The organism is Pedobacter suwonensis (genome assembly GCF_900111825.1).
Lineage (GTDB): Bacteria > Bacteroidota > Bacteroidia > Sphingobacteriales > Sphingobacteriaceae > Pedobacter > Pedobacter suwonensis.
The window spans coordinates 262,660-320,330 of the sequence record NZ_FOJM01000001.1; the positions used below are offsets into that span (position 1 = coordinate 262,660).

Consider the following 57,671-nt stretch of genomic DNA (forward strand, 5'->3'; position numbering starts at 1 on the left):
ATATCTTTTTCATCTTAATACGTATTAAAAGCCAATATTTAAACCGAACGACCAAGTTTTTAGTGTTGGATAACTATATAAAGCTGTTTGCAGATCTCTGTATTTACCAGGATATGGATTAATAAATTGGATTGGATTGGTAGCTACGGTGAAAACCCTTACGCTAGACATACCTATTTTATTGGCGATTCTGGTTGGTATGTTATAACTTAAGTTCAAGCTGGTGATGTTAAAACTCGTCGCTTTGACTAACCAGAAATCAGACGTTACTTCAAAATTTGTTCTGAAAAAAGGGTTAGGGTAAGCTGCATCCGTGTTTGTTGGTGTCCAGTGATCTACCCAATAAACAGGTCGGTTGTTGTAAATAGATGCACCTGTTGCAGAGCTGGATTGATTTGCTGGTTTTAAACCATCAATTGATGTCCAACCGCCCCATGAAAGCCCCATAATCACGTTTAAAACCAAACCTTTATACCCAACATTCCAGTTTAGCCCCAGCGCGTTGTGGTTACTTTGCCTGTTTGTAATAAAAGACTGATCTTTTTTATCGGTACTGATTATCCCGTCGCCATTTACATCTTCGTAATTGATCATGCCTGGCTGTAAGGCTTGTCCAAATATTTTAACATTGGCTGCTCCTCCTGCTGCTGCTGCACGTTGTGCTATAATTGCATCAGCTTCGGCCTGGGTTCTGATGATACCCAGTGACTTGTAACCAAATATCCCTAAATCAGAAGATCTTCCGGTAACATCTTCAACAGTACCCACAATTGCTGCAGATTGATCTACTTTTAACATTTTATTATCCATCCAGGTATAAAATGGACTAAAGCTGTAGCTAAAATCTTTACCAATATTGTCTTTCCAGGTTAACGAGAACTCCCAGCCAAAGGTATTGGCATTAGTATAGTTCTCTGTTGGTGTATTTGCGCCAATGGTTGCCGGAACAGATGAACTTAATGTGGTTAAAATATCTGTACCGTGATTCCAGTAATACTCTCCGGTGAATGATAAGCGATTTTTCAGGAAAGCCATATCTACACCGTATGATGTTTTAAACTCCTTATTCCAGGTTACGTCGGCATTTGGAATCGCCAGATTTGGTTTAATGGCAATTGTCCGGTTATCGTTTCCATTAAACACGGCCCCTCCAGAACTTCCGGTGCCCAGATTATAGTTGGCTAAATATTGATAAGCTTTTGTATTATCAACACCAGATAAACCAAATGAGGCCCTGAATTTTAACAGGTCTAACCATTTCAGGTTATTTGCAATAAAGGACTCTTTTGAGGCTACCCAACCAACCGACGCGGCAGGGAAATTACCCCAGTTTTTGCCCGGTGCAAACCTTGAGCTTCCATCTCTTCTGAAGATCGCCTGAAAAAGGTATTTCTGATCGTAATCGTAATTGAACCGGGAGATAATCGATTGAAAGCCAAAAGTACTTACTGTTGCGGATTGGTTTGAATTTGACGTACCAACAGCGAAAGATTGATAATCTAAAGCGCCTGCCACTAAGCCTGTTGCCTCTGCATTAACACCTTCACTGTTTTGTTCCCGTTGCTCAAATAAAGCCAGCGCGGAGATATTATGCTTTCCAAATGACCGGTTGTAGTTAAAACCTCCGTTTATCTGATAGCTATCTGCAAAGACTGGTGTTAAACGAACTTTGTCCCCGTTCAATACATTGAATGTACCGGTTAAATTTCCTCCCGGAATATGGTTGTTGGCACCTAACCCGGCATATTTATAATAAACAAATGAGGTACCGAATTGCTTGTTGTTGGCTGCATTTAGATTTTTATTAAATGTTGCAGTGGCTGTCAATCCTTTAATACCGGGAATTTCATAAGTAACTTTAGCCAGGATATTTGTTGATGTATTGGTACCACCGGTATAGTTATTTGAGTTTTGGATCTGGAAAAAGTTGATATTATCGTTACCACCGGTATTGCTTCCTCCAATAACTACGGGATTACCATTGATAAAATATTCTTGCCATGGCTGAACATTCTGTAGTGATGCGGCATCATTATCCAGATTTTCTGAAGTGCTGGTTAGTTTATACCAGTAACTTCTGGAATAGCCAACATTTGCGTTTAACGATAATGAGGTAACCAAACCTTTGGCAGGTTTTGCATCAACTGATGCTCTTAAGCCATATTTGTGTGAATTAATTCCTTTAAAGTTACTGTTCTGATTAACGAAGTCGCCGCCAATAAAATAGGTTACTTTATCTGTACCGCCACTAATATTTGCTGCTGTTCTCCAAACATAAGCTGGTTTAAAAGCATCGCCAAAGTAATCGTGACTATTGCTGGCAAAATATTCTAATTCATCCGGGGTATACCAGGCAGCAGTTCTTGAGCTCGCCGGAACACCAGCGGTTACCAGATAGCCATCAGCGTTAATGTATTTATCTACCGGTACACCTGGTACGGTTTGGATATATGCTGATGCATTGGTGTAATCGTTAGAAAATGTACCCAATTGCAAAGAATTCATCATTTTAGGCATAATCGTCGCAGTAGAAACGCCCAGTGAATTGCTGATATTAAATTTAGGCGCGCCGATTTTTCCTTTTTTGGTTCTGATCATCACTACACCGTTAGCACCTTGAATACCAAAAATGGCTGCTTCTGCATCTTTTAACACGGTTACGCTTTCTACCTCGTTAATGTCAAGGTTGTCGAAATCTGCCTGTGTCCTGATGATATCATCAATCACAAATAATGGATTGGTTCCTTGTCCGCCATCTTTAGCAAATACCACTGGATTACGGATTGTGATCGTGGTGCCCTGTCCTGGTCTTTGTGCGCCACCTGAAACACTTAAACCCGGCGTAGTACCCTTTAATGCTGATGTAATGTTCAAAGCCGGAATATCCTCAACAGTCTTTAGGTTAGGGGTAGAAACGGATCCCGTTAGCGAGGTTTTCTTTTGTGTACCATAACCTACTACAACCACATCGTCTAAACCCTTATTATCTGAAACAAGCTTTACGTTGATATTGTTCTGGCTGCCTACGGTAATAAGCTGTCTGACGTAACCGATATAGGAAAACACCAATACATCTGTATTGTTTCTCACCTGAATGGTATAAACGCCATCTGCATTGGTACTGACATTGCTTGGCATACCTTTAATGCTGACGTTAACCCCTGGTATACCGCTCCCATCTGATTGATCAACAACCTTACCGGTAACCTTTCGCTCCTGGGCAAAAAGTATTGTACTTGCCACCAGCATCAGTAGCAAAGGCAAAGAAATTTTGCGTAAAAATTTTAAGTTCATATTGTTATTTGGTTAGTTTTGAAGTTATTTAAATGGTTGCATTGCTCCACTTAACGTTCAGCTATTTTAATCAGGCATGTTGCTAAAATACCGCTATTAAAAGCCTTAAAAAGGTTCTTTATTTATGATTTTAAAAAAAATAGGTTAATCGGCGTTTATCAGAAATCATGCGACAAAACATAGCGTAATCTGGCTCATGTATAGTTAATCTTTGTGAATGTTTGGTTAGAAAGTAGTAATTCAAACTGCAATTAAAGTATCGATATTCCAGCTAGCCTTATTGCCTGAATATTGTATGATCTAATTTACATGAAATCAAAAATACCAGCTATTATATCTTTTAATAATTGACATTACAAGGTACTAATAAAATTCATATATAAATGCAATATTCTTAAATAAAAAATGTTAAAAAAAATTCACGCATTAAAACCAATGGGAATTAATTGCCATCAGCTTTTGCCTTGCGCCTTTTTTCCCATTCAATACCTTCTTTTTTCAGGTCGTAACCGGCAGCAGAAAGGTAATTGTTGATGCGGCCTTTATACTTACCGAACCAGGCATGTTTTTTATCTGATGATTCTGCATCCATTGCACGTTCCCGCGCCTCAGTTAACCAAACTAAAATTTGCTTTTTCTGCTCATCGGTTAAAGTGAGTATTTCTTCCTGGTAAGCTTTATAAGTAAGCGGCAGCACGCCGTAGGTCATACCGTTTTTCACCCCTTCAATTTGCTCATTATTGAGCTGGGCATTCAATTTGCTGATGTATTTTTTGTGCAGTTTAGCCAGCGATGCTTCTACCGCACGGTTCTGCTTAGCTAAAGCCGAATCGCGCAATACCTTATTTTCTTTATTTTTCTCCTTAATATCTTTCGCCCCGAGGTCTCTGGCGGTATAAATATCGTTCAGGTTACTGTACTGATCTCTGATGATATTGGTAACCTTTTCAGCTTTTTTGCTATCGCTGATACCCAGGGTATTTACAATTTTAGCGGCACGCTCAGTAATGGTTTTGGTATAGGCGGCCTGATCTGCAAGGGTCTTATCCTGGGCAAAAACTGCTGTTGCAACGGAGAACGTTAAGAACAGGGCTAAAATTTGTAATTTCATTTTTTTATATCTTTAATTAGAATTTCTTTTTTTTCCAAGGTTGACATCTCCACAAAAGTGCACTTTTATGCCCAGTTCATCCATAGCCGCTGCTTTAATTCTGCAGGCTTCATGTGCACCGGCTTCGTAACTGGTGTATACCACCTGAATGTGGTTGGCCTGGTGGCGTGCCATTAACTGATCGCGGTTGACGCCTTTTAAAATGGCATGCATAATAGGCCACTCGGGTGTGGTTCCCTCCCATCTTCTTTTGGTTTCAGCTGCAGGTAAAGAGACTACTTCGCCCACTCCTAAATCGCAGTGCAGTTCATTATGCTTTATATATACGCGGCTCCAGACGATGAAACCGGGCTTACTAATGCCTTTTAATGATCCACCGCCCAAACGGAAATACATGGCAGGCTGTCTGTCGCTGCTTGCTCCGGCGTAACCATCAATGAAATGTGCGGCTGGCGCCGCGCCTGAAATGAGAAAAAGCCAAACAAAGCCGTCAATTTCGCCTCCTTTATAATGTTCGCCCCAACGGATATCATGCAGCGTATTTTCTCCGCTCATGCCGAGTTCATTCCAGAGTTGATAAGTGAGCAGAGCATCCAAACCGGCACATTCATCAACTTCGTTAAAATGTGGTAAAGCCTTTTTGGCGTACAGTTCTTTGCCGTTTAAGCCATATACCGGTGGACGGTCTTCGTTATTGAGCAAACCTTCCACCAAATCGCTGGCCACGGTCAAATCTTTTAAACCCTGCTGGTATTGGATACCGATGGTGTCGCAGCTAAAGTCGTCGGCAATGCGGAGTGCTGCAATATACATGCGGCATTGCTCAAGTGTTTGTCTTTTTGTTAATTGTGTAGCCTCGTCAGTACCCCAGTTAAAGGTCATTCCTTTTTGCAACAGCCAATCTAAAACACCTTCAGCTTCCTGATCGGTTACCTGTAACATGGCGGCATATAAAGCTGATTGACTGAGCCTCTCTTTAAAGAAACCGGTGCGGTGCAGCAGTTCATCGGGTATGATAGCATTGTACATACCCATGCATCCTTCGTCAAACACGCCCATTATTACTTTTCGCTCTTTCAGACTTCTGGCAAAGTCCCGACCTTTTCTATCGTCGCTTAAAGGGATTTTATTTAGCGCGAAACTTTTAACGTGACTTTGATCATAACTGATTTTACCGGTAGAAAGCCATTCCCGCAATCCGTCGATAAAAAAATCGTCTGTAAAATTTTCACTCCACATCGTACTGTAGGGGATTTGTGCTTTGGTTAAACAACCGTTTAAATTTAACATGCCTACCAGTCCGGGCCACTGTCCTCTCCAGTTGGCGAGGGTAAGTATCGGACCGCGGTGCGTGGTTAATCCGGCTAATACGTGATGAGAATACTGCCAAACGCTCTCTGCAACGATTAAAGGCTGCCCGGGGTCAATACTCCTGAAGATATCCATACCCATTCTTTGCGAATCGATGAAACCGTGTTTTTTAACCGGATCATAAGCGTGTGCCCGTTTAACCTTCCTGCCAAGCTGCTCAATTGCTGCAGTTAATTTTTGCTCCATTTCGGCTTGCGCTGCCCAGCAACTTTGGTTTGCCGAAAGGCGTAAATCTCCACTGGAAACGATAAGAATTTCGTTTGATTGATCTGGTCTCATATTTTATTAATGAACATAAAATTTACAGGAAAATAATATGCTCTTTATTAATTTGGTTATGCCATACGGCTCTTATACAAAACTCTGCAATGAAATACAGCATTTTATCATGCTTTTTATCAACTTAATATAGGATATTATCATTTAAGTGCCTAAATTGGGCTTTTGTAATTGATGTCCTTATCGGCATTGGATGGCAATCCTAACCAAATGTTTTTATTAGAATCATGAAACCTCATTTTCATAAAGTACCCATTACCCTGCAAAGTTCTTTTAGTATCCGTCATGATATTAAACCCGATTTCGGTAATATCTGGCATTACCATCCGGAGCTTGAACTGCATTATGTAATTAAAGGTGAAGGTGTACGTTTTATCGGCGATAACATCAGTAATTTTGTACCTGATGAAATGGTTTTGCTGGGCGAAAACCTGCCACATACCTGGCGTTGTAAAGATGAGTATTTTCAGGGCAACCCCGATTTAACTACCGAGGCAATGGTGATTCATTTTCTGCCTGATTGCCTGGGGAAGTATATGCTCACTTTGCCGGAAGCTTACCTGATTCCGAAGTTATTTGAGAAAGCAAAAAGCGGCATGGTAATTAATGGTAAAGCTAAAGACAAACTGATTGATTTAATGCGTGCCGCAGTTGATGCCACCAACCTTGACCGGATTATTATTTTGCTCTCCATTTTAAAAACACTGGCCGAAACGGATGAATACTCGACCATTGTAACGAGCAAAAACACCTTTTACCAAAGCAATGAATCTGAAACCCTGCGGATTAACAAAATCTGCAATTATACCTTAAGTAATTATAAAAAAGAAATTACATTGGAAGAAGTAGCTTCTTTAAGCAATTTGAGTGTAACCTCTTTTTGCCGTTATTTTAAGCTGATGACGAAAAAGACATTCTACGATTTTCTGATCGAGATAAGGGTGAGCCACGCCTGTCGTTTTCTGATTGAAAATAAGTTGCCTACTGAAATGATCTGTTTTGATTGTGGCTTTAATAACGTTTCCAATTTTTACCGGCATTTTAAAAAGGTAACGGGAATGACGCCGCTGGATTATAAGCGGAAGTATTTGAATTAATTCTTTAAGACCTTACAGGTTTTTAAAACCTGTAAGGTCTGAATAGAAAATGTCAGATGGTAACATCTGACACCACACCAAAAAACCTATAAGGTCTGGTTTATATAAAAACTTCAATATTTAACTCGCTTCTTAAGGCAGTATAATCATCAAACAATTTTTCTACTTCTTTAACTACATCGGACGTAAATGCGCCCACATTTCTCCGTGTAAAAGTTGAAATGTTTAACCCGCGTTTCTGCAGAAAATATTTGGAAACTACGGGGTAAACGTTGTGCATCACGTCCATATTATCTGTTAGGAAATTTTGCACAGCAGCTACATCATCTTTTAAATGGTTATCGTTGTAATGGTCGCAAAGCCAAACAATTAACTCTGGAAAATAATTGCCCTGAATGCAGGATAATCCTGAAGTACCTGCTTTTAACGATTCTACGGCATGCACCATATAAGCATCATATAAGCCAAATGCATGGCCATCAGTGAGTTTAAGTTTTTCTTTAATCTGAATAAGATCAAGGCTGGTATCTTTATGGTAAATTACCCTTCCTGTTGCTACAAAATCAGCCAGTTGCTGTGGTTTTAATACTCTTTTGTAGGGTATAGGGCATTCATAGAAACCCATCGGAATTTCATCCGTCTGATGCAGCAGCTCGAACACGCGGTCGTTAAATATTTCATCGCTTTCCTCCTCATTGGCCAATAAACTGGTAATGGCAATAACGGCCTCAACGCCGGTATCGCTCACTGCTTTCACAAAATCGGCCTGTTTGGAAATGGGCCCACCAAAGGTACCGGTAGCCACAACCGGTACTGCTCCGTTTACAACTTTAATAACATGTTTGATGACCTGGATGCGCTCTTTATCTGTTAATTCGAACATTTCGCTCGAAAGGCAATTGGCAAATAAACCCGATGATCCGGCCTGCAGATAAATCTCTGTAAGCTGGGTAAGTGCCGGATAATCGATATTTCCATTGCTTAAAAAAGGCGTAAGCATAACCGGGATGAACCCTTTTTGTGAGTTTTCCATTATATTGTGTCCTAATAAATTGTTCTAAATAATTGCCAGATTGAACCTTCCGGATTTAACTGACGGTTTTGATTTTTCTGTTTTTAATTTTCGTCAGGAAAAGTCCTGTTAAAAAAATGGTTAAGGTACCGGTTACAATAATCATGTTTTTATGCAGTGGATTTATAAAAGCTTCATATTCCGGAGGCAGAAGAGAAGAAAATGTCATCCATATAATTACGGCAATACCGATAATAGTTGCGGTTATGGCTTCGTGGTTTTTGGTTTGCCGGCTTATAATGCCCAATAAAAACAAACCCAGCATGCCTGCGGCGAATATACCCGAAAGCTCCCACCATACATCCAATATACTTTTTACCCCAATCATGGCAATGCCCGCAATCATGCCCAGTAAACCAAAAGCTACTGTTGCGATGTGCAGCAGTGATAAATTCTGCTTTTCATTGATTTCGGGTTTAAAATACCGCTTGTAAATATCGACCGAAAAAACAGTTGCCGACGCGTTCATTCCGGAGCTGATGGTGCTCATAGCGGCCGATAAGATGGCTGAAACAATCAGTCCCACTAAGCCCACGGGTATTTTGGTCACCATAAAATGCGGCATAATTTTATCGCCGTAATCTGCCGGTTGTAAAGCGTTCTGTACTTTTAAAACCTCAGTTGCAGCAGCATGTAAAGGCAATCGCTCTACCGCTACCTGGTGTTTGATCGATTGTACCAGTTCAGGATTAATTTCGTAGTAGGCAAATAAGCAAGATCCTATAATAAAGAAAAGTAAGGATGCCGGAATATATAACCATACACATAACCAGATTGATTTGGAGGCTGCACGGCTTGATGAAGCGGTATGGTAGCGCTGTATATAATTCTGATCCATACCAAAATTATTCAGGTTGATGAAAAAGCCATAAAGCAAAACTACCCAAAACGATGAGCTGATAAAATCAGGTTTAAAGCTGCCCAGACTAAATTTATCGGCGGCTTTGCCTATCTCTGCTATTTTCGCTACTCCGCCGGGCATATTGCTGATCACGATATAAAGGATGAGTAAAGCACCAAATGTTTTTACGATGGCCTGTACCACTTCTGTCCATATTACTGCTTCGATTCCTCCTAAAACGGTATAAACAATGATGCAGATGCCCATTACAATCATAATCATTTGCATGGAATAGCCGGTTAAAGCCTGTAAACTCAAAGCGATGCCGAAAAAGATGGAACCCATCCTTGCCAGTTGCGTAAGTAGGAAGCAAACGACAGCATATACCCTTGCCCAGGCACCAAAGCGTTTTTCGAGATGGGTATAGGCCGATATTTCACCTGTATTTCTGTAAAATGGCACAAAGTATTTAGAAGCTACCCACGCGGCCAGTGGCATTGAGATACTAAATACAAAAGCATTCCAGTTACCACCAAAAGCTTTTCCGGGTACACCCAAAAAAGTATTGCTGCTTAAGAACGTTGCATAAATAGATAAACCTATTGCCCATCCGGGAATGAGGCCCGAAGCTTTTGTAAATTGCTCGGAATTCTTATTTTTCCTGGAAAAATAAACACCAACCAGTATCATTCCAACCAAATAAATGGCGATAATCGCAAGATCGAATATAGGCAGACCCTTCATTATTGGTTGGCTCGTTTATTAATTTGGTTAAAACAAATATGCATTTCTAAAAAACAGTATTCATATAAGATTTTGGCTACATATTGTACCATCTTATCTTATTGAACATCCAAAGCATCAATACTCATTCCTTTGGTTTCGATGGCAGTAATTCTTAGCTGATAGGCACCTGCGTTAATCATACTACCGGTACTGGTGCTGAAATAGTTCCATTTACCTGCCTTGGTTGGTACAAATTCTGCCTGTTCTGTTTTCATCAAAGTACCATCAGCTGATAAAAGTTCCAGTTTAGCTTTGAGGTTTTGCTCAAAAGGGTTGTGATATTTAATGGTTAACGAATAGTTATCGGCAACGCCTACGGCGAAATTCCAGGTTAGAACGGCATCTGTATTGGCTTTAAAAGTAACGCGCTCCTTGCCCATCAACTCTTCTTTTACAATGTGGTTACCTTTTAAAATGGCATCGGTAGCCTTGTAGGTGGCGGTATTTTTTAAATCGTAAGCAGGTTGTAAATGCGTAACCGGTAAAACGAAAACATTTGCCGTGCCGCTCTCAAAAATGATCCGCTCGTTTGGATTAAGCCGTTTACGGTACAGTTGGAAGCTTTCTGCGTTGCTGTTGACCAGAGCAGTTTTAGTATCTTCAAAACCTGTTGGCACATGACTGTTGGGGTTTAATGCAACAAAGGTATCTGCTGTGTCTGTCGCGGTAAATTCAATGCCCTCCTGCCCGCGCGAAGCTTTAAGCCATTCGGAACCAAATATGCTGGAAGGCAGGCTGGTAAAGTTTGTTTTTTCTCCAATAAATTGTGCTTCTCCAATGTCCAGCCAGTTATGTACTTCTGCATTTTTAATTTTGGTTAGAAGCGATTGGCTTGCGGGTGCAGGCTTAATATTTTGATTTGAACTGGCTATGGCAATGGCCGAAATTACTGCCTGTCCAACTTTTATTTCCGGAAAATGAATCGTTAAAGCACCACCCTTTACAGTCGTTTTGATGGTTTTCCTTAACAATGTATTGCTCCCGGCTTCTTTCCAGATATCTAAATCTTTAATCACGGTTTTGCCATTGAAAGCCACATCGAATAAGCGCATGCCTTCCGCGTCTAAGCCACCACCTATGCCCAACCAGGGTTCTATAAAATAAAGTTCTACCAAATATTCGCCATCTGGCAAAGGAAAGTGGTATTTCAGCTGGTCCCGGCCATACCTGAAAGTCTGAAATAACTTCCAATCGGTTGTGCCTGCAATGGGTTGAAAAGTACGGCGCTGACTGGCAAAAAAAACAGGTATACCCGGAAAATCTTTTGTCCAGGAGCTTGAACCAAAACAATTTTTCGCCGTTAAGTTCCTGTCTGCCGACCATTGATTCCCGTAGGTATCAGTATAATCATCGCCACCACAATTTAAGCGGTAAACATAGTGGTAGCTTTTTTCGGGAGCTATTATTTTTTGATCGGTAACCAGTTGATTAAAATCAGGGCTTTGCGGTAGATTTTGCAAAACAAGCTGATCTTTTGCAACCGCTTTCCCATTAACGTAACCTATCGCATACAATACATTATATTTGATATTGGGTTTGTTCCACTGAAAATGCGTGCCGGTTACACCCCGCTTCTTTTTGCCAAGCGATTGACTGCTAATATCGTTAAAAAGCGCTACTTCATCGCAATTGGAATATACCACCACACTATCTTTTATCCCGGGCCTGCTCCAGCGGTTTGGCCAGGTATGCGATACGATGTATACCATCGGTTGTGTTGCTTTTGGCGCATAGTTAGCCCTGAACATGTAAAAAACATCGGTAGGTTCTTCCCATGGCGTAAACATGCCTTTATAATTTACAGGGCCAACCCGGTCTAAATCCCGAAGTCCCTCGCCTCCCTGAACGCGACCCGGATTATCATGCGAGCTATACAGCCAGAAAAAATGCCCTGCAGTTTTATCCTTTACCGATTCGGCCAAACGCACTTTGGTTTCCATCAGGACGGTCATTTTGTTTTCGGTATAACCCTTTCCTGCCGCATCAACATCGTGCAGATCGATGGTTCGCCAGGCGCCGTATTCGCCTACCAGAACCTGTCTTTGCAGGTCTTCGCCATAAGTTAAGGGGTTGCCGCCATAGGTGCCTGTCCAGTTTTGGGGAACATCCCAATCGGTGCCTTTGCCGCCATTACAAGTGGTTACTTTTCTTTGTGACGATGCGGTTGGGTCAAGTTTACGGATTAATTCGGTGCACTCCCGGGCGAAATCTTCAGGCAAAGTGCTTTCGTTTTCCAATCCCCATAAAACCACAGCCGGACTATTTCGTCTTTCTTTTACCCAATCGATTAAAAGGGCTTTAAAGTTTTTTCTAAATTCAGGGGTATCGTACCAGATGTGTGCAGCCATTTGTGTCCAGCATAAGATCCCTTCCTTATCCCAATAATTAGAATACAGCAGGTTGTGTGGCTGGTGTGCATCGCGGAAGGCATTAAAACCTGCAGCTTTAATCTGCATCACACGCGAACGGATTTGGGCATTGCTGAAAGCATGGCTCTGGCCGATTAAATGTTCGTATTCGGCTATCCCATTGATAAATACTGGTTTTCCGTTTAACAAAAATACTTTCTGATTGGCCTGTTCCCCGATTGGCCAGCTAATCCATCGGATGCCGTAAGGTGTTTGCTGTTCATCGAGCACTTTTCCATTTTCAATGAGGGTGGTTTTAAGCGTGTAGAGATATGGGCTTTCCAGCGACCATAATTTCGGATTACTTATAGTAGCCGTTTTCTGTACTACATTCATTTCTTTCCCCGGACCAAGATGAATGGTACTTGTTAAGGTTTGTATTATTTTTCCATTTGCTTCTGTGAGCTGACTGATCAGGTTAAGCGATTTTCCTTTTGAACCATAGTTTTTAAGACTTGTAGTGAAATTTAAAACAGCAGCCTTTTCTGAAATTTTATTATCGTTCCAAATGTGAATACCAAAAGGTTCTACGCGAACTTCATTAGTAACGATGAGGTGAACAGGCCTGAAAATCCCCATAGGTTGCGAGCCTTCCGAAAAGCCACGTTCAGTAGAACAACCGCCATCAACCCAGGGTAAATCCTGAATGTTAGCCGGGTGATCGGCCCTCACCGCCAGTATATTTTCAACGTTATTCAGTTTAATCGCCGTTGTAATGTCGAGTGTAAAGGTAGTTCTGCCACCTGCATGGTAGCCTACCTTCTGACCATTTAGCCAAACAGTTGCATAAGAGCCTACTCCTTCAAAATACAAAAAGAAACGTTTTCCAGCCTTGATTTCATTTGTTTTAAAACTCTTGCGATACCAGGCATAACCGTGTTTGTTACCGTGCAACCTGCGTTGGTAGCCCTCGTATTGATCCCAGTTATGCGGTACATTTATACTTTCCCAGTTTTTAGGATGATAAGTGGCTGCCTGAAAACCCTCAAAGGCATTTATACTTTTCTCATCGGCAACAGTAAGCCAACTGTTATTTAAAGAAATAGTCTTCCGGATTTGAGCATTAACCAAATTTATACTGCATAATGCCAGCAACAATAAGGTGAAGAAATGCTTTGAAGTATAGGTTCTTGGTTCGTGCTGACATGAACCAAGGCTTTTGAATATGGGGATTACTTCCTTGCCCAAGGTACGTGTCTCCACGGACCTTTTATCATTAAAAATATTATCAAAACAATTCCTCAACCAACTCATCATTTCAAATCTCCGTTCAGTTTATAAGTTTCGCCTGCTTTGGTGTGCAGTTCTACCACTAAATTTTTATAATGCAACGTGCAATCTCCACCGGTTTTAGATTTCAGTGTAAATGAAGTTAATGTACCTTTATCCCAACTCAAATCTACTTCGAAACCACCTCTGGCCTGTAAACCTCTGATGTTGCCAGTAGGCATCGCTGTTGGCAAAGCCGGTAAAATATCCAGATAGCCCTGATGGCTTTGCAGGATCATCTCAGCTATCCCGGCAGATCCCCCGAAATTGCCATCAATCTGAAACGGCGGATGTGCGTCGAAAAGATTTACGTAAGATCCGGCTCCGTTATTGGCTGGTTTCAGCAACATCTTTACCAGTTTCATGGCATGATCGCCATCCTTAAACCGGGCCCAGAAATTTATTTTCCAGGCCAAACTCCAGCCCGTGGCATCGTCTCCACGATACAGCAATGATTGTTTTGCTGCCTGCATCATTTTGGCATCAGCATCCCAGGTAATGTCGCTGCCGGGATAAACGCCCCACAAATGTGAAACATGACGGTGTTTGTTGGTTGTATCGTCTTCATCGGTTAGCCACTCTTGCAACTGGCCATATTTACCGATTTGATTTGGTGCCAGTTGTTTCAACTTTTCCTGCAGTATTTTTTTGAAATCTGTATCTGTGTGGAGTACATCGGCAGCGGCAATACAGTTCTTAAACAGTGAGCGGATAATCTGGTGATCCATAGTTGGCCCGGCTACCAAACCTCCATTTTCGGGTGAGTTAGATGGTGTACTGATTAACCAACCTGTTTTAGGATCTTTTATCAGAAAATCTACAAAGAACAGCGCAGCCTTTCTCATTGAAGGGTAAGCTTCTTTTTCGAGGAATTTCCGGTCATGGCTAAACTGGTAATGCTCCCATAAATGCTGGCATAACCAGGCTGCGCCGCTTACCCAGATGCCATGATCAGCAGCGTTTATAGGGGCGGTTCCATTCCATAAATCGGTGTTATGGTGTAGTACCCAACCCCTTGCATTGTAATATGCTTTGGCCGTTTCGCCACCGGTTTTGATTAAACCTTTAATTTTCCGGAATAAGGGTTCGTTTAAGGCCGATAAGTTTAAAACTTCTGCTGGCCAGTAATTCATTTCCAGGTTGATGTTGGTGGTATATTTACTGCCCCATGGCGGGGTTAATAAATCATTCCAGATGCCTTGCAGGTTGGCCGGTTGCGTTCCTGGTCTTGAACTTGAAATTAGTAAATACCGTCCATATTGCATATATAAAGCAGCAAAAGCAGCATCACCGGAAGTTGCAAATTTTTTCAAACGCTCATCTGTTGGTAGGCGTTCATTTTCTGACCGACCAAAACTAACCTCAAACCTGTTGTAGTATTGCTGGTATTCTTTAACGTGGCTCTGCTTTATTTCAGCATAGGTTTTCCCTTTGAGGCTTTTGAGCGCTTTAAAATTGGCGGCAGCCGGTAAGCCTGAAACATCCTGCGCATTAATAAAATTAGTGCCTGCAATTAAGTAGAGGGTAACCTCATCTGCCTGATTTATACTGATTTTTCCGTTTGTAATTTTTAAACTTCCTTTTTTAACGATTGCCGTTAAGCTGCTTTCTCCTTTTAATGCCCCATTGTTAACTGCAACTGTTAAAGCAAGTGTTTGCTTATCCAGTATTTTAACGGCCGACCGGCGATGCGGACTTGATAATTCGGCATCGAAGGTGATGGCTTTAGGTTTATTGGCACTTAAATGAATAACTACCGCCTGGTTGGGTTGACTGGCAAAATATTCGCGCTGATAGTTTACCCCATCGCTGCTGAAAGTAGTTTTAGCTATCGCCGTGCTGATATCCAGCGAACGTTTATAGTTGCTTACCAGTGATTTACTAAATTTAAAGTATAAGTTAAGGTCACCAAAGGGTTGGTAGCTCTTCTGATACTGCGATATGGCAGGCGGGTTTTCATCCTGAATTTTATATTTCCATGCTTTTTCCAGTGAAACTCCTTGTGTAATATCTGATCCTACCGGATAGATACCAATTTTTTTGCTTGTATCTTTATAGCCGAGTAAACCACCCTTATCAGCATAATTAAGCACCTGTATAGCAATGGTATTGCTGCCTGTTTTAACCAGTTTTGCCGGAACGGTGTATTTTCTCGGTTCATTGTTATCAGTATTGCCAACCAACGTGCCGTTAATGTAAGTAAAATCCTGATCACGGATGCGGTTAAGATCAAGTATCAAATCTTTTCCATTCCAGTTTTCAGGGACATCGAAAGTTGTTCGAAGCCATACTGCTCCGTCTAAATTGGCAAGTCCAGCCGTTTCCCAGCCATCAAAAGCTGGTACTTTGAGGCTTTTCCAGTTTTTGTCATCAAAATTGGTCAACGCAGGATTACCCGTTAAGCCTTTTCCAGCTTTCATTTGGTTTACCCAGGCATTTTTGTCTCCGGCTTCGCTTTGTAAACCCATAAACTGTGCCTGCGCAAGGCTTTCGGCTTCTTTTTGTTTTCCCTCAAAAAGCAGTTCTCTAATGTCTTTTAAATATTTATATGCCCCTTTTCGGTTGTAACCTCTTGGTTTTCCGGTCCATAAAGTTTCTTCATTAAACTGGATATGATCGACCATGGTACCTGCAAAAATCATGGCGCCAATGCGGCCGTTACCAATTGGCAATGCATCTGTCCATTTTTCTGCAGGTTTATTATACCACAAAATATGGTTGTTTTCCTGTGTCCATGCATTTGATTGAACAATTATGGCTAAAATTAAAGTGGCTAAAGATTTAAATTTCATGTTATTGTACTTTATCGCCCGAAATAATTTCGATAGTGGCCATTACTTCTTTTTCTTTTTTAACGGGCGTTTTCACCCTTCTGAAATTATTGTTGCCTAAAAATATATTTTTCGTTTCAGCACCACTTAATTTTAAGTATGTATTTACTTCAGATGAAGGAAAAGCATTGTATAAAAAGAGGTCAGAAGTATTGGTTAAGTCTATAACAGCTGCATCTGCAGGCACTTTGTCGCTTTTTAGCCCATCTATAATCAGGCTACTTACCTGAGTTGCCTTTATTGCTGGGCCAATTTGGGTATTAATGGCTAGCTGGTGTAGTTCAATAGCTGTAGCATTACTAATCGAAAAACCGCTTTTCGCATCAAGGTTGATGTCGTTAAAAGTAACATTGCTGATGGGCATTTCTTCAAGCCCGTTTAAATAGGCCGCCTGGTTTACCTGTCCTGTGATGTTGGCGAAATGAATGTTCCGGAATGCCGGCGTACGTACTGAAACTGGTTCAACCTTGGTTTTAGCGTATTGCATATCGAGTACAATGGCTTGTTCGCGGATGTTTTTCATGATGATATTATTCACCCTGATCTCCTCTACTACACCACCCCTTCCGCGTGCGGTTTTGATGCGGATACCGCGGTCAGTTCCATCGAAAACGCAGTTGGAAATGGTTATCTTGCGTACATCGCCCGACATTTCGCTGCCAATTACTACGCCACCATGACCAGACAACATGGTACAATTGGTAATTACATAGTTTTCGGCCGGAACTGCCATTTTTCTGCCTGGTGCATCTTTACCGGATTTAATGGTGATGCAATCGTCGCCAACACTGATGTGGCAGTCTGAAATGTGTACGTTTTTGCACGATTCGGGGTTAATGCCATCGGTATTGGGCGAATGCGGATTATTTATGGTTACCGCATGAACTTTCACATTTTCGCAGAACTCAGGATTAACCGTCCAGAATGGTGAATTGCGAATGGTAATGCCTTCAATCAACACATTTTTGCAGAACATGGGCTGGATAAACGGCGGACGTAAAAAGCCGCGTTTCATTTGTTTGGGATCGTCCGGTAAGATGATGTCCTTATTTAGGCTGGCAAAGGTGGTTTGCCATTTCGATACCGGTTGCCCTTCTTTATAACCTTCAACAAAATTCCACCATTTTTTACCGTGGCCATCAATTATACCTCGACCGATAATCGAGATGTTCTCGGCTTTATAGGCATAAAACAAGGGCGAAAAGCTGGTTACATCTACCCCTTCATATCGGCTTTTGACCATCGGAAGGTAATCGTCAAAGTTATCGCTGAAATGGAGCTCTGCACCAGCATCAATTAAAATGGTAATATTACTTTTTAAATGGATTGGCCCTGTTAAATATTTACCTGCCGGAAAATAAACAGTACCTCCACCCATTTTTGAAGCCGCATCTATCGCATTTTTGATGGCTCTAGTAGCCAATTTACTGCTGTCGTTTTTAGCGCCATATTCAATTACGTTATAGTACCCTTGTGCCTTCGCGTTAAGGTAACCGATAACTGTTATTGCAAAAATTAAAGTTTTGATTATGTATCTCATTAGGTTTAAATATTTATTTTTTGCTGTATCCATGTTCTGTATACTTGCAATACAAGCCAATTGTCTTAAAAAGATTGCTTCAGGCCATTCGCCTCCCCGCCTTCCGGTTCGCAATTACAGTTTTATTTACTATCGTCCTCGTTTGTAACGGGGATGATCGGGTTTAGCGATTGTATCGCCGCGGTTTACTCCTATCTCTCCGTAGCGTTCCAAACGCTACTGATTGGAATAGAAATAAGTCTTTGACCCGTATTGCTATTGAGTTATAAACTCAATCCTATTCAATAATCCGTAGTGACGCTGCGCTTAACACTACGGAGAGATGTTTTATTTACTATCGTCCTCGTTTGTAACGGGGATGATCGAGATTAGCGATTGTATCCCCGCAGTTTACTCCGATCTATCCGTAGCGTTCCAAACGCTACCAATCTGGAATAGAAAAGAGTCTTTGACCCGTATTGCTATTGAGTTATAAACTCAATCCTATTTAATAATCCGTAGTGACGCTGCGCTTAATACTACGGACAGATTATTTATTATCGTCCTCGTTTGTAACGGGGATGATCGAGCTTAGCGATTGTATCGCCGCAATTTACTCCGATCTATCCGTAGCGTTCCAAACGCTACTGATTGGAATAGAAAAGAGTCTTTGACCCGTATTATTGATTGAGTTATAAACTCAATCCTATTCAATAATCCGTAGTGACGCTGCGCTTAACACTACGGATAGGATTTAGTATTTAGTTCATCAACACTTTTAAAGGTTTTAAATCTTTGCCTTTAAAAATCATCTTTCCATCTGCAAATACTAAAAATCCCTTACCTTTTTGGTATTTATTTCCGGTTTTATCCCACAATACCGTTAAAATCGTGTTGTGATAAGAAACGTCATCAAGGATAAACCAATCCCATTGATTTTTGGGAATTAGCGGATAGATTTCCAATATGTTGTCTGCCCGTGGTTTGATGCCAACCAGATCGTTGATAATCAAATCGCAAAAAGTAGAGTGATTGTAAAAGCTGCTTCGCGGATTATCGCCTTTTAACCATTCGCCATTCCTCTCGTCCTGGTACTCTCCGATGTAAGGTTTGCCATTTTTGGTGTGCGATGCAGCGAATTTATGTAACTCTTTATAGAACACGGTCGCGCTCATTTTACCATGCTGTTTATAGTTGGTAAGCAGATTAGCCAATCCTTTAAGCGTTTGCGAGCTGGCAAATGGCCAGAGTGCGCCATCCCATTCGCAACTATGGCCCGTACCGCGCGTTCTGAACGTCGGATTTCTCCTTTCCGCAGTGGTGAGGCCCCAGGGCGCATTAAAGCCTGCGGTATCTAACAACTGATCCCAGGCTTTTGCGTAGCTGGCTTTATCGTCTGGTAAATTAAAATCCCATGGAATAAAACCTATGGCTTCGCGAACCCCGGCATGTCCGCCCTTTGCTTTCCTGGTTTCGAAAAAAGCTGAAGCTTGATTCCAAAGACTATCCTGGACCAATTTTTTAATTGAATCAGCCTTCAGGTTATATTTAGTCACTAAGCTGTTGTCGCCAAACATTTTACCGAGCTTACTTAAAGCAATAGCATTGCCATACATGTAGCTGTTAATGGTTGGCCTTTGGTTTTGATCCCTCCTCGATCCGCTGATCGATTCCTCCATTCCATCTTTCACGTCGTTTTGCCAGAACAAGCCGTTTTTAAGCTTTCGCTCTGATTCCCATTTGGCATAATCTTTATCCAATGCAGGTAAAATATCCTTTAAGAATTTTTGATCGGGTTTTACCAGATGGTTTTGGTATACAGCATCATCAACCCAGCTGCTGAACTGGTGAAAACGTTGCTTGGTCTGACCTACATCAGCATGGTAGAGCCAAAATTTCACATAATCCTGTAAATAGCTGTTGTCTTTCAGCCACCTGCCCTCGTAAAGATGGTGACCTAAGGCACAGCTAATGGAATTGTATTTACCTGCATGTTTTACAGGCTCAATAAACTCGGTAAAAATAAAACCTTCCGGAGTTTTGACCAGATGCTTGCGATACGTCCACCAGCGGTAATAATAATTTTGCTCCAGCACTTCGTCCGGGCATTCAAATAAAGGAATCTGCCCCGAAAGCCAGTTAAAGGCTTCGGCATTAGTTATGTAGTTTTTTACAGCCTCAGTATCAATAGCATTAAAATACGTTACATACTTTTTTAGTTTATCTGTTCCGATAACCGTTTTTTGCTGCGCAAAGCCCATAAAAGCACATAGCGATAATATCGCTGTGGCTATAAAATTTCTTGTGTTTACCATCATTCAAATAACCAGTCTATATCTTTTCCATGTCCGTCCAAACCTGCGTTAAAAATCCGCAGTTCCTGTTTATCGTCAATAAAACCCAATACCAAACAAGCACCTTTGCCTAAATTTAAGGTATGTGTACCGGCTGGAAAAGCGTAAGCGTGTACGTTTACCGGCGGGAAGCCTGCCGCAACCAGCGCATTTGATATTTTAATTTCCGACTGACCATAATTATTGGCACTTGCATCGGTTTCCAGTTGCGGTGCTGCCAGGTACTGCGGGCTTTTCTGGTTAAAAAATCCAACCAGCAATTTTACGGACTGTGCGGTACTAAACTTAATTTCGGTTCCGTCTTTAATTTGGCTGGCTTTGGAAAGTTGAATGCCCTTTAAACCCTGCAACTCGTCTGCAAGCGCTTTAATTTTGACCGTAGTATCGCTAAAAACCACGGCCTCTTTAGCAATTACATAAGTCGCTTTATGATTTAAAATTTGTACTGCCGCCGCTTTATATTTGATTATTTTAGCTGTTTCTCCTTGCTTAACCGATTTTAAAGAATCAATACTGTATTTAAAATGATTGAGTTCCCTGGTAAAAACCGGCAACATTTCACGCCAGTGGATAAATGTTTTGTCTACGCCGCGCATCGGAATTTTGCGTTGCTTGGTCTGCATACTGTTTGCATATAAATAAGTTTTTTCAGTGTATTTAACCAGATTGGCATAGTGTGCTACACTTTTTTCAAGAAAGGGCAGTGCCTGAACCAGATCGGCCACATCGTTTGAGTATTTATAGCGTAATATCCAGAGCGCGGCTTTAACCTTTTCAGCGTAAAAGTTGGCCATGGCATCATAACAATACATGTCGTTTTTAAGCCGGTTAAATTCTGCGGTATCTTTAGTTACGGTTGGGGCTGCGTTTTGTATAGCAGCCAGAGCTTTCTGACCGTGTACCACAACTTCTTTGGCAATCTGCACAGGTGTTTCGCCGATATGGCCCAGCTTTTTAAATTCTTTCTCGGCGTAATCAATAATCATCTCTCCTTCCGGCGCTTCCGATTCGTACATTAAAGTAAATACGCCGTAACGATATGGATTAATGAGCTGCGTCATTAACATACCCAGCGTTAAAGTCTGGCGGTTGCCATCAGTTATGCCATACCGGCGCAGGAGTTTAGGCGAAATCTCTCCCGATTCTTCATAAGCATTTAGAATGGCCTTTCCACCCATTAGGCTGGCGCCGTATTTATCGGCCAGTGCTTCACCCCAATAGTTTATTTCCTGTGTGCGGTCTCTTTGTGAATTCCAGGAATAGCGGCCCCATTCCTTGTACCAGATCCAGTCACGGTCTACCTCTAACAAACGACCTTTAACATCGTCTGCAGCATATGGCCAATCCCAGTAGCTGGCCTGCGGGTACAGGTGCAGCCCTTTGGCGCCATAAATTTTGTTCATGGCCTGTACCGATTTTTGGATAAAATCTGCCGAACCATATCTAAAAGGTTCCAGATTAGCCAGGATGTGTACATTGGAGATATTTACCGTGCCAATGGCTGCCAGTTTACGGTTCAGTTCTGCCCAGGCCCCGCGTGGCGTGTAAGTAGTTAAAGCTTCACCATTAAATTTATTCTCGGTATACAGGTTTTTATAAAGTGGCAAAGCAGCTTTCATTACACTGGGTGCATCGGTATCGTGTGCCCGCAAAACAATAGGCGGCTCTTCTTTTATACCGGCAGCTTTTAAACCGTCTTTCACACCGGGGATAATCGTTTTGGTAAACCAATCGATATCATCCTGCCCAACCCCTTCCATGGCTTCGCCCAATGCCACCATTAAACCTACGTTCGGATATTTTTCTACAAATGCAGTGATCGATTTTTTGGTGTAATCCGCAATCAAAGGGATAATTGGTCGATTGCGATCCTGTGTTTTTAATCCGTGTTTATCGGCAAAAGGTTTAGGAATAATAATGTTGTAAAACATCTGAATTACCCAAATGCCACGTTTATCAGCCTCGTGCGTTAAGAAACTGAAAATTTCTTCGTTTTTTTTGAGCGTGGCATTATCTACTTCTAAGGCATAAGGATAGGCTTTTAATCGTAATAAAGACGAAAACGGGTGGCCGTTCCACAAATAAAGGGAGTTGTAGCGGTTCTCCACCATCATGTCGAGGTACTTAATCCATAAAGCCTTATCGTAAAGCCAGGGAAAAGTTTCAGGCGTGTATGGATATTCATAAACATCGTGTCCGGGTAAATAATCCGGCTTTTGCAAACCGATGCACGTGCCACGTAACACCATTTCAGGCTGATCGGTAAGCGATAAAGCAGTCGGCAATTTTCGGGTATCATGAATTCGGTCGGCCAGTTCAATGCAGCCGTATAAAGTGCCTGAAGCATCATGACCAGCGATATAAATGGTTCCGTTTTTATCTGTAAAAATGGTGTAAGCTTCTTTTTTAGCGGTGGCTATCGTATTTTTTACGGCTGCCGGTAATTTACCAGCTATAATCGCGTCGGAGAATATGCCGACTACAATGCCGGGTCTGCTTCCCCCTGCCTTAACCTGTTGTATTATTCTGGTCTGGTAACCAACTTTATTCAATGCCTTTAAAATACGTTCTGCACCAAACTTTATCCTTGTATGCGCAGCTGCAGGGATTAAAATGTTTTTATCAGTGCGGTTTCCGGCACTTGAAAAAGAGATTGATAAAAAATAACAGGAAATAAAAATCAGAAATTTTCTCATTTAATCTGGCTCAAATCACAAACCCTTTAAACTTAGGTAATGGATAATATTTGGTTATAATATTATTTAAATATAAAAATAATATTCAAATATAAGTAAATTGACTTTTGCGTTTTGTAAAATTTATGCAAGGTAAAGCCTGTTTAAAGCTTTTTGGCTGGTATGACAATATCTGTTAATATTTAGACAAGAAGATAAAATTTTTAATCAACAATATTTATTTTATTTGTAGTCGTATTCTAATCAATTATAATATTCCGCCGCTTTTCAGGCGGTAGCAAGCACAAATTATAATGTGAAGAGTGCAAAATCAACATACGTATATTACATCAACAATCAATTTAAACAATACACATGTTTTCACTCAAAAATAAAAAAGCAGTAGTTACAGGTGGCGGAAGTGGAATTGGCAGGGCTATTGCAACTATTCTGGCCAAACAAGATGCCGAAGTACATATCATTGAACTGGGTGTTGCACAGGCAAAAGATACGCTTGATGAAATTAAAGCAGCAGGAAAGCAGGCTTTTAGCTATGCCTGCGATGTTTCAGACCACAATGCCGTTAAAGCTGTTTTTGAGCAAATCGGAAACATCAATATTTTAGTTAATAATGCTGGTATTGCGCATATTGGTAAAGCCGATACGACTGATGAAAGTGATTTTGACCGGGTAATGCGTGTGAATGTTAAAGGTATTTACAACTGCCTTCACGCTGCCATTCCACAAATCCGTTTGGCTGGCGGAGGTGTAATCATTAATATGGCCTCTATTGCAGCCCTAGTTGGCTTACCGGATCGGTTTGCTTACAGTACAGCAAAAGGCGCAGTTAAGGCTATGACCATGAGTGTAGCTAAAGATTATATCGGTGAGAACATCAGGTGTAATTCCATTTCTCCGGCAAGGGTGCATACCCCATTTGTAGACGGATTTTTACAGAAAAACTATCCGGACAATATCCCTGAAATGTTCGATAAGTTATCTAAAACGCAGCCGATTGGCCGTATGGCCAGGCCTGAAGAAATCGGTGCGCTGGCTTTATATTTATGTAGTGACGAAGCCGCATTTATTACCGGTTGCGATTACCCGATTGACGGTGGATTTACGACTTTAAACAATTAATATTCTTCTTAAATACAAAATATAACCTTTTTAACATGAAATTAATACGATTTGGAGAAGCAGGGGCAGAAAAACCAGGAGTGATCATCGGCGATAATTATTATGATGTATCTGCATTGGTCAGCGATTATAACGAAGCATTTTTTGGCGGCGACGGCTTAGCAGAACTAAAATCAGCTATTGCATCTGCTGATTTGCCACAGGTAGATAAAGGCGTGCGTCTTGGTCCGGCTTTGGCCCGCCCTTCAAAAATTATCTGTGTGGGTTTAAATTACAAAGACCACGCAGCCGAAACCAATGCCCCTATTCCAACTGAGCCGATTTTATTCTTTAAAGCAACTTCTGCTATCGTAGGACCGAATGATGATTTGGTCATCCCCAAAAACAGTAAAAAAACCGATTGGGAGGTAGAATTAGCCATTGTTATTGGTAAAAAAGCCAGTTATGTAAGTGAAGAAAATGCTTTGGATCATATTGCGGGTTACGTTTTGCATAACGATTACAGCGAGCGAGAATTCCAGCTGGAGCGTAACGGACAATGGGTTAAAGGAAAAAGTGCAGATACTTTTGCGCCAATCGGACCATTTATTGCCACACAGGACGAAATTGCCGATGTACACAATCTGCGTCTTTGGTTAACCGTTAACGGAAAAACTTTACAGGATGGCAATACCTCGAACCTGATTTTCAATGTGCCTTTTATGGTTTCCTACATCAGCCAGTTTATGACCCTTTTACCAGGTGATGTGATTACTACTGGCACACCTGCCGGCGTAGGTTTGGGACAAAAACCGGAGCCATGGTATTTAAAACCTGGTGATGTGGTTGAATTGGGTATTGATGGTTTAGGCTCCAGTAAACAAATTGTTAAATCCTATAGCGACATTTAAGATAAAAAGATATTGCCTTGGCGCTGATCTGCCTGACGATGCAAACCTCATTGTAGGATGAACGTAATACCAGGAACGGCAACTGAAGCAAACTGGATCTTAACCGATCAGATATTTAAACTTTAATAAAAATGATTGATACCCACGTACATTTTTGGAATTTCGATCCGGTTAGAGATAACTGGATTAATGACGACATGCAAATCATTCGGAAAGATTTTGCTCCCGAAAATCTCCTGGATATTTATAATGATTTAAATATTAAGGGATGTATTGCTGTGCAAGCAAGCCAGTCAGAAGAAGAAAATCATTTTCTGCTGGAACTGGCCGCACGACATGAAATTATAAAAGGTATTGTGGGTTGGGTTGACCTGCTTAATCCTGATCTTGACGAACGCTTAAGCCACTGGCAAAACCACCAGCTCATCAAAGGCTGGCGACATGTATTACAGGCCGAAAGCCGTGATTTTATCCTGAATCCTGCTTTTATTGCTGGTGTTAAGCAGCTAAAAAAGTACAATTATACCTACGACTTATTGTGTTATCACAATCAATTGGATGCAATTATACAAATGGTTGATCAAATTCCCGACCAGCCATTTGTATTGGATCATTGTGGTAAACCGGATGTAAAAAACCAGACTTTAAAAGAGTGGACTGAAAATATTAAAACTTTGGCCAACAATCCAAATGTGCGATGTAAGGTATCAGGCCTCCTGGCTGAAGCTGATTGGCTAAACTGGAAGGAAAATGAGTTATTTAAGTGTTTTGATGTCATATTTGAAGCATTTGGTCCTGAACGTGTAATGTATGGCAGCGATTGGCCGGTCGTGCTGATCAGCAGGCCATATCAGGATTGGTTCAATTTGGTAAATAACTACACTGAAAAATTTACTGCAGCAGAAAGAAAAATGATTTTCTCTGATAATGCAAAGGAATTTTATGGTATTTAAAGTTTATGCGCCAACGCTCGTTTCCAACGAGCGTTGAATATTTTATCGTTTATAACGATATAATCGTTTTGCTATTTATTCACTCGTTTGGAAGCGAACGCAAACAATTCCAACCCAAAACGATCAATACAAAATAGCAGATAGTGCAGGATGGAAAACATCATACAAAACATTAGTTTTCGTTTTTTAAACACCATCTGACCAACACAATATTTAATTATGAGTAAAAAGATTACATTCCCCTATAATCCTCAATTCCCTTCTGTAGCCGATTTAAGAAAAAGAGCAAAATCAAGAATCCCTAAATTTGCTTTTGATTACCTGGAAGGTGGTTGTAATGAGGGACTTAATTTATCAAGAAACGAGAGCGACTTCGATAATATTTACCTTAAACCAAATTATTTGCGTGTTGGTGGGGAAATTGACATGTCGGTTGAGCTTTTTGGGCGTAAATACAGTGCACCTTTTGGCATCTCTCCCATCGGTTTACAAGGTTTAATGTGGCCTAATGCACCCGAAATCTTAGCGAGGGCGGCAGCCAGACACAATATTCCCTACACACTGAGTACGGTATCTACCAGCAGCATCGAACGCATTGCTGAAGTTTCAGAAGGAAAAGCCTGGTTTCAGCTTTACCATCCCACCGAAAATAAATTACGGGATGACATTCTATCACGGTTAAAAGCAGTTGAATGCCCGGTTTTGGTTGTGCTGGTAGATGTTCCTGCTTTCGGATTAAGATATAAGGAAATTAAAAGCGGCCTTTCCATACCACCCAAAATGTCGGTCAGCAATATTTTACAGGCATTTGCCAGGCCGTTATGGGGTATTAAAACGTTGCAACATGGTATTCCCTCTTTTGCTACCTTAAAACCTTATATGGAAAAAGGTATGGACATGTCTCAGCTGGGACAGTTTATGAACCGAACCTTTACCGGAAAAGTTGACATTGAAAAGGTGTCGGCAATCCGGGAAATCTGGAAAGGCCCATTGGTATTAAAGGGCATAGCTACCGACGAAGATATGCAGGCTGCTATCCAGATTGGCGTTGATGGGGTCATCGTTTCGAATCACGGCGGCCGACAGATTGATGCGGGTGAATCATCGATCAACTCTTTAATTAAACTTGCGGCAAATGATGCCTACAAGTCAAAACTGAAAGTCATGATGGATGGAGGAATCCGTTCGGGTGTTGATTTGGCCAGGGCACATGCCGTAGGCTCTGAATTTAATTTTATGGGCCGTCCGTTTATGTATGGCGTTGGGGCATTGGGTAACGACGGTGGAGACCATACCATCAATATGTTTAAAACCCATTTGTACCAGATTATGCAACAGCTTACGATTGAAACAGTCTCTCAATTCCCTGACCGGTTATTGGAAGTGTAAAGCGTTATTTTATTAGCTATCAATGTGATTCGGTCGGTGTGACACCAACCGATAAGTTAAATGTGATTCGGTTGAATAAAGTAGGTGCTTCCTGAGATCGTCATTTCGAGCGGAGTGAAACGAAGTCGAGAAATCTTTCGGTATAAAACGCTCTCATCTACTGGTTATTTAATTGATAAAAGTCTGTGTTCGGTCCTTGTCGTACAGACCTAAAGATGAATATTGTGACACTGTTTGTTGTCGCACCAAGCAGCTGCTTCTAAAAAAAAAGACCTCGCGGGTTTTTAAAACCTGCGAGGTCTGTCATTAACTTAACCTTAATTCAATATTCTTATTTCGAGAACTTATAAGTTGTACTTGTTTTATACGTTTCACCTGGTTTAAGAACGGTCGAGGCAAAGTTCGGGTGGTTTGGCGCATCAGGAAAATGTTGTGTTTCCAGGCAGAAAGCCGAACGGTGTGGGTATGATTTACCGCCTTTACCATCTTTATCCGCTCCGGTTAAGAAATTACCACTGTAGAACTGTAAGCCAGGTTCTGTGGTTATCACTGATAGCACAATACCTGTTTTTGCGCTTTTTACCACCGCAACCGGTGTTTTACCATCATGGTGGGTTAAAGCAAAGTTATGGTCATAACCTTTACCAAATTTTAACTGCTCATCATTATCGCCAATCTGCTTGCCAACTAATTTTGCTTTGTTAAAATCGAAAGCAGTACCCGCCACCTGCTGTAATTTTCCGGTTGGGATCAAGGTCGAATCAACGGGTGTATAAGCATTGGCATCAATCATCAGTTCGTGATCCAAAATGGTACTATCTCCTTCACCATTAAGGTTAAAATAAGCATGGTTGGTTAAGTTAACAATAGTTGTCTTATCTGTAGTGGCTTCATAATCAATCTGAAGTGAATTGTCGTCAGTCAAAGTATAAATTACCTTAACGTCCAGTTTGCCCGGATAACCGGCTTCCCCATCTTTAGAAACATAAGTTAATTCCAGCTTCGTACTATCTAATTGTTTAGCATCCCAAACTTTACCAAAGAAACCATCAGTACCACCGTGCAAGGTATTTACGCCATCGTTAAGCTGTAATTGATATTCTTTGCCCTCTAAAGTAAATTTACCCTTAGCAATGCGGTTTCCGTAACGGCCAATCAGTGCACCAAAAAACGGCTCCCCTTTTTTGCGGTAGGCACCAATACTATCATAGCCCAGTACTACATCGGTTAGTTTGTTGTTTTTATCTGGTACCAGCAACGAAACTACTCTTCCGCCATAATTGCTAATAGACACAGAAGCGCCCTGCTTATTTTTTAATGTATAAAGCTTAACCGCTTTACCATCAATAGTGGTGTTGTATTTTAACGAATCTTGAGGTGTGCTGCTTGCTGTACCTTTATCAGTTGTGGGGTTACATGCGCTAAAAGCAAGGGCTAAACATAAGGTAGCCAATGGCAATGCTTTAAGAAATGGTTTTTTCATCAGTTTACTTTTTTTTAAGTTGATGAAGCGATCGTGATTTTTACATAGCAAAATTCCTGATGCTTGCATACAGATTTATTTTTGGTTAGGGCTAAAGTAGTAAAAAATAATTAACGTCAGGTTAACGATTATCATATTATTTCTGTTAATATTGATGATCATTCCTTACATCAAAAAAAATCATATAATTTAGCAAGCATATGCGCGATTTGAATTTCAGGCCAAAAGCTTTTCTGTTTGATTTAAACGGAACCATGATTAACGATATGGAGTACCATACCATGGCCTGGTACAGTATAATGACCGAAGATTTAGGTTCAGACCTTGACTATGCAAGCGTAAAAAAAGAAATGTACGGCAAAAACCACGAAGTACTGGAACGTGTTTTTGGTAAGGATAAATTTAGCCAGGAAGAAATAGAACGGCTTTCGGTAGAAAAAGAAAAGCGCTATCAGGAAGGTTATCTACCAAATTTAGCTTTACTTCCCGGCTTAAACAATTTTCTGGATCGGGCGAAGGCTGCAAAAATACCGATGGCCATTGGCTCGGCAGCTATTCCATTCAACATTGATTTTGTGGTAGATGGTTTAAACATTCGCCATTACCTGGATGCGATTGTAAGTGCAGATGACGTACAGATGAGTAAACCTGATCCGGAAACCTTTTTAAAGGCTGCAGCCGCACTGGGCATTTCAGCCGCCGATTGCCTGGTGTTTGAAGATGCACCAAAAGGTGTAGAGTCAGCGCTGAACGCAGGTATGCAATGCCTGGTGTTAACAACTACACACGCAGTTGAAGAATTTGATGGTTATCCAAATATTTTGGGCTATATTACCGATTACAACGATGCTAAATTAAATCTGCTTTTTTAAAAATGGGAAAATACTTAAATCAGAAACCTGTACTGGTTGCTGTTGACTGCATTATTTTTGGTTACGACGGCGAACATCTTAAACTTTTGGTTATCAAAAGAGCTATTGAGCCAATAAAAGATCAATGGAGTTTAATGGGCGGTTTTATTGGCGAGGATGAAAACCTTGATGGTGCTGCGAAACGGATCCTTTTAGAACTTACCGGACTGCATGATGTATATTTAGAGCAATTGCACGCTTACGGTAGCCCTGACCGGGATCCGATTGAACGTACGGTATCAGTAGTGTATTTTGCATTGATTGATATTAATAAATACAGCAAACAGATTAACGACCAGTACCATGCTGAATGGTTTAAGGTTAAAGAAGTACCTGAACTGATTTTTGACCATAACGTGATGGTTAAAGCAGCGATGGATAAAATCCGATACCAAGCTGCCCTCCACCCTGTTTTGTTTGAGTTATTACCGAAACGTTTTACCATACCACAATTGCAGGCGCTATATGAACAGGTTTACGATGCGCCCATTGATAACCGCAACTTTATCCGCAAAATAACGGCCAGTGGTTTGCTTATTAAACAAAATGAGAAAGATAAATCGAGTTCAAGGCGGGGTGCTTTCTACTTTAAGCTCGATAAAAACAAACACAAAGCCCAGTTTCAATCATTTTTGAACTTTATACCCAAAACATCCAAATAAGAAGTCTCAGATTTTAACAGCTACCGCCCCATCATCATTAGTTTTTTTAAAAAAAAATATTAAAAAAAATCAGGTGTTACCCATTTTAAAATCAAGGGATTACAAATGGCCAAACTAAATTCAACGCTAAACATCGAAAAACATTTTATAAAACATTTGCAAAGAAAGGATTAATCTCTATATTTGCACCTCCTTAAACAAAAGGAACGATTCCGTAGCTCAGCTGGTAGAGCATTACACTTTTAATGTAGTGGTCCTGGGTTCGAATCCCAGCGGGATCACGAAAGGCGCAAGAGATTGCGCCTTTTCTATTTAAAAGACTTTTTAAAGCGCAATTCCCGAAAAATAATAGTTCATGTCTTTGCGTGTTCCGGTACCGGCCTTTGTTTTTTCTAAAAATCAAAAAGTGTATTTCACTAAAATGATTTGTTAAGGATTTCAAATACAAATAATTTATTTTAACGACCTAAGCGATAACTCAATTTAGAATGCAAAGTTGAAAGCAACCGTCATTTATTAAATGTGGGTTGAAAAGGATTTAGCCGGGAAATCTATGAAGATAATTGCAACTACTGGCAGTAATCGCCTTATGGGATTAAATGCTTTGTCTGGCCAAATCAGAACCCTAATTTATGTGATGCTAAAATTGGTTGACATTCAAGATCATTAAATGCAGGCGTAAATCAATGCTGTTTAGAATAAATACGGCTAAAACGAAGTATATTAACGAAATGTATTAATCGTGTATTCCGGCAGAATAATTCCTTCTGCTATTCCGGAAATTAATTAAGCTCCCATCTCTTAGAACATTTTAGTAAGGCATCGAAAAGCGCTTTGTTCTACCCTTATTATTCATGCGGACAACTGTAATAATGTCCCAAAATCTAATCTGGATAAATGTAAACCTGATATGCCCTGAAGTCGAAATCATATTTTAGCTAAATATGGTCAGTTAACGGGTAAAATAAATGAATTGAATGTTAAAAATATGATCGATTTTAGCAACAGGTAGATCAGTTAACGCAGTTAACTTAATGTTGGCAAATTAGAGTCTGCCAAAAACAGCTACCGTCATTAACATGGAAAAGCATCATCTTAAGTTAAGTATGTCGAACTTCAAACTAAAAATACTTTTTTCTTATATCTCAATTTGTGTATTCGTTTTTGTTGTTACACAATCATCTTTTGCGCAGGATAAATCGACAGACGGGTATTGGATTTCTCCTGCCCTAACAAAACCAGCTAAAGCTAATTGCTGGATAGCCTATCGTCGGGACATCATGCTCAACAAAAAGCCGGAGCAAGCATTAGCTACCATTGCGGCAGATACAAAATACTGGCTTTGGATAAATGGTAAACTTGTCATATTTGAAGGAGGACTGAAACGCGGTCCTAATCCCAAAGATACCTATGCAGATAAGATTGATCTTGCCCCATATTTAAAAAGGGGTGCAAATAAGGTTGCCATACTACTTTGGTATTTTGGTAAAAATGGTTTTTCGCACGTAGGTAGTGGTGTCGCTGGTCTTTATTTTAATATGAATGCTGAAGATACCGTACTCCATAGCGACAGCAGTTGGTTTTGCCGTATCCATCCGGCTTATGGCAATACAGAAGCTCCGTTTCCCAACTACCGGTTGCCAGAATCAAATATTCGTTTTGATGCCAGAGCAGATATCACCGGTTGGCAAACCGCTCCGTTAACTAGGCTTAAAGATTTTGGCAATGCAGTAATTATCGGGAAACCAGGTGACGCACCCTGGAACAAACTGGTGGAACGCCCTATCCCCCAGTGGAAAAACTTTGGGATAAAGACCGCAAAATTTTATCGCCTTAAAGGCAATATTACCGATACGATCATTGCACAGCTTCCATATAATATGCAGCTTACCCCCATTATTTCACTAACGGACGATATGGGTGGCCAGCTGATCAAAATAAATACCGACCATAGCAACGCTGGAGGAACCGACAACCTGCGGGCAGAATATATCACTAAAAAAGGTTATCAGGAGTATGAATCTTACGGATGGCTGAATGGAGAAAAAATAGTACTTGTTGTGCCAAAAGCCATTAAAATAAAAGCAGTTAAATATCGTGAAACGGGTTATAATGCAGCACCTGAAGGCACGTTTGCCAATAGCGATGAATTCTATAACCGATTTTGGAAAAAGGCGCAGCGTACTTTATATGTTAACATGCGCGATAACTATTTCGATTGTCCTGACCGGGAACGGGCACAATGGTGGGGAGATGCCGTACTGTTGATGGGCGAAAGTTTCTATACCTACTCTACTTCTGCACACGCATTAATGCGGAAAGCAATAAATGAACTGGCTGGCTGGCAGCGCCCCACGGGAGAACTTATTGCGCCTATTCCCGGTAACTTTATTCAGGAACTTCCCGATCAGATGCTGACCAGCATTGGCTATTACGGCTTCTGGAATTACTATATGAATACGGGTGACCGTAAAACCATTGAAAATGTTTACCCTGCGGTAAAAAAATACCTGTCTTTGTGGAAAACTGATGATACTGGCCTTACTACATTACGGAAAGGCGACTGGCTTTGGGGCGACTGGGGTGATAACATTGATGTAAGGCTTATTATGGCGGGCTGGCATTATCTTGCTTTAGATGGCGCCGCCAGAATGGCTGATATGCTCGGCTACAATAATGATGCTGCAATGTATCGCCAGGTAATGAGCCACGTAAAAAGCGGATATAATAAATGTTGGGATGGACATGCCTATCGTCATCCTTCATACCATAAACGAACCGATGACAGGGCGCAGGCCTTAGCTGTGATTTCGGGGATTGCTGACTCATCAAAATACGAGCGCATTTCTGAAACCTTGCATACGCAGATGCATGCAAGCCCTTACATGGAAAAATATGTGATGGAAGCCCTTTTTAAGATGGGCAAAGGTAAGTATGCGATGGAGCGGACGAAACTGCGATTTGCTGAAATGGTTAATAATCAATATTACACTACCCTATTCGAAGGTTGGGGTATCGGTGAAAATGGATTTGGTGGCGGCACCACCAATCATGCCTGGAGTGGTGGTGCCCAAATCGTTATTTCAGCGTACCTGTTTGGAATCAGACCGCTTGAAGCCGGATACAAAACATTTCTGGTTGAGCCTGACCCTGCAAATCTTCGCACAGGAACCCTCAATGTTCCAACTGTAAAAGGAATGATCAAGACCTCATTCGAAAATAATGCGGATGAGTTTAAGCTACAGCTAACTGTTCCTTTGGGTACAACAGCAATCATACGTCTGCCTTCAGGTTCACCGGTATTCGTCAATAAAAAACTTATCGAAACAAAAGAATTAGAAACGGCAGGATTAACAAAGAAAACGAATACCATCACTTTTAAGCTAAGCCCGGGAAAATATAAGATTAAACGGCAACAGCCTTTGTAGAACTAATCAAAACTGTTGCGAAAATCTCCCGAACCTGACTGGTCAAGACTCATTGATATGAATCAGTTGAGTTAAACACGATGTAATTTTCTTTTATAAATAATTATATTGGCACTTACACACATATTAAATGAGGATAAAGATCATCAGCGACTTGCATCAGGAATTTGGAATTTCTGATATTGATTTTGGCAATGCTGATTTGGTGATCCTGGCTGGCGATACAAACTTAGGTACAAAGGGTATTGATTGGGTAAAAAATAACATCAGGGATAAGCCCGTAATCTATATATTGGGGAATCATGAATATTACAAGGGTGCCTATCCTAAAACCCTTGATCAAATCATAAAGGCATCTCTTCATTCAAACATAATCGTTCTTGAAGATAAAATGGTTGAATTTGAAGGCATCAGATTTCACGGTGCAACATTATGGACCGACTTTTCTCTTTTTGGCAGCCCGGTTGAGTACGGTATAATATGTCAGGCACAAATGAACGACTATAGACAAATTCGCAAAACCCCATCCTATTCGAGGCTGAGAAGCATAGATACCTATAAAATCCACCAGGCATCAAAGCGATGGCTACAACAAAGCCTTGAAGAATCTAATGGATATAAAAATATTGTAATCACTCATCATGCTCCTAGTATTAAATCGATACCTGAGGAATATAAAAATGAACCCATATCTTCAGCTTATGCTTCGAATCTGGAAGATGTGATCTTAAAATACCAGCCTGATTATTGGTTCCATGGCCATATCCATACACCTGTGAGGTACCACATTGGCAAAACTGAAATTATATGCAATCCACATGGCTATATAAACGAGGAATATAATGGATATGACATCGATTTGATCATCGAGATTTAAAATATACGCAATATGAAAGTGCTTCACCAAACTTGTATAACGTGGGGTCATTACAAGGGGCTTAATGACTACCTGACTTAAGCTTAGTAAAAGCGATATTTATCGAGAACTACCCTTTTTTCTGTAAATTTTATATTTACCCTTAGGTTTGTGGTCACATTCATCCGCTAGGCCGGACTTGTAGAGGCGTTTTAATATTTCCTCATTTCGACCTCCATACCTGAGACCTGAAATACATGAAACTGCATAGCGCTTATGGCCCTCCTGCTAAGTTCATCGGGAGTTTGTGGTTGCTTTTTAAAATAGCAATGGCCATATTCAATTTTAGAATGATCAATGAGGTCTGGCGCTTCTGCTTCAGGCGCACCGCAGGAAGTGCACACCTGATCTTCCACATAGAAATCTCCCCTGGCATTTTCGGGATATCTTTCAGGTGGTCTTTTACCAAAAAAGGTTTCAAATATTTTCATTATAGGGCAGTGTAGTTAAAATCTAGTTTGTAGAAGATAACGACATGGATAATTTACCTTCAGGCGCTTTGCCAAAGTGGTTCGTATACCATTCAATTAGTTTGTCAGATTTAAACTGGCTATTTCCATTTATTCCCCTAATGAATCTTTTGGCAGATTTGGTACCATCTTCGCCATTCATGGCCTGGTAAAGCACATAGTCGACTATAATTTTGTCTTCAGGTTTTGGTCCTTTGTAAGATAAGATTGCACCGTCTTTCCCGATGATAAATGGTGCAGGATCACTAATATTTAAAATATTTCTGAAATCAGCTGATGAAGTATTATTAACCAACCTGTTCGTATTTGAAGTGCTATCTGAACCGATGCAAAGTTTGGTAAAAACCACATCAGGGTACTTAGCAAAACGTTCCTTTAATAACAGGTAAGCTTTTTCTTGCTGCTCAGAAAGTTTTTTGTCCTTCCAAACATATAGGTAGACCGTTTTTCCATTGTATAAGCTACCAAAAGTTTGATGTTTTCCGTTCAGATCGACAATTTGTATGTCAGAAATATGCGTACTGGTATAGTCATTATAATTTTTAACCACAAGTTTAGCAATTCCCTTAACCATCATGGTACAAGAGCTGGCGAGAATACAAATGGAGAAAATAAGAAAGTAAAATGATTTTTTCATGTTCAGATTGGTTTGTGGCTGTAAGTATAGTTAATTAATCATTATAGCAAAGACGATCAGGATCTAATTTGGGTTGCATCATTATTTCTTTTTTTATGGTTTTTACCGAGCATATCCCAATGGTTGTGTTTCACCGACCGAAATAAATGATTTATGTAGAAAATGAACGAACGGTGTTTCATGGCGTAATACAGCCCCGCCATTCGCTATAGCTCCGATAGAAAATCTTTGTAACACTATAAACCATTGCGTAAATCGGAGGCTGCCGCTTCTGTCTGGTTTAGGAACAAAGGTTTCTGACCCATGCAACCGTTAACATGAAATACTTCAAAAGCCCCCTAGCCCCGGCTGAAGCGTTACCCTGCAGCAACGAGGTACGAGGCAGCGAAGCGTAAAAGCAAAAGACGGGAGGAGACTTCCTGCTCAGCATAGGCCTTGCGCTCCAAACAAAGGTTAACCAATGGCATTTTACAATTACGTCCCTTATCCTATCGGTTGGTATCTCCACCGACCGAAACAAATGATTTATGTAAGAAAATGAGCGATCGGTGTTTCCTGGCGGTCTGCAGTCCCGCTATTCGCTATAGCTCCGATAGAAAATCTTTATAATACTATAAACCATTGCTTAAATCGGAGGCTGCCGCTTCTCTCTGGTTTAGGAACAAGGGTTTATGCACCCTGCAACCGTTGATATGAAATGCTGCCAAAGCCCCCTAGCCCCGGCTGAAGCGTTACCCTGCAGCAACGAGGTACGAGGCAGCGAAGCGTAAAAGCAAAAGACGGGAGGAGACTTCCGGCTCAGCAAAGGCCTTGCGCTCCAAACAAAGGTTAATCATTAGCATTTTAAAATTACTCCCCCTTTTATATGGACCTCAAACTTTTATTTAGTCCCAATCTCTACCTGACCACCTTTTTTAAACAAGTCATGAGAAATAAAATACCCCGGTATTGCTTTTCCATTAACTTTGATATTATTAATCCCTCTTCCCTTGCCTGGTTTGGAAATCGTTAACATTTTTCCGGTACTGGTTTTCCATTTTACCTCATCAAAAAGTGGAGCGGTAACGATATAAGTTGGATCAGTAGCCGAGAATGGATATAAACCCAGTGCGCTAAATACATACCAGGCCGACATTTCGCCGGCATCGTCCATTCCGGAGAGCGCCAAACCATCATCGCCTATACCATATAGTTCGTTTAAAATCTTATCAATAATTTTCTGCGATTTTTCCGGCTTGCCGATAAAGGTGTAAGCAAAAGGTGCTTCATGGTCAGGCTGGTTGCCCTGGCAATATTGTCCGATCATGGTTTCTACATTGCGGGCAATGTATTTCGGGTTCCAGGGTAAGGTAAATAGCGAATCCAGTTTGGATTCGAAGCCTTTTGCACCACCATACAGCTCTATTAAACCTTTCATATCATGTGGCGCATAAAACGAAACCTGCCAGGCATTCGCTTCCCTGTACATATATTCGTAGTATGGATACTGAGGGTTGAATGGTTTGATCCAGTCACCATTTGCTAACCTGCCCCTCATAAAACGTGTAGCCGGATCGAACATGTTTTTATAATTTTTCGATCGGGCCATCAGTGTGTGGTAATTACTGCTATCGCCAAGTTTTTTAGCAATTTGAGCAAGCGAATAATCGTCATAGGCATACTCGAGCGTTTTGGAAACACCTGCCTTCGCTTTGGTTTCTACATGTGGATTTTTAACATCAGGGTCTGAAATATATCCCTTCTCGATATATTCTTTCACAAACGGACGGGCACCACCATCCACATTGGCATTACGTAACAAAATCTGGTAGGTACCTTTGATGTCGAAATCATCAATACCCCTCAAATAAGCCCCGGCAATGGATGAGGCACCATGATCGCCATGGAAAAAAGTAGGAATAAAACCCGTTTTATCGCCCACATCCTTCATCGATTTAATTACATCCAAAGTAACCTGAGGTGTAATCAGACCTAAAAGCACGTCTTTATTGCGGTAAGTGTCCCAAAGTGATGGTTCTGTATAGTAATTGAAATCTCCTTTTACCACATTGCGTTTTGCATCTCTAAACTCACCGTTGACATCACTACGCAAAGCCGGCCATAAGAAAGATCTGTACAGGCAGGAATACAACATCTGTTTTTGCTTCTGCGTTCCGCCCTTTACCTGAATGTTTGATAATAGTGCCTCCCACTTTTCGGTTGCTTCCCGGCGGATCTGTGCAAATGTTTTATTTCCGATTTCTTTCTCCAGGTTTTCTTTTGCATTGGCTATACTCACAAAAGATAACCCGATTTTAAGTTCAACCGGGGCTTTACTCCCGTCAGCCAAATGCACGATTGCATAACCAGAACGTTTGCCGGCATCAACAATCTCAAGTTTATCAATCGTTCCATTTACTACCGCATAAAAATACACATTTTCACCGCCCTGAAAACCTTGTATGGCGGATGGCCCGTCTTGTGCAAGATTCCAGGTATTAACACTGCTGTTGGCTTTTCCCATGCTGAACAGGATTTGCCTGTTGTTATTTTCTTTGAAAGTATATTCGTGAAAACCGCATCTTAATGTTGATGTCAGCCTCACATCCACCTGATAATCATCTAAATATACCTGATAAAAGCCAGGTGCTGCGCTTTCTTTTTTATGCGAAAACTTTGAACCAAATTTACCTTTTGGGTTGGATAGTGGTAAGATGGGAATATTGCATAAATTCCAATGCCCTTTATTTGTGTGTGCAAAACCATAAATGGTATCATCTTCATACTCATAACCTGCACCCGAACCAAATTCCGTAATGGGACTTAACTGCACCATGGCATTTGGTAAGGAGCTGCCAGGGAAAGTTAAACCTGCCCATGACCGCCAGCCTTCAGGCAACTCATATCCCAGAATTTTAGGATCAGTCAGAGGTGCTGTACCAATAAAGGTGTTCACATATGGTGTTAATTTAGCTTGCGCCTGTGATTTGTGATGAATCGCGATAATAAATATCAAGAGAATGGTGAAGGATTGGGCTGGCAATTTCATTTTAGATAAAACGTTTTAGTATTTTATCAAAGATATAAAATCTATTAAACCAATGTATAAAATATCATAATAGTTACCTGCTAAAATCAGCGAAAGTGTCCAATTGAGATGCTTAAATAGTTGAATAATTTGCCAAATATCAGTATGCTTTGCCGCCGCGATTTTCATGCTCGCTGTGCTATTTTATATATCTTTGGCTTAAACACTAATCAAATAACCAATATGCTTTTAAATTACAGGCAAAACTTCGTTTGCGCATTTTTCTTGTGCTTACTGCTCTTCTGCTCTGCCAAAAGGCTTCAGGCACAGAACAAAGAAAATACTGCCTTTACCATGTGGGATACCAAACCTGCACAGCAATGGATGACGGAAGCTTATCCTATCGGGAACGGACGTATCGGCGGAATGATTTTCGGAGGTGTTGATCAGGAACATATTCAATTTAATGATAATACGCTATGGACCGGCGATGAGAACGACCGGGGTATGTACCAGGCTTTTGGGGACTTGTTTATCGATTTCAATCATAAAGAACAACAATTTACCAACTATACCCGCAAACTCGATCTTACTAATGCTGTACATACCATTAGTTATACCCAAAACGGCACCCAATTTAAGCGTGAGTATTTTTGCAGCTTTCCGGATAAAGTGATGGTACTGCGCTTCGCCGCTAACCACAAGAAAGCTTATTCTGCAACGATTGGCTTAAAAGATGCGCATGATGGGATCATCACCGCGAAGGGCAATACCATTCAGATTACGGGTAAACTACCAAATGGCATGACTTACCAGGCTATTGCTGCTGTGAAGATCGAAAATGGAAAGCTTGAATCGATAAAAGATGGTAATACCGAAAAATTGAAAATAACAGCTGCTGACGCCATTACCCTTACGTTTACTGCAGCGACCAATTACAGCAATAAACGAGCGCAAAACTGGAAAGGTGAAGAGCCGGCACCTAAAATTGACCGTATTTTAAATGCGGTTAAAGCCAAAAGTTATGATAAACTTTTAAATGCACATATTCAAGATTATAGCAGATTATATAATCGCCTCGCAATAAACCTTGGCACGGGCGATGAAAATACCCGGAAGCTACCCACCTACCAAAGATTGATCAACTATAAAAAGAAAGCAGACCCCGCTCTTGAAGCTTTAATTTTTCAGTATGGCAGATATTTGCTGATCAGTTCATCAAGAGCAGGTGGCTTACCTGCCAATTTGCAAGGACTTTGGAACGAAAGCAACACTCCGCCATGGGGCAGCGATTACCACTCAAACATCAACATCCAGATGAATTACTGGCTTGCCGAGCCGACCAACCTCTCTGAATGCATGATCCCTTACTTGGATTATATTAACAGCATGCGCGAGGTGAGTGCCATGCATACCCGTAAGCAGTATCCCAATACCAGAGGCTGGACGGTTAAAACCGAAAATAATATTTTTGGTGGCATGAGCTTTCTTTGGAATACCCCAGGAAGTGCCTGGTATGCGCAGGCCCTTTGGGAGCATTATGCCTTTACAAAGGATAAAAATTACCTGAAGAACTTTGCCTATCCGATAATAAAAGAAATCGCTGAATTTTGGGATGACCATTTAAAAAGGAGGCTGGATGGAACACTGGTATCACCAATGGGCTGGTCGCCAGAACACGGACCAACGGAAGATGGGGTTACGCATGACCAACAAATTGTGTTTGACCTTTTTACCAACTACATTGAAGCGGCTGAAGTTTTAGGCATAGATGCTGATTACAAAAAACACATTGCCGATTTAAAAGCACACTTATTAAAGCCAAAAATTGGGAAATGGGGTCAGTTACAGGAATGGGAAACCGATCGTGATGACCCTGCCGATCAGCACAGGCACATTTCACATCTCTTTGGTTTACACCCCGGCAGAGAAATCAGCACCATTAAAACACCAGAACTGGCAAAGGCAGCCCGAGTAACCTTAACTGCCCGTGGCGATGAATCGACTGGTTGGTCGATGGCCTGGAAAATGAATTTCTGGGCCAGGTTGCAGGATGGTAATCACGCTTATAAAATCCTGCAAAACTTTATTACGCCCGTTGGTGGTTCAGGTACCGATTACAATAAGGGAGGAGGAATTTATACCAATTTACTCTGCGCACACCCACCCTTTCAAATTGACGGAAATTTCGGCTATACTGCAGGTATTTCTGAAATGCTGCTGCAAAGCCAGGCCGGCGAACTGCAATTTCTGCCAGCTTTGCCTGATCAATGGGTTACGGGAAGCATTCAGGGTTTAAGGGCACGTGGAGACTTCGAGATTACCAATCTGGAGTGGAAAAATGGAAAAGTGGTTTCTTTAGCTATCAAATCATTATCAGGCGGGCCATGTATCGTAAGAACGCCGAATCAGCTAAAGGGAAACGCGAAAGATATTGTTCAGGAAAAATCGGATAAAGATTTCAGATATCGTTTTAATACGCTGGCCGGCAAAACGTACCAGTTTAATTAATTATCGGTGTCCGATCGGTAAACTGTTCTAAAGTTTTTTTGAACGTATTTATTTCCAGTCGGTCGTGCCGGGGGATAATTTAATGGATAAAAATCATTATAAATAACAGATAAAATCTAATTAGTAATATCCCTTTGAGAATCGTCATTCCAAACTTGATTTGATAGCTATCGGATGGGGAATCTTAGATCGTTTGCTTTAAGGTTCCGGCATACACCAAATCCGATTGCTATCGGATGACAACGGCACTAGTTGAGTCTGTCAATCGTAACGGAGTCGAAGGATTTTAACCCTAAACAATAAGGTTAATTGCAAAATCGTTTATCGTATCCTTATCCAGTAGTTGATAAGAGCATAGCGCTAACAAACCTGTTTAAGTTTTCTTACTTCAATTTCACCCTTTGCCAATACAAATCGAAACATTAAAAATTCATCCGTTTCGGTGATATCAATCTGTTTGATGACACCCGCTAAATGATTATTGTTAATCGCATCTCCTGCTTTTAGTTCCAGCAGTGTCGATGTCGGCACTTTATCGTCTACAAAAATGTTGCTCATATTGATTCTTTTAATAACGGATAATTTACCGATTTAATCTGGATCCCCTTGTGTCAAACAAAACCGTGTTTATATCGATTCGCCTTTTATCAAAACGATCAATACAAACACGGCCCGTAGCGTTTATGCCTTTAACAAGGCAGGTTTCTCATGATACGTTTTCCAGAGCAATTCTCCGAATAGCGTATTCGACCAGGCGAACCAGGCTCTTGTAAAGTTGGCTGGATTATCTTTGTTGAACGACTCGTGCATAAAACCTTTGCCTGCGTGTGTTTTGCGCAAAGTATCTATACAATATTTAATCTCGGCATCATCTTTAGAAGTAAGTGCACGCATGGTAATGCTCATTGGCCAGATCATGTCTTGCCCCGCGTGTGGCCCACCAATACCTTCGGCCGCTGTGCCTTTAAAAAAATATGGATTATCTTTAGAAAGGGCAAATTTTCTGGTGTTCTGATAAATCGGATCTTCAATTTTCATCGCGCCCAGATAAGGCAAACTCAATAAACTGGGTACATTTGAATCGTCCATTAAGTAAGAACTTCCAAAACCATCTACCTCAAAAGCATAAATTTTGCCATATTTAGGGTGGTTTACGATGGCATGTTTTTGAAGCGCAGCATTTACCTCGTTGGCCAGATTTAATAAATTACTTTCTAAAGTTTTATCGCTGTTTAGCGCTTTAATCATCTCTGCAGCCTGCTTTAAGCTTGATACCGCAAAGAAGTTTGAAGGAACCAGAAATGGAAAAATAGTGGCGTCATCACTCGGGCGGAAAGCAGAACAGATCAAACCAACCGGATTTACCGGAAAACCGTAACCCGCCATGGGTAACGAATCGGTAGGTTGTGTGGTTTCCCGCTGGAAATGATAAGGGCCTTTACCGGTTTTGCGCTGTTGCTCTTTAAAAGTTTTCAACGTAGCCTCAATTCCTTTTTTCCAATCGGCATCGAAAGGGGTTTTATCACCTGTCTTTTTCCAATAATGATAAGCCAAACGGATCGGGTAACACAATGAATCGATTTCCCACTTGCGCTCGTGTACGCCTGGCTGCATAGCGGTTTTATCGGTCTTCCACTCTCCCACTTTATTGGCATCACCATAAAAAGCATTGGCATAAGGATCTTTTAAAATACATTTGGTTTGGTGAATAATTACACCGGCAATTAGCTTTTTTAGTGGCTCGTCTTCATTTACAAATTGCAGGTAAGGCCAAACCTGGGCTGAACTATCGCGTAGCCACATGGCATCAATGTCGCCTGTAATTACATAGGTATCTGGTCTGCCATCTTTTTCTTCATGATAAACCGTTGTATCTAAAGTATTTGGAAAACAATTTTCAAACAGCCATGCTAATTCGGGATTCTTAACATTTGACCTGAAGGTGTTAATGGCTGCGTCTACCGCTTTACTTTTAAAATGTCGTTTTGCAGCAGCTACGCGTACCACAGGAAATTCGGGCGCCAGATTAGCGGCGAAAGAAAATTTTGATGCAACAACGCCTGCTCCTAATAAGCCAGTGTTTTGTATAAATGTCCTTCTTTTCATTATGATTAATTATGATATTTAGGTATAATTTTTAGTGATAGTGTTACGGTACCTCATAAATTCATATCACTTGCAGCGGTAAATATTATTCGGTTAGTCCTTAACAAATATTATCATAATTTTTCGAACATCAAAATCAATATATTCAATTAAACTATTCCTAAATCGATTTTCTTATACAATATCTTGAATAGATTCAGCTTGTGTTCTTTTGCTAAGGTAACTAATTATAGATATAAAATAATATATTTAACTAACCAAGCCTAATTTTATGGATGCTGATAACACTTCACTGTCTAAACGTATTTTATCTATTGATATACTACGTGGATTTGTAATGATTGTAATGGCGCTGGATCATACCAGAGATTTCTTTCATATTGGTGCGATGACAGCTGATCCGCTAAATCCTGAGAACACCACGGGCCTGTTGTTTTTTACCCGCTGGATTACCCATTTCTGTGCACCCGTTTTTGTTTTCCTGTCAGGATTATCAGCTTATTTATCTGCACAACATAAAACGCCAGCTCAGGCGGCTTCATTTTTATTTAAACGGGGTTTATGGTTAATTTTTATTGAAATAGCAGTGGTATCGCTCGGTCTTACCTTTAACCTGCAATACAACTTTATTATTTTACAGGTAATCTGGGCAACTGGCTGGAGCATGATCTTCCTGGCATTGGCAAGCCGTATCTCTTATCAAAGCGTAGTCGTCATCGGCTATATTCTGGTTTTTGGACACAATCTTTTTGATTTATTGCCCAAACCAGCCGATCAAACAGCCGGATTGATTTTGAAAGTATTTTTTACTGCTTCTGGAACGGTTGTACCATTATCCAGCAATCATTTAGTCGGTATTTTTTATGCCATCCTGCCCTGGACAGGCATTATGTTTTTAGGTTATGGGATTGGCGCATGGTATAAAAAAGAATATGCTAAAGAACTCAGAAAGCGAAAACTACTGGTTGCCGGAATATTAACAATATTATTGTTTATTACCTTGAGGCTCATCAATATTTACGGCGATCCGGCACCGCGTAAGGAGTATCGTGATTTCTTTAAGAACCTGTTGTCCTTTTTTAACGTAAGCAAATATCCTCCCTCCTTGCAATACACAGCCATGACATTGGGCCCAGCACTGCTATTTTTGGCGCTTATCGAAAAAACAGCTAATTGGTTTACGAAGATCAACGCCGTATACGGCGCTGTACCTTTCTTTTATTATGTGATACATTTTTATTTATTGCATATACTCCTGGTGATGGCATTTTTTGCCACAGGGCATAGCGAAAAAGAAATTATGCAGGTTCCGTTTTTATTTAGGCCGGCAGCTTTTGGATTTGGTTTACCTGCTGTTTATTTGATATGGATCTGTGTGGTAGCTTCTTTGTACCTTCCCTGCAGGTGGTTTAAAAGATACAAGCAAACACACAGGCAATGGTGGTTGAGTTATATTTAATTTTTTTTTTAACTTGAGGTGTGATTTATTTCAAGTTCAGCAAAGTATTTTTCAGTTCCGCTTCGGTAAATTCTTTTTCATAAAGTTGCCTTGATTTTTGGTTTACAAACAAGGTAGCAGGAATAGCGCCCGACCATTTTTTGTCGATCCGTTCTGTATACTGTTGCTGACCAGGCTCATTTAAAAGATATACTTCCGCATTGATTTGATTACGCTGTACAAATGGAATAACTTCTTTTTGCAGTTTTGATTTAAAATCCAGGCTTACCAAAATTACTTTCACCGGTTTCTTTATATTAGCTAACCGTAGTTTCTCAAAATTCGGCAATTCGGCTACGCATGGCGAGCACCAGGTTGCCCAGAAATTGATGACGTAGGTGGTATCTTTTCCATTGGCAATGCGTTTATCCAGTTCATTTAGGGTGAGTAATTTTACTTGTGCATTAGTAGCATAAGTTATTAAAGAAAAACCGATTATGAGGAGTATGCGCATGATAACGAAATTTTAGTGGATTGTTGTTTTACATTCCGTCACCCTGAACGGTTGTTCTTCATTTCCGTGCAGGCGGGGATCTTAATGAAGCCTGTTAAGCGTCTGTGATTCTTGGATCGGTTGGTAGTTGAGAACAGATATTAAAAATTTCTCCATTTCGTTGCACTTCAGTCCAAATGACGACAGCTATCAATTAACCGATCCGGATTTAACCAAAACCTTTTGATAAGCAGGTAATGTTAAATCATCTACAATTACCCCTCGTGTGGTACTGGCATGTACAAAAAAACCATTATTGAGGTAAACGCCAACATGGTCTACATCGTTTCCACCAAAAGAGAAAAACACAAGATCGCCCTCTTTCAGGTTATCGATATCTTTTCTTCTGACCACATTGGCCTGCTCGCGAGAAATACGTGGCAGCGTAACCCCAAATATTTCTTTCTCCAATAAGAATGCAAAACCGGAACAATCAATCCCATTCTTATCTAATCCGCCAAAACGGTACCTCACTCCTGTCCAATCGGTAATAAAACGATAAAGCGATTTGCTTTTTAAATTAGCCATCGCATCAGCCGCCTGTGCTGCTTTCGTATCACTTTTAACCGTGTATTTTCTTGTTCCGCAGGATGTTATAATGATGGAGAGCATTAAAATTAAAGAATAACAATATTTAGTTTTTATCATATTTTTTAATTCTTTTGGTCACACAATCAGACAGATAGCTATCATACCAATCCTACCAACATCTATGTTCAGGTTTTTACCTGTCGTTAATTTTTTATTAACCGCTGTATTTCGTCTAATTTTAACAGTGCCTCAACAGGAGTTAACGCATTTACATCTAAATTATTTAAAGTATCACGTATTTTCACCAAAATCGGATCATCAATGGCAAACATCTGTAACTGGTAAGCCTGGTTTTGTACTTTTTTAATGCTATCTTTTATGCTTTGCCCTTCTGTACGGTCTATTTCTAATTTTTTAAGAATCTCATTCGCACGGCCTATTAATTTTGTCGGCATACCGGCCATTTTTGCCACATGTATACCAAAGCTATGTTCACTACCACCAGGTATAAGTTTTCTTAAGAAAATTACCTTATTGCTCATTTCTTTTACCGATACATTAAAGTTTTTAATGCGGGGCATGGTATTGGCCAGTTCGTTTAGCTCATGGTAGTGCGTAGCAAATAAGGTTTTAGGTCGGGCCGTTGGATGCTGATGCAGAAATTCAGCAATTGCCCAGGCAATCGAAATACCATCATATGTACTCGTTCCGCGACCAATTTCATCAAGCAGGATCAAACTATCATCAGAGATATTGTTCAGGATACTTGCCGTCTCGTTCATTTCTACCATAAACGTACTTTCTCCTGAAGAGATGTTATCAGATGCTCCCACACGGGTAAAAATCTTATCCACTATGCCTACTTCTGCATCTTTTGCCGGCACAAAGGAACCCATCTGTGCCATTAATACAATTAATGCTGTTTGCCTTAAAATGGCTGATTTACCCGCCATGTTAGGACCGGTAATCATGATGATCTGCTGACTTTCGGTATCAAGATATACATCGTTGGTGATGTATTCTGTACCAACAGGCAATTGTTTTTCAATTACCGGGTGGCGGCCACCTTTAATATCGAGCACTTTGTTTTGGGTAACCTTTGGTTTGTTATAATGGTTTTTAGCTGCCAGTTGAGCAAAACACAGCAAACAATCAAGCTGTGCGATGAGATATGAATCAAGCTGGATGGGTTTGATGTAACTCGCCGTTTCATACATCAGTTCGTTGTACAAACGGATTTCGATGGCCTGTATCTTTTCTTCAGCACCTAAAATCTGATCTTCATACTCCTTCAGCTCGGGCGTGATGTATCGTTCCGCATTTACCAAGGTCTGCTTACGGATCCAGCCATCGGGTACCTTATCTTTATGGGTATGGGTAACTTCTAAATAATAACCAAATACATTATTGAAGGCTATTTTCAAAGATGGGATACCTGTTGCTTCTGCTTCCCGCTTCTGAATCTGAACCAGGTAATCTTTCCCGCCAAAAGCAATTTTGCGCAAACGGTCTAAATCTTCGTCAACCCCGTCGGCAATTACATTTCCTTTAATCAGCAATGCTGGTGGTTCGGCCTGTAATTCCTTTTCTATTCGTTCCCGGATGGCTAAACATGGATTTAACTGATCTGCTATTTTAATCAGGAAAGGATTTTTAGAATCTGCAGCAAGTTTTTTAACGGCTTCAATGTGGTAAAGTGCACGTTTTAAAGCCACCAATTCCCTCGGGCCAACCCGTTGTAAACCAACTTTGGAAATTAAACGTTCTAAATCGCCTATCTGTTTAATGTGCGATAGAAATTCTTCCTGTAATGTTTCGTTTGCCACAAAATATTCTACCATGCCCAAGCGTTCCTGAATGGGTTTCAGCTCTTTTAATGGCATAATAATCCACTTCTGTAACAAACGTGCGCCCATTGGGGTACAGGTATGATCCAGAATATCAAAAAGAGTGACTGCATTATCGTTAGGCGAATTCACCAATTCCAGGTTTCGGATGGTAAAACGGTCGAGCCACATGTAACGGTCCTCCTCAATGCGGCTAATGGAAGTAATGTGCTGCAGGTTGCGGTGTTCAGTTTCACCTAAATAATGTAAAATAACACCAGCAGCAACAATTCCGCTTTGTAAACGATCGATACCGAAACCTTTTAATGACGAAACTTCAAAATGTTTCATCAGGGTTTCGTTTCCAAAATCAGTGGTAAATGGCCATTCGTCTAAGCCAAAGGTGTAAAAACGGTCGCCAAAGTTTTCGGTAAAGGCTTGTCGCTTTGATTTTTGAAAGATCACTTCTGTAGGCTTAAAACCCTGCAGAAGTTTATCGATATAATCGCTATTGCCTTGCGCAATTAAAAATTCGCCTGTAGATATATCTAAAAATGAAACACCCAATTGTGTTTTATCGAAAAAAACGCAGGCCAGGAAATTGTTCGATTTCTGGTTTACAATATTGTCGCCGTAAGCTACGCCTGGCGTAACCAGCTCTGTTACACCTCGTTTTACAATGGTTTTTGTTGTTTTAGGATCTTCAAGCTGATCGCAAATGGCAACGCGCTGCCCCGCCCTGACCAGTTTCGATAAATAATTATCTAAAGAATGGTGCGGAAAACCGGCCAGTTCTAACGCACCACCATTGGGGCCAGTACCTCTTCTGGTTAATACGATGCCTAAAATCTGTGCCGTTTTAATGGCGTCTTCGCCAAAGGTTTCATAAAAATCGCCAACCCTAAATAGTAAAAGTGCACCCGGGTACTTCGCTTTTATCGCGTTGTACTGCTGCATTAACGGGGTTTCTTTATTCGTGTCTTTAGCCAAAACTGAAATGAATTTACAAAAGCCATAAAGATAACACGAATAAGCATTTTACCGCTGTTTTGTTGAAAAGTTGAAAGATTGTTTAAAAGCCAGGGTTGATCAGTTAACTTTAACCTCATCATCGTTTTCTTCCATCAACGGTTAACTATCATTCGAAAATCAAGGGTTCTGTACATTTGGGGTAACGCAATCCTGCTCCGCTTGTAGTCCCTTCTTTTTAATCGGGAGCTACCGCTTCAATCAGATTTAGTCACAATGGTCTGTTTTAACCCAAGTGCATAATAATTTTCTTTTGTCAACAGTTAACCAATTTATATGATTAAACAATTGCCATTATTTGGAAATGAAGGTTTCTGTGCATTTGGGATAGTGTAGTCCTGTTATCCGCTTTACTTCGCTGCGCTCGTGTTCGCTCCTACCAGGTTTAGGTACAATGGTCTGTTTTAATCCGGTTATACAATAAATTCGGCACTTACACAGTTAACCAACTTATACGATTAAACAATTGCCATTATCTGGAAATGGAGGTTTCTGTGCATTTGGGGTAGTGTAGTCCTGTGTTATACGCTTTACTTCGTTGCACTCGTGTTCGCTCCCACCAGGTTTAGCTACAATGGTCTGTTTTAACCCAGTTATATAATAGATCTGGTAGTTATACAGTTAACCATTTATACGATTAAACAACTGCCATTATTTGGAAATGGAGGTTTCTGTGCATTTGGGATAGTGTAGTCCTGTTATCCGCTTTACTTCGCTGCGCTCGTGTTCGCTCCTACCAGGTTTAGATACAATGGTCTGTACTAACCCAATTGTATAATAGATCTGGTACCTATGATACAATTAACCAATTAATACAATTAATCAGTTAACCCATAGAAACAATTACCCTGGTCATGTGTTAACTTTATATAAATTTTAACCTAATTTTTTAATTATGACGATCCAACTGAACACCGACAAGAATTTAACCATACATCAGGAATACGAAGAAAAAATCAACACTCAGTTAAATGAAGGCCTGAGCAGGTTTAGCGATCTGATTACGCGTTTAGAAGTTCATCTTTCTGATGAGAACGGTAGTAAAGATGGTCTGGATGATAAAAGATGTTTGCTAGAGGCCAGAATAACCGGAAAAGATCCAATTGCAGTAACTAACCTAGGTAATACGTACGATTTAGCCATCACAGGCGCCTTAACAAAACTAAAAAGTGCTTTAGAAAAAGTGGCAGGAAAAATGAAAGCACATTAATAGGTATAAATGTCATCCTGAGCCTGTCGAAGGACCTCTAAACGTATTTTATGAAGCGTTTCGACAGGCTCAACGTGACAATCATTATTGTAGTTTTTTATAATTTAACTTTTTCTAATTCTTCTATATATTCCAAAAACAGATTCAAAGCTTTCTTTCTGTCTTCTGTCACATCAAATTGAAGTTTATGATAAAGATAATCTTCCAGATCGAAATTTGGCGATTCAGCTAATTCCGCCAAAACTTCCTTTCTATGATCTAAACCAAACTTTAAAGCTGCATTAAATTCAGCTTTAAAATCTTCTGAAATCTCCTTATTAGCTACCCAAGCTGCATACATAAAAGGTAAGCCCGTAAGTTTTTTCCATTCCTCGCCCATATCATAAGCGTAGGCAAAATCATCTTTTTTACCAAAAGTCCTGTCGCCAATCAAAACAAAAGCATCTGTTTTTGCGTCAGGATCGGTAGTAAATTCTACCTCCTTTTTCCAATGAAATTTTAGCAATACTTTGGCTAAGTTATTTGAGGTACGCGAGTGGGCATCCAGCCTTAGCGTTTTAATTTCATTTGCCGGAACTTCACTAAAAATAAATACAGAATTTACGCCGCCATCACTACCTATACAGTAATCGGCCACAATATTGGCATTTGGAACCAAAGGAATAGCTGCGACAGGCATCAGGCCGATATCTGCCTGACCATTAATCACTTTTGCTGCGCAATCTGAAGGGATATCTAAACTTAAATCAATCTTATTAATGATGTCCGAATGTGTTAATCCGTATATAAAAGCTTTTGTATTGGTGTAGGCAACCGCCGATATTTTAATCTTATTCAAGGTGTTATGTTTTGCGCTTCGCGTTTGGCGTTAAGCAAATTATTTAATTACTAAACAATCTTATGCTGGTTTGTTTTCTCAGAACGATTAACGCACTTCGTTTCATGAAGGCACGAACCGGGGCCGTTTATTCTCCGATTACTAAACCGTCTAAATGTACTGCGCTGTTAAATTCGAGCACGGTAAATTTTCCATCCTCAAAACCCATTTTGTACAACACGGTATTCTGATGTGGGAATTCAGTCATTTCGCTCAATGGTTTTCCTAGGAGTAAGCATAAAAAAACACGCATCGCCCGGCCATGCATACAAAGCAATACTGTTTTTTCCTCTGGTCGGGTCATTAAAACCTCCATGGGTTGTTTTAAACGTTCGTAAACATCCTGAACGCTTTCGCCACCTTCAAAATGCGCGGAATAATCTCCATTTTCCCAGCTTTGTAACATCTCACGAAAAGCCTCGCGTGCCTCTTCGGTATTGGGTTTTCCTTCCCAGATACCCCATGCCAGCTCATCTAATCCCGAAAGTTTTTCCCACGGTAATTTAGCATCGATAAACTTCTGCACCGTTTGCCAGGTTCGTTTAAGATCGGATGTATAAATTTTATCAAAAGGAACATCCTTGTATTTTTGATAAAAAGCTTCAGCTTGCGCCCTTCCCAAATCATTTAGATCAGAATTTATACCCCTGCCCTGTACTATGCCCTGTCTGTTAAGTTCTGTTTCGCCGTGGCGTATGATGTATATTTCTTTAACCATTAAATGGGATTTTTTGGATTATAAGATTGCAGGATTAACATTTTTTATTTATTATTTTTTTGACTTTGCGAAAAGATCTTAAAATCCTATCATCATAACAATCTTAATTCACTACCGGTAGTTTATAATATTGCGGTTTCTTTTCTTCCTCAAAAACAACATTTTCGAAATCGGTAACTACATTGTATAGTGTATCGCGTTCTATTGCTTTCCGGCCCACTTGTTTAATCAGATTAACCAGCTCTTTAGTGCTCATCGCCGGATTCTGCTCTTCGGCTCCAGCCATTGAGTAAATTTTAGTCGTATCATCCAAAGTACCGTCAATATCATCAACGCCATAATTTAGGGATAACTGTGCCGTTTCGCGACTGATCATGGCCCAATAAGCTTTAATATGATCAAAATTATCTAGATAGATGCGGGCAATTGCATAATTTCTCAAATCTTCAATTACCGAAGATTCAGGCACATTGCTCATCTGGTTATGCTGATTTCTGAATTTTAAAGGAATAAAAGTTTGGAAACCGCCCGTACGATCCTGCAGTTGACGTAGTTTTTCCATATGGTCAACCCGGTGCCAGTATTTCTCAATATGTCCATAAAGCATGGTTGCGTTACTCCGCATACCTAATTTGTGCCATTCTTCATGGATATCCAGCCATTGCTGACCGGTACATTTGTCTTTGGCAATCTGTTCCCTGATTTCGGGATGAAAAATTTCTGCCCCTCCGCCCGGTATAGATTCCAAGCCGGCTTCTTTCATCAAACGCATACCCATTGCGTAATCAATTTTAGCCTTCTTGAAGATATAGTGGTACTCTACAGGGGTTAATGCTTTAACATGTAAATCCGGACGGTGTTGTTTAATAGCGGTGAACAAAGCCGAATAAAAGGCCACATCATATTGCGGAAGTACCCCTCCTACAATGTGTACCTCTGTTACCGGTTCGCCATCATATTTTTTAACAATATCGAGCATTTGCTCCATCGTTAAGGCCCAGCCTTCCTCCTTTTGCTTGATTAAACGGGAATAAGAACAAAATTTGCAGTCGTAAACGCAAAGGTTGGTAGGTTCAAGATGGAAGTTGCGGTTAAAATAGGTTTTATCGCCATGTTTCTGTTCGCGGATAAAATTGGCCAATACGCCAAGATAACCCAATTCTGCATGTTCGTATAAGTACACACCTTCGTCGAAGGTAATCCGCTCTTTATGAAGAACTTTATGCGCGATGTTTCGTAGTTCAGTTGATAAATTGGTATCAGCTAATATTTTTTCAACTTGCTCAGTTGTATTCATTCCTGATTTATTTTGAACAAAAATACGATAATGAGCCGATTTGAAAATCATTTTCTTGTAACAAACCGTGATTTTTGGATATTGTATTTGATTATTAAACACAGTTGAACACAGATATTGATTGCTTTTTATCGTAAACTTAGCTATAGGCGTTAACATTAGCCACCGAAACGTAGAAGTCACGAAGAAATAACTATCAAGCTCGGGGATAAATCCATGTTTCAACACTTGACGGTAGTTTATGTAAGATAAAACCTGAATCTAAGTTCAATGCTAACAAGCTGCTACAAGTGATTCTAAGAAACTTCGGGTAAATCCGTGTCTCCGTGGCAACCCTAAAAGACAGTAAACAAAAAAAGCACCTCTTTTCAGAAGTGCTTTAAGGGTATGTTTTTCGATGTTAAATATTATCTGGCTGCAGGTACAAAAGTTAGAATAATATTTGCAGTTCTGCCACCAAATTCAATTGGTGATTTTAATACCATTTGTGTGCTTGAAAGTTCAGTTAATACTAAACGATAACCTTCAGTTACATTTTTTGCTTTGTCACCCTCGTATATTTTTTTAAACTGGAAAGTTTGATCCTTAGGGGCAGCCGACCAGAAAATAGTCTGCATTACAGCACCACAGGTACTTGATGCAGGTAAGGTATAAGATCCATTACCACTATTGGTTAAATTCCATGTACTTCCCTCAAAACATTTGTAAGATTTCTCTCCAAATAAGCCCTGAACAGCACCATCAGGCAAACCTTCCAAAGCTACATTACTCACTACCCATTCGCGAACAACTGTACCTCTGCTACCCGTTACGCCTGCAGTTACTCTTTTTGCAGTATTACAACTTTGTAACATTACTAAGGTAGAACATGCAATTGAGATAGCTATAAATAATCTTTTCATTTTCTATGTAATTTAAATTTTGTCAAACTTGTTACATAAATCTTGCCAAAACCGTTACTAACCTTAAATTAGCGCTAAATTATTAAATCCCATACCCATATTACATCGTCCAAAATCAATCATCATGAAACCAGAAACCCTTGCTATTCACGCGGCTAATCTTGTAAAAATCAATACAGGTGATGTTACACTGCCTATTAATTTATCTACCACATTTTTTCGTGACGAAGATGGTGGCTATCCTCGCGGACACATGTATAGCAGGGTAAGCAATCCAAACCGGTCTGCTTTAGAAAACACTGTAGCTAAACTGGAATATGGCGAAGATGCAGCAGCATTTTCCTCGGGTAATACCTGCGGTTTGGCATTGTTTCAAGCTTTGAAACCAGGCAGTCACATTATTGCACCAGACGATATGTATTGGGGCATTAAAAAACAATTGCTGACGATTTTTAACAATAGCCTGGAATTTGATTTTATTGACCAGACCGATTTGTCGCTAATAGAATCAAACATTAAGCCCAATACAAAACTAATTTGGATCGAAACACCATCCAATCCACTGTTGAAGGTTACCGATATAGAAGAGATTGCTAAAATAGCTAAGGCTAAAAATATCACCATGGTCTGCGATAGTACATTTGCTTCCCCTATTTTACAAAATCCAATTTTATTAGGAGCAGATATTGTCATGCACAGCAGCACGAAATACCTTGGTGGCCATAGCGATGTGCTTGGAGGAATTTTGGTGACAGCAAAGAAAGATGAGCTGTGGGAGAAAATCAAAAACATACAGCAAACCGGTGGTGCCGTTCCATCACCCTTCGATTGCTTTTTATTAAGCAGAAGCATAAAAACCCTGGCCTACCGCATAAAAGGGCATTGTGAAAACGGGAAGATTATCGCTCACTATTTAAATAAACATCCAAATGTAGAGGCCGTTTTTTATCCTGGACTGGAAGACCATCCGCAACATGGTATTGCAAAAAAACAGATGAAAGATTTTGGTGGCATGATGTCATTCCTGGTTAAAGGTGGTGTTGAAGCCGCTCATAAAGTGGCGAATAAGGTCCGGTTATTTGCACAGGCGACCAGTTTAGGTGGTGTGGAGAGTTTAATCGAACATCGCTACTCAGTAGAGGGGCCGGATAGCAAAACGCCTAAAAATCTGCTCCGTATTTCCGTTGGACTGGAACATGCAGACGATCTTATTGCCGATTTGGAGCAGGCGTTAAGCTAAAGTTTTCTACAGTCCTATAAGGTTTCTGAAACCTTATAGGACTAAAAATCTATTTCGGATTACAAACCGTGGTCAGTTTCAAAGAATAGTTTGCCTCCAGTGGCTCATTTGTTTGTGCTAAACGTTGTGATCCCGTATTCGCAGGACAAGCAATATCTCCTGCAGCATCATAAACCAATTTGTTCCCATTTGCCATTAATTCCTTTGGCACATATACCTGTACTTTGGTAACTGAATAACCTGAAGGAAAATAACGTATGTAATAACCATCAGGATGTTTGGTCCAGATGCCGCTTGGTACATCGCTTCTTGGTGGGGCCATACCCGCCACAATCGCATATTTTTCCATATCAGCATAAGTGTAATTTCCGGAAGCTACCAGCTGTCTGATATTGTTTTCTGCCTCAAAAACTGCCTTTACACCCGCTGGCAACTGGTCTTTAGCCTTTTCCATTACATCAAAAGGTAACACACCCAGGGCGTCTCCCTCCAATTGTGTAATCTGACCCGGGGTTAATAATTTTACAGCGGTTAATTTTACCTGTCCGTTAAAATCAGCAAATTTTGTTCTGGCAATAATGGTCCACAGCAGCGCCTGGATGTCATGTTGATCCACTTCAGGATGTTTTTCTGCGCTTTTCAATATCGCAACCACTATTTCTTCCTTAGAACCTAGTACGGGAGCGAACATATAACCATCGCCTTTTGACGGCGCAAATGTTCCCGCCTTTAAACAATAACTTTTGTTGGTCATCTCATAAAGCCCCTCGCAAAGCACAAATCCGCCCTCTGGATTTTTAGGTAGTAAATACAATGGTTGTGCCTTTAAATTTAACGAAGTAATAAAGTCGGGCATTTTTTCACCTTCCCTGTTTACATCTTCAAAACTGGTGGTTATAGCAGCGGGCTGTTTCAGAAACCTGTCTACCCCTAAGGCTTTGGCACCCTGGGCGGTTCCGATTTTTAATAATTTATCTTTCAAACCTCCAAACTGGGCATTGGTGGTGCTGACAAACATCACCGTGAATAGCAGGCTTAAACTTAAAACGCTTGTGTTTTTCATGATAATCATATTTAGATAGGTAGTGCAAACTTAGCATATTAAGCGCTAATTTCGCATCGAAAGTTCGATTTTAGCAGCCCAACATAAAATTAAACAACTAGTTATCAGTTGTTTATTTAAAAATCAAAATTTTATTTTGTGTATTAAAAATTAATCCTGACATTTGAAATATTATTTGGCGGAAAGCTAAATAAAAGTCAATCTTCACAGGTTGATTTATAAAGAAGTGGCGAGAGACTGGCTCGATGACCCACTGGCAACCCTCAGAAAGAGAAGGTGCCAATTCCTGACCAGATAACATGGTGTTATTTGGTGATATAAATTATAACTGATGAAAACATTAAATCTTCGATCGCTAAGCGAATCCAATGCAGACCTTAAAAAGGTAAAACAAGTTGCTATTTCTGTTACTTGCAGTTATATGCCTGCTATGGCTTGTATGTGCTGTTGCATACAGTAATTTAAAAATCTTCCTTTTTTGTTTCCCTCAAACTGGAAGGTCCCGGATAACCGGGATACGCCCTTTTAAGCTTTAGAACTACCCTAAGCTAGTTATCTCATCAATTCATAAATTAAAACAGAAATTATGTCAACATCATATAAATTTGAAACTTTACAATTACACGCTGGTCAGGAAATAGATCCAACAACAGGTTCAAGAGCCGTACCCATTTACCAAACGACGTCTTACGGGTTCAATAGTGCTGAGCACGGTGCCAATTTATTTGCTCTAAAGGAGTTTGGTAATATCTACACCAGGATCATGAATCCAACCAACGATGTTTTTGAAAAACGTATTGCCGCTTTGGAAGGTGGCGTTGCTGCTCTGGCCGTGGCCTCAGGACAGGCTGCACAATTCATCGCTTTAAATAATATACTGGAGGCTGGTGATAGTATTGTTTCTTCTTCTCACATTTATGGCGGAACATATAACCAGTTTAAAGTGGCTTTTAAACGTTTAGGTATCCATGTAGATTTCGCCAATCCGGATGTGCCCGAGGAATTTGAAGCTAAAATTACCGATAAAACCAAAGCCATCTATCTGGAAACCATCGGCAATCCAGCCTTTAGTGTACCTGATTTTGAGAAGATTGCCGCTATTGCCAAAAAATATGACCTCCCGTTGGTGGTTGATAATACTTTTGGTGCAGGAGGTTATTTATTTAAGCCATTAGAACACGGGGCCAACATCGTGGTAGAATCTGCAACGAAATGGATCGGTGGTCATGGAACAAGCATTGGCGGCGTAATTGTCGACGGCGGAAACTATAACTGGGGTAACGGGAAATTCCCGCAGTTCTCCGAGCCTTCAGCAGGTTACCATGGCTTGGTTTTCAGTGATGTTTTTGGCATTGGCGGGCCGTTCGGTAATATTCAGTTTATCATTCGTGCCCGTGTAGAAGGATTAAGAGATCTTGGGCCTGCCTTATCGCCTTTTAATTCTTTTCTTTTGTTGCAAGGACTGGAAACGCTATCGCTCCGCGTACAACGCCATGTTGATAATGCCCTTGAACTAGCCACCTGGTTAGAAAACCATCCGCTGGTTAAAGAAGTACAATATCCCGGATTAGCAAGTA

The 57,671-nt window shown here is 40.5% G+C and carries 39 protein-coding genes, 1 tRNA gene and 1 riboswitch (2 of these 41 only partly in view); of the genes, 15 read left to right on the top strand and 25 right to left on the bottom strand.

The window, feature by feature from the left end:
* The 4 genes from BM107_RS01015 to BM107_RS01030 form a co-directional block, all read right to left on the bottom strand.
* Window positions 1-13, bottom strand: partial view of a RagB/SusD family nutrient uptake outer membrane protein gene (locus BM107_RS01015; RefSeq protein ID WP_090979344.1) — the start only. 1,838 nt of this gene lie to the left of the window's left edge; 13 of the gene's 1,851 nt are visible here — the first part of the coding sequence; it begins with the start codon at window positions 11-13; its stop codon lies off the left edge, out of view.
* Window positions 14-24: 11 nt separating this feature from the next.
* On the bottom strand, window positions 25-3,294 hold the full coding sequence (locus tag BM107_RS01020) for a SusC/RagA family TonB-linked outer membrane protein (RefSeq protein ID WP_090979346.1): 3,270 nt from the start codon (window positions 3,292-3,294) through the stop codon (window positions 25-27).
* 442 nt (window positions 3,295-3,736) lie between these two features.
* On the bottom strand, window positions 3,737-4,405 hold the full coding sequence (locus BM107_RS01025) for a DUF3826 domain-containing protein (protein ID WP_090979348.1): 669 nt from the start codon (window positions 4,403-4,405) through the stop codon (window positions 3,737-3,739).
* Between the two features lie 12 nt (window positions 4,406-4,417).
* On the bottom strand, window positions 4,418-6,055 hold the full coding sequence (locus tag BM107_RS01030) for a fucose isomerase (RefSeq protein ID WP_090979351.1): 1,638 nt from the start codon (window positions 6,053-6,055) through the stop codon (window positions 4,418-4,420).
* Between the two features lie 227 nt (window positions 6,056-6,282).
* Between BM107_RS01030 and BM107_RS01035 the strand changes: the two genes are divergently transcribed.
* Window positions 6,283-7,152 (top strand): AraC family transcriptional regulator, encoded by an 870-nt coding sequence (locus BM107_RS01035; RefSeq protein ID WP_090979354.1) that lies wholly within the window; start codon window positions 6,283-6,285, stop codon window positions 7,150-7,152.
* 100 nt (window positions 7,153-7,252) lie between these two features.
* Here the strand turns inward: BM107_RS01035 and BM107_RS01040 are convergent, their stop codons facing one another.
* The 7 genes from BM107_RS01040 to BM107_RS01070 form a co-directional block, all read right to left on the bottom strand.
* The gene (locus BM107_RS01040; RefSeq protein WP_090979356.1) at window positions 7,253-8,185 is read right to left on the bottom strand and encodes a dihydrodipicolinate synthase family protein; all 933 of its coding nucleotides are present in this window, start codon (window positions 8,183-8,185) and stop codon (window positions 7,253-7,255) included.
* 55 nt (window positions 8,186-8,240) lie between these two features.
* Entirely contained in the window at window positions 8,241-9,809 is a 1,569-nt protein-coding gene (locus tag BM107_RS01045; protein ID WP_090979358.1) for a sodium:solute symporter family protein, read from the bottom strand.
* 98 nt (window positions 9,810-9,907) lie between these two features.
* The gene (locus BM107_RS01050) at window positions 9,908-13,462 is read right to left on the bottom strand and encodes a malectin domain-containing carbohydrate-binding protein (protein WP_244278689.1); all 3,555 of its coding nucleotides are present in this window, start codon (window positions 13,460-13,462) and stop codon (window positions 9,908-9,910) included.
* Window positions 13,463-13,512: 50 nt separating this feature from the next.
* Window positions 13,513-16,320, bottom strand: coding sequence for a glycoside hydrolase family 95 protein (locus tag BM107_RS01055; protein WP_139222253.1), 2,808 nt, complete (start codon window positions 16,318-16,320; stop codon window positions 13,513-13,515).
* A 1-nt stretch (window position 16,321) separates the two neighbouring features.
* Window positions 16,322-17,899, bottom strand: coding sequence for a glycoside hydrolase family 28 protein (locus BM107_RS01060; RefSeq protein WP_090979960.1), 1,578 nt, complete (start codon window positions 17,897-17,899; stop codon window positions 16,322-16,324).
* 740 nt (window positions 17,900-18,639) lie between these two features.
* Window positions 18,640-20,196, bottom strand: a complete 1,557-nt coding sequence (locus BM107_RS01065) for an MGH1-like glycoside hydrolase domain-containing protein (RefSeq protein WP_244278690.1) — start codon at window positions 20,194-20,196, stop codon at window positions 18,640-18,642.
* On the bottom strand, window positions 20,193-22,928 hold the full coding sequence (locus tag BM107_RS01070) for an alpha-d-galacturonidase (protein ID WP_090979364.1): 2,736 nt from the start codon (window positions 22,926-22,928) through the stop codon (window positions 20,193-20,195). The genes BM107_RS01065 and BM107_RS01070 overlap by 4 nt, the downstream gene beginning before the upstream one ends.
* Window positions 22,929-23,282: 354 nt before the next feature.
* On the opposite strand from BM107_RS01070, the gene BM107_RS01075 reads away from it, so the two are divergent.
* The 4 genes from BM107_RS01075 to BM107_RS01090 all read left to right on the top strand — a co-directional run bounded on the left by BM107_RS01075 (window position 23,283) and on the right by BM107_RS01090 (window position 27,279).
* The gene (locus BM107_RS01075) at window positions 23,283-24,047 is read left to right on the top strand and encodes an SDR family NAD(P)-dependent oxidoreductase (protein WP_090979366.1); all 765 of its coding nucleotides are present in this window, start codon (window positions 23,283-23,285) and stop codon (window positions 24,045-24,047) included.
* A gap of 35 nt (window positions 24,048-24,082) precedes the next feature.
* Window positions 24,083-24,937 (top strand): fumarylacetoacetate hydrolase family protein, encoded by an 855-nt coding sequence (locus tag BM107_RS01080; protein ID WP_090979368.1) that lies wholly within the window; start codon window positions 24,083-24,085, stop codon window positions 24,935-24,937.
* 131 nt (window positions 24,938-25,068) lie between these two features.
* Window positions 25,069-25,890 (top strand): amidohydrolase family protein, encoded by an 822-nt coding sequence (locus BM107_RS01085; protein ID WP_090979370.1) that lies wholly within the window; start codon window positions 25,069-25,071, stop codon window positions 25,888-25,890.
* A gap of 219 nt (window positions 25,891-26,109) precedes the next feature.
* Window positions 26,110-27,279, top strand: a complete 1,170-nt coding sequence (locus BM107_RS01090; RefSeq protein WP_090979373.1) for an alpha-hydroxy acid oxidase — start codon at window positions 26,110-26,112, stop codon at window positions 27,277-27,279.
* A gap of 331 nt (window positions 27,280-27,610) precedes the next feature.
* Here BM107_RS01090 and BM107_RS01095 read toward each other — a convergent pair whose 3' ends face one another.
* A complete protein-coding gene (locus BM107_RS01095; protein ID WP_090979964.1) occupies window positions 27,611-28,762 on the bottom strand; it encodes an aldose epimerase family protein in 1,152 nt (383 codons plus the stop codon).
* Between the two features lie 200 nt (window positions 28,763-28,962).
* On the opposite strand from BM107_RS01095, the gene BM107_RS01100 reads away from it, so the two are divergent.
* The 5 genes from BM107_RS01100 (at window position 28,963) to BM107_RS01120 (ending at window position 34,640) form a co-directional block, all read left to right on the top strand.
* A complete protein-coding gene (locus BM107_RS01100; protein ID WP_090979376.1) occupies window positions 28,963-29,634 on the top strand; it encodes an HAD family hydrolase in 672 nt (223 codons plus the stop codon).
* 2 nt (window positions 29,635-29,636) lie between these two features.
* A complete protein-coding gene (locus BM107_RS01105) occupies window positions 29,637-30,335 on the top strand; it encodes an NUDIX hydrolase (RefSeq protein WP_090979378.1) in 699 nt (232 codons plus the stop codon).
* Window positions 30,336-30,543: 208 nt separating this feature from the next.
* Window positions 30,544-30,616 (top strand) — tRNA-Lys (locus tag BM107_RS01110).
* Window positions 30,617-31,414: 798 nt separating this feature from the next.
* Window positions 31,415-33,763, top strand: coding sequence for an alpha-L-rhamnosidase-related protein (locus BM107_RS01115; RefSeq protein WP_208864307.1), 2,349 nt, complete (start codon window positions 31,415-31,417; stop codon window positions 33,761-33,763).
* A gap of 130 nt (window positions 33,764-33,893) precedes the next feature.
* Window positions 33,894-34,640 carry a metallophosphoesterase gene (locus BM107_RS01120; RefSeq protein WP_090979382.1) on the top strand — a complete coding sequence of 249 codons (747 nt, stop codon included), beginning with the start codon at window positions 33,894-33,896 and terminating at the stop codon, window positions 34,638-34,640.
* Window positions 34,641-34,831: 191 nt separating this feature from the next.
* On the opposite strand, the gene BM107_RS01125 is transcribed toward BM107_RS01120, so the two are convergent.
* The 3 genes from BM107_RS01125 to BM107_RS01135 form a co-directional block, all read right to left on the bottom strand.
* Entirely contained in the window at window positions 34,832-35,110 is a 279-nt protein-coding gene (locus tag BM107_RS01125) for a ferredoxin family protein (RefSeq protein WP_090979384.1), read from the bottom strand.
* Window positions 35,111-35,132: 22 nt separating this feature from the next.
* Complete coding sequence (locus BM107_RS01130; RefSeq protein WP_134203621.1) at window positions 35,133-35,786, bottom strand: hypothetical protein; 654 nt, start codon at window positions 35,784-35,786, stop codon at window positions 35,133-35,135.
* A gap of 880 nt (window positions 35,787-36,666) precedes the next feature.
* Entirely contained in the window at window positions 36,667-38,814 is a 2,148-nt protein-coding gene (locus BM107_RS01135; protein ID WP_090979387.1) for a GH92 family glycosyl hydrolase, read from the bottom strand.
* A gap of 222 nt (window positions 38,815-39,036) precedes the next feature.
* On the opposite strand from BM107_RS01135, the gene BM107_RS01140 reads away from it, so the two are divergent.
* A complete protein-coding gene (locus BM107_RS01140; protein ID WP_159435176.1) occupies window positions 39,037-41,304 on the top strand; it encodes a glycoside hydrolase family 95 protein in 2,268 nt (755 codons plus the stop codon).
* Between the two features lie 360 nt (window positions 41,305-41,664).
* Here BM107_RS01140 and BM107_RS01145 read toward each other — a convergent pair whose 3' ends face one another.
* Both BM107_RS01145 and BM107_RS01150 read right to left on the bottom strand, forming a co-directional pair.
* Entirely contained in the window at window positions 41,665-41,862 is a 198-nt protein-coding gene (locus tag BM107_RS01145; protein WP_090979391.1) for a hypothetical protein, read from the bottom strand.
* A gap of 123 nt (window positions 41,863-41,985) precedes the next feature.
* Window positions 41,986-43,410 carry a glycoside hydrolase family 125 protein gene (locus tag BM107_RS01150; RefSeq protein ID WP_090979393.1) on the bottom strand — a complete coding sequence of 475 codons (1,425 nt, stop codon included), beginning with the start codon at window positions 43,408-43,410 and terminating at the stop codon, window positions 41,986-41,988.
* Window positions 43,411-43,681: 271 nt separating this feature from the next.
* On the opposite strand from BM107_RS01150, the gene BM107_RS01155 reads away from it, so the two are divergent.
* Window positions 43,682-44,869: an acetyltransferase domain-containing protein gene (locus BM107_RS01155; RefSeq protein WP_090979395.1), complete on the top strand. Its 1,188-nt coding sequence runs from the start codon at window positions 43,682-43,684 to the stop codon at window positions 44,867-44,869.
* A gap of 25 nt (window positions 44,870-44,894) precedes the next feature.
* Here BM107_RS01155 and BM107_RS01160 read toward each other — a convergent pair whose 3' ends face one another.
* From BM107_RS01160 to mutS, 3 genes are all read right to left on the bottom strand, one after another.
* Entirely contained in the window at window positions 44,895-45,362 is a 468-nt protein-coding gene (locus BM107_RS01160; protein WP_090979397.1) for a TlpA disulfide reductase family protein, read from the bottom strand.
* 189 nt (window positions 45,363-45,551) lie between these two features.
* A complete protein-coding gene (locus BM107_RS01165) occupies window positions 45,552-46,049 on the bottom strand; it encodes a C40 family peptidase (protein WP_090979399.1) in 498 nt (165 codons plus the stop codon).
* A gap of 86 nt (window positions 46,050-46,135) precedes the next feature.
* Complete coding sequence (gene mutS / locus BM107_RS01170; protein WP_244278691.1) at window positions 46,136-48,715, bottom strand: DNA mismatch repair protein MutS; 2,580 nt, start codon at window positions 48,713-48,715, stop codon at window positions 46,136-46,138.
* A gap of 967 nt (window positions 48,716-49,682) precedes the next feature.
* Between mutS and BM107_RS01175 the strand changes: the two genes are divergently transcribed.
* On the top strand, window positions 49,683-49,997 hold the full coding sequence (locus tag BM107_RS01175; RefSeq protein ID WP_090979404.1) for an HPF/RaiA family ribosome-associated protein: 315 nt from the start codon (window positions 49,683-49,685) through the stop codon (window positions 49,995-49,997).
* 97 nt (window positions 49,998-50,094) lie between these two features.
* Here BM107_RS01175 and BM107_RS01180 read toward each other — a convergent pair whose 3' ends face one another.
* The 4 genes from BM107_RS01180 to BM107_RS01195 all read right to left on the bottom strand — a co-directional run bounded on the left by BM107_RS01180 (window position 50,095) and on the right by BM107_RS01195 (window position 53,791).
* The gene (locus BM107_RS01180; protein WP_090979406.1) at window positions 50,095-50,835 is read right to left on the bottom strand and encodes a menaquinone biosynthetic enzyme MqnA/MqnD family protein; all 741 of its coding nucleotides are present in this window, start codon (window positions 50,833-50,835) and stop codon (window positions 50,095-50,097) included.
* A 127-nt stretch (window positions 50,836-50,962) separates the two neighbouring features.
* Window positions 50,963-51,592, bottom strand: coding sequence for a histidine phosphatase family protein (locus tag BM107_RS01185; protein ID WP_090979409.1), 630 nt, complete (start codon window positions 51,590-51,592; stop codon window positions 50,963-50,965).
* A gap of 103 nt (window positions 51,593-51,695) precedes the next feature.
* Window positions 51,696-52,889, bottom strand: a complete 1,194-nt coding sequence (gene mqnE / locus BM107_RS01190) for an aminofutalosine synthase MqnE (protein WP_090979965.1) — start codon at window positions 52,887-52,889, stop codon at window positions 51,696-51,698.
* Window positions 52,890-53,296: 407 nt separating this feature from the next.
* Window positions 53,297-53,791: a hypothetical protein gene (locus BM107_RS01195; RefSeq protein ID WP_244278692.1), complete on the bottom strand. Its 495-nt coding sequence runs from the start codon at window positions 53,789-53,791 to the stop codon at window positions 53,297-53,299.
* Window positions 53,792-53,915: 124 nt separating this feature from the next.
* Between BM107_RS01195 and BM107_RS01200 the strand changes: the two genes are divergently transcribed.
* Window positions 53,916-55,031: a trans-sulfuration enzyme family protein gene (locus BM107_RS01200; protein ID WP_090979413.1), complete on the top strand. Its 1,116-nt coding sequence runs from the start codon at window positions 53,916-53,918 to the stop codon at window positions 55,029-55,031.
* A gap of 49 nt (window positions 55,032-55,080) precedes the next feature.
* Here the strand turns inward: BM107_RS01200 and BM107_RS01205 are convergent, their stop codons facing one another.
* Entirely contained in the window at window positions 55,081-56,094 is a 1,014-nt protein-coding gene (locus tag BM107_RS01205; RefSeq protein ID WP_139222255.1) for a hypothetical protein, read from the bottom strand.
* Window positions 56,095-56,307: 213 nt separating this feature from the next.
* Window positions 56,308-56,418: riboswitch (SAM riboswitch) on the top strand.
* Between the two features lie 262 nt (window positions 56,419-56,680).
* On the opposite strand from BM107_RS01205, the gene BM107_RS01210 reads away from it, so the two are divergent.
* Window positions 56,681-57,671, top strand: partial view of an O-acetylhomoserine aminocarboxypropyltransferase/cysteine synthase family protein gene (locus tag BM107_RS01210; protein ID WP_090979417.1) — the 5' portion only. 341 nt of this gene lie beyond the right edge of the window; 991 of the gene's 1,332 nt are visible here — the first part of the coding sequence; the start codon lies at window positions 56,681-56,683; its stop codon lies beyond the right edge, outside the window.

Coding starts and splice junctions, on each gene's coding strand:
- BM107_RS01020 (WP_090979346.1), bottom strand. CDS start 3,294: ATGAACTTAAAATTTTTACGCAAAATTTCTTTGCCTTTGCTACTGATG.
- BM107_RS01025 (WP_090979348.1), bottom strand. CDS start 4,405: ATGAAATTACAAATTTTAGCCCTGTTCTTAACGTTCTCCGTTGCAACA.
- BM107_RS01030 (WP_090979351.1), bottom strand. CDS start 6,055: ATGAGACCAGATCAATCAAACGAAATTCTTATCGTTTCCAGTGGAGAT.
- BM107_RS01035 (WP_090979354.1), top strand. CDS start 6,283: ATGAAACCTCATTTTCATAAAGTACCCATTACCCTGCAAAGTTCTTTT.
- BM107_RS01040 (WP_090979356.1), bottom strand. CDS start 8,185: ATGGAAAACTCACAAAAAGGGTTCATCCCGGTTATGCTTACGCCTTTT.
- BM107_RS01045 (WP_090979358.1), bottom strand. CDS start 9,809: ATGAAGGGTCTGCCTATATTCGATCTTGCGATTATCGCCATTTATTTG.
- BM107_RS01055 (WP_139222253.1), bottom strand. CDS start 16,320: ATGAAATTTAAATCTTTAGCCACTTTAATTTTAGCCATAATTGTTCAA.
- BM107_RS01060 (WP_090979960.1), bottom strand. CDS start 17,899: ATGAGATACATAATCAAAACTTTAATTTTTGCAATAACAGTTATCGGT.
- BM107_RS01065 (WP_244278690.1), bottom strand. CDS start 20,196: ATGATGGTAAACACAAGAAATTTTATAGCCACAGCGATATTATCGCTA.
- BM107_RS01070 (WP_090979364.1), bottom strand. CDS start 22,928: ATGAGAAAATTTCTGATTTTTATTTCCTGTTATTTTTTATCAATCTCT.
- BM107_RS01075 (WP_090979366.1), top strand. CDS start 23,283: ATGTTTTCACTCAAAAATAAAAAAGCAGTAGTTACAGGTGGCGGAAGT.
- BM107_RS01080 (WP_090979368.1), top strand. CDS start 24,083: ATGAAATTAATACGATTTGGAGAAGCAGGGGCAGAAAAACCAGGAGTG.
- BM107_RS01085 (WP_090979370.1), top strand. CDS start 25,069: ATGATTGATACCCACGTACATTTTTGGAATTTCGATCCGGTTAGAGAT.
- BM107_RS01090 (WP_090979373.1), top strand. CDS start 26,110: ATGAGTAAAAAGATTACATTCCCCTATAATCCTCAATTCCCTTCTGTA.
- BM107_RS01095 (WP_090979964.1), bottom strand. CDS start 28,762: ATGAAAAAACCATTTCTTAAAGCATTGCCATTGGCTACCTTATGTTTA.
- BM107_RS01100 (WP_090979376.1), top strand. CDS start 28,963: ATGCGCGATTTGAATTTCAGGCCAAAAGCTTTTCTGTTTGATTTAAAC.
- BM107_RS01105 (WP_090979378.1), top strand. CDS start 29,637: ATGGGAAAATACTTAAATCAGAAACCTGTACTGGTTGCTGTTGACTGC.
- BM107_RS01115 (WP_208864307.1), top strand. CDS start 31,415: ATGGAAAAGCATCATCTTAAGTTAAGTATGTCGAACTTCAAACTAAAA.
- BM107_RS01120 (WP_090979382.1), top strand. CDS start 33,894: ATGAGGATAAAGATCATCAGCGACTTGCATCAGGAATTTGGAATTTCT.
- BM107_RS01125 (WP_090979384.1), bottom strand. CDS start 35,110: ATGAAAATATTTGAAACCTTTTTTGGTAAAAGACCACCTGAAAGATAT.
- BM107_RS01130 (WP_134203621.1), bottom strand. CDS start 35,786: ATGAAAAAATCATTTTACTTTCTTATTTTCTCCATTTGTATTCTCGCC.
- BM107_RS01135 (WP_090979387.1), bottom strand. CDS start 38,814: ATGAAATTGCCAGCCCAATCCTTCACCATTCTCTTGATATTTATTATC.
- BM107_RS01140 (WP_159435176.1), top strand. CDS start 39,037: ATGCTTTTAAATTACAGGCAAAACTTCGTTTGCGCATTTTTCTTGTGC.
- BM107_RS01145 (WP_090979391.1), bottom strand. CDS start 41,862: ATGAGCAACATTTTTGTAGACGATAAAGTGCCGACATCGACACTGCTG.
- BM107_RS01150 (WP_090979393.1), bottom strand. CDS start 43,410: ATGAAAAGAAGGACATTTATACAAAACACTGGCTTATTAGGAGCAGGC.
- BM107_RS01155 (WP_090979395.1), top strand. CDS start 43,682: ATGGATGCTGATAACACTTCACTGTCTAAACGTATTTTATCTATTGAT.
- BM107_RS01160 (WP_090979397.1), bottom strand. CDS start 45,362: ATGCGCATACTCCTCATAATCGGTTTTTCTTTAATAACTTATGCTACT.
- BM107_RS01165 (WP_090979399.1), bottom strand. CDS start 46,049: ATGATAAAAACTAAATATTGTTATTCTTTAATTTTAATGCTCTCCATC.
- mutS (WP_244278691.1), bottom strand. CDS start 48,715: ATGCAGCAGTACAACGCGATAAAAGCGAAGTACCCGGGTGCACTTTTA.
- BM107_RS01175 (WP_090979404.1), top strand. CDS start 49,683: ATGACGATCCAACTGAACACCGACAAGAATTTAACCATACATCAGGAA.
- BM107_RS01185 (WP_090979409.1), bottom strand. CDS start 51,592: ATGGTTAAAGAAATATACATCATACGCCACGGCGAAACAGAACTTAAC.
- mqnE (WP_090979965.1), bottom strand. CDS start 52,889: ATGAATACAACTGAGCAAGTTGAAAAAATATTAGCTGATACCAATTTA.
- BM107_RS01195 (WP_244278692.1), bottom strand. CDS start 53,791: ATGAAAAGATTATTTATAGCTATCTCAATTGCATGTTCTACCTTAGTA.
- BM107_RS01200 (WP_090979413.1), top strand. CDS start 53,916: ATGAAACCAGAAACCCTTGCTATTCACGCGGCTAATCTTGTAAAAATC.
- BM107_RS01205 (WP_139222255.1), bottom strand. CDS start 56,094: ATGAAAAACACAAGCGTTTTAAGTTTAAGCCTGCTATTCACGGTGATG.